At 68.8% G+C, this 55,996-nt stretch carries 54 protein-coding genes (2 of these 54 cut by a window edge); 19 read left to right on the top strand and 35 right to left on the bottom strand.

From position 1 onward, the window contains the following. Positions 1–34, top strand: the 3' portion of a protein-coding gene (locus ASF63_RS08905; RefSeq protein WP_056512222.1) for a nitroreductase family protein. Its footprint begins 554 nt before the window's first position; 34 of the gene's 588 nt are visible here — the last part of the coding sequence; its start codon lies beyond the left edge, outside the window; the stop codon is at positions 32–34. 139 nt (positions 35–173) lie between these two features. On the opposite strand, the gene ASF63_RS08900 is transcribed toward ASF63_RS08905, so the two are convergent. From ASF63_RS08900 to coaBC, 3 genes are all read right to left on the bottom strand, one after another. After that, positions 174–2,393, bottom strand: a complete 2,220-nt coding sequence (locus ASF63_RS08900; protein WP_082477970.1) for an ATP-dependent Clp protease ATP-binding subunit — start codon at positions 2,391–2,393, stop codon at positions 174–176. Positions 2,394–2,500: 107 nt separating this feature from the next. Continuing rightward, the gene (locus ASF63_RS08895; RefSeq protein WP_157534284.1) at positions 2,501–3,454 is read right to left on the bottom strand and encodes a hypothetical protein; all 954 of its coding nucleotides are present in this window, start codon (positions 3,452–3,454) and stop codon (positions 2,501–2,503) included. Between the two features lie 187 nt (positions 3,455–3,641). Continuing rightward, positions 3,642–4,856, bottom strand: coding sequence for a bifunctional phosphopantothenoylcysteine decarboxylase/phosphopantothenate--cysteine ligase CoaBC (gene coaBC, locus ASF63_RS08890; RefSeq protein ID WP_056512950.1), 1,215 nt, complete (start codon positions 4,854–4,856; stop codon positions 3,642–3,644). Between the two features lie 68 nt (positions 4,857–4,924). On the opposite strand from coaBC, the gene ASF63_RS08885 reads away from it, so the two are divergent. After that, positions 4,925–5,626 (top strand): NRDE family protein, encoded by a 702-nt coding sequence (locus ASF63_RS08885; protein ID WP_082477969.1) that lies wholly within the window; start codon positions 4,925–4,927, stop codon positions 5,624–5,626. 57 nt (positions 5,627–5,683) lie between these two features. Here ASF63_RS08885 and ASF63_RS08880 read toward each other — a convergent pair whose 3' ends face one another. After that, positions 5,684–6,658 carry a GlxA family transcriptional regulator gene (locus tag ASF63_RS08880; protein ID WP_200934006.1) on the bottom strand — a complete coding sequence of 325 codons (975 nt, stop codon included), beginning with the start codon at positions 6,656–6,658 and terminating at the stop codon, positions 5,684–5,686. Positions 6,659–6,761: 103 nt separating this feature from the next. Here ASF63_RS08880 and ASF63_RS19335 point away from each other — a divergent pair, with 103 nt between their 5' ends. From ASF63_RS19335 to ASF63_RS19530, 3 genes are all read left to right on the top strand, one after another. Then, the gene (locus ASF63_RS19335; protein WP_200933989.1) at positions 6,762–6,923 is read left to right on the top strand and encodes a hypothetical protein; all 162 of its coding nucleotides are present in this window, start codon (positions 6,762–6,764) and stop codon (positions 6,921–6,923) included. A gap of 65 nt (positions 6,924–6,988) precedes the next feature. Beyond that, positions 6,989–7,546, top strand: coding sequence for a hypothetical protein (locus ASF63_RS08875; RefSeq protein WP_056512209.1), 558 nt, complete (start codon positions 6,989–6,991; stop codon positions 7,544–7,546). Between the two features lie 15 nt (positions 7,547–7,561). Continuing rightward, a complete protein-coding gene (locus ASF63_RS19530; protein ID WP_157534283.1) occupies positions 7,562–8,137 on the top strand; it encodes a hypothetical protein in 576 nt (191 codons plus the stop codon). A 95-nt stretch (positions 8,138–8,232) separates the two neighbouring features. On the opposite strand, the gene ASF63_RS08865 is transcribed toward ASF63_RS19530, so the two are convergent. Continuing rightward, positions 8,233–9,453 (bottom strand): glycosyltransferase, encoded by a 1,221-nt coding sequence (locus ASF63_RS08865; RefSeq protein ID WP_321163157.1) that lies wholly within the window; start codon positions 9,451–9,453, stop codon positions 8,233–8,235. Continuing rightward, on the bottom strand, positions 9,450–10,676 hold the full coding sequence (locus tag ASF63_RS08860; protein WP_056512203.1) for a glycosyltransferase: 1,227 nt from the start codon (positions 10,674–10,676) through the stop codon (positions 9,450–9,452). The genes ASF63_RS08865 and ASF63_RS08860 overlap by 4 nt, the downstream gene beginning before the upstream one ends. Positions 10,677–10,796: 120 nt before the next feature. Between ASF63_RS08860 and ASF63_RS08855 the strand changes: the two genes are divergently transcribed. Then, on the top strand, positions 10,797–11,387 hold the full coding sequence (locus ASF63_RS08855; RefSeq protein ID WP_056512200.1) for a hypothetical protein: 591 nt from the start codon (positions 10,797–10,799) through the stop codon (positions 11,385–11,387). A 161-nt stretch (positions 11,388–11,548) separates the two neighbouring features. On the opposite strand, the gene ASF63_RS08850 is transcribed toward ASF63_RS08855, so the two are convergent. Beyond that, a complete protein-coding gene (locus tag ASF63_RS08850; protein ID WP_235560764.1) occupies positions 11,549–12,343 on the bottom strand; it encodes an HNH endonuclease signature motif containing protein in 795 nt (264 codons plus the stop codon). Positions 12,344–12,356: 13 nt separating this feature from the next. After that, positions 12,357–13,436: DUF222 domain-containing protein (locus ASF63_RS08845; protein ID WP_235560749.1), on the bottom strand; the 1,080-nt coding region annotated here is incomplete at its 3' end. 43 nt (positions 13,437–13,479) lie between these two features. Here ASF63_RS08845 and ASF63_RS08840 point away from each other — a divergent pair. The 3 genes from ASF63_RS08840 to ASF63_RS08830 all read left to right on the top strand — a co-directional run bounded on the left by ASF63_RS08840 (position 13,480) and on the right by ASF63_RS08830 (position 15,501). Next, positions 13,480–14,025 (top strand): MarR family winged helix-turn-helix transcriptional regulator, encoded by a 546-nt coding sequence (locus ASF63_RS08840; RefSeq protein WP_082477967.1) that lies wholly within the window; start codon positions 13,480–13,482, stop codon positions 14,023–14,025. Further along, the gene (locus ASF63_RS08835; protein ID WP_056512192.1) at positions 14,022–14,681 is read left to right on the top strand and encodes a hypothetical protein; all 660 of its coding nucleotides are present in this window, start codon (positions 14,022–14,024) and stop codon (positions 14,679–14,681) included. The genes ASF63_RS08840 and ASF63_RS08835 overlap by 4 nt, the downstream gene beginning before the upstream one ends. 61 nt (positions 14,682–14,742) lie before the next feature. Next, the gene (locus tag ASF63_RS08830; RefSeq protein WP_056512189.1) at positions 14,743–15,501 is read left to right on the top strand and encodes a hypothetical protein; all 759 of its coding nucleotides are present in this window, start codon (positions 14,743–14,745) and stop codon (positions 15,499–15,501) included. Positions 15,502–15,537: 36 nt separating this feature from the next. Here the strand turns inward: ASF63_RS08830 and ASF63_RS08825 are convergent, their stop codons facing one another. Beyond that, positions 15,538–15,948 (bottom strand): MmcQ/YjbR family DNA-binding protein, encoded by a 411-nt coding sequence (locus ASF63_RS08825; protein ID WP_056512186.1) that lies wholly within the window; start codon positions 15,946–15,948, stop codon positions 15,538–15,540. A 105-nt stretch (positions 15,949–16,053) separates the two neighbouring features. After that, complete coding sequence (locus ASF63_RS08820) at positions 16,054–19,047, bottom strand: alpha-mannosidase (RefSeq protein ID WP_056512181.1); 2,994 nt, start codon at positions 19,045–19,047, stop codon at positions 16,054–16,056. 109 nt (positions 19,048–19,156) lie between these two features. Here ASF63_RS08820 and ASF63_RS08815 point away from each other — a divergent pair, with 109 nt between their 5' ends. Then, positions 19,157–20,458, top strand: a complete 1,302-nt coding sequence (locus ASF63_RS08815; protein ID WP_056512179.1) for a glycoside hydrolase 5 family protein — start codon at positions 19,157–19,159, stop codon at positions 20,456–20,458. Positions 20,459–20,494: 36 nt separating this feature from the next. Here ASF63_RS08815 and ASF63_RS08810 read toward each other — a convergent pair whose 3' ends face one another. Both ASF63_RS08810 and ASF63_RS08805 read right to left on the bottom strand, forming a co-directional pair. Then, positions 20,495–21,517, bottom strand: coding sequence for a LacI family DNA-binding transcriptional regulator (locus ASF63_RS08810; protein ID WP_056512176.1), 1,023 nt, complete (start codon positions 21,515–21,517; stop codon positions 20,495–20,497). Positions 21,518–21,564: 47 nt separating this feature from the next. Beyond that, on the bottom strand, positions 21,565–23,196 hold the full coding sequence (locus ASF63_RS08805; protein ID WP_056512174.1) for a fucose isomerase: 1,632 nt from the start codon (positions 23,194–23,196) through the stop codon (positions 21,565–21,567). A 190-nt stretch (positions 23,197–23,386) separates the two neighbouring features. Here ASF63_RS08805 and ASF63_RS19330 point away from each other — a divergent pair, with 190 nt between their 5' ends. Next, positions 23,387–23,857 (top strand): hypothetical protein, encoded by a 471-nt coding sequence (locus tag ASF63_RS19330; protein ID WP_056512170.1) that lies wholly within the window; start codon positions 23,387–23,389, stop codon positions 23,855–23,857. 24 nt (positions 23,858–23,881) lie between these two features. On the opposite strand, the gene ASF63_RS08795 is transcribed toward ASF63_RS19330, so the two are convergent. The 8 genes from ASF63_RS08795 to ASF63_RS08760 form a co-directional block, all read right to left on the bottom strand. Further along, complete coding sequence (locus ASF63_RS08795) at positions 23,882–24,868, bottom strand: LacI family DNA-binding transcriptional regulator (protein ID WP_056512167.1); 987 nt, start codon at positions 24,866–24,868, stop codon at positions 23,882–23,884. Positions 24,869–24,969: 101 nt separating this feature from the next. Then, positions 24,970–26,667, bottom strand: a complete 1,698-nt coding sequence (locus ASF63_RS08790) for a long-chain-fatty-acid--CoA ligase (RefSeq protein WP_056512156.1) — start codon at positions 26,665–26,667, stop codon at positions 24,970–24,972. A gap of 104 nt (positions 26,668–26,771) precedes the next feature. Continuing rightward, positions 26,772–27,641, bottom strand: coding sequence for a dihydrodipicolinate synthase family protein (locus ASF63_RS08785; RefSeq protein WP_056512153.1), 870 nt, complete (start codon positions 27,639–27,641; stop codon positions 26,772–26,774). After that, positions 27,638–29,293, bottom strand: a complete 1,656-nt coding sequence (locus ASF63_RS08780) for a tripartite tricarboxylate transporter permease (RefSeq protein WP_056512146.1) — start codon at positions 29,291–29,293, stop codon at positions 27,638–27,640. Before ASF63_RS08780 ends, ASF63_RS08785 begins: the two co-directional genes overlap by 4 nt. Continuing rightward, a complete protein-coding gene (locus ASF63_RS08775) occupies positions 29,290–29,844 on the bottom strand; it encodes a tripartite tricarboxylate transporter TctB family protein (RefSeq protein WP_056512131.1) in 555 nt (184 codons plus the stop codon). The genes ASF63_RS08780 and ASF63_RS08775 overlap by 4 nt, the downstream gene beginning before the upstream one ends. Positions 29,845–29,923: 79 nt before the next feature. Then, positions 29,924–30,889, bottom strand: coding sequence for a tripartite tricarboxylate transporter substrate binding protein (locus ASF63_RS08770; protein WP_056512129.1), 966 nt, complete (start codon positions 30,887–30,889; stop codon positions 29,924–29,926). Positions 30,890–31,135: 246 nt separating this feature from the next. After that, on the bottom strand, positions 31,136–31,801 hold the full coding sequence (locus ASF63_RS08765) for a GntR family transcriptional regulator (RefSeq protein ID WP_056512126.1): 666 nt from the start codon (positions 31,799–31,801) through the stop codon (positions 31,136–31,138). Between the two features lie 105 nt (positions 31,802–31,906). After that, positions 31,907–32,347: a DoxX family protein gene (locus ASF63_RS08760; RefSeq protein ID WP_056512122.1), complete on the bottom strand. Its 441-nt coding sequence runs from the start codon at positions 32,345–32,347 to the stop codon at positions 31,907–31,909. A 206-nt stretch (positions 32,348–32,553) separates the two neighbouring features. On the opposite strand from ASF63_RS08760, the gene ASF63_RS08755 reads away from it, so the two are divergent. Next, a complete protein-coding gene (locus tag ASF63_RS08755) occupies positions 32,554–33,198 on the top strand; it encodes a Pr6Pr family membrane protein (RefSeq protein ID WP_056512120.1) in 645 nt (214 codons plus the stop codon). 64 nt (positions 33,199–33,262) lie between these two features. Here the strand turns inward: ASF63_RS08755 and ASF63_RS08750 are convergent, their stop codons facing one another. Next, complete coding sequence (locus ASF63_RS08750) at positions 33,263–34,675, bottom strand: flavin monoamine oxidase family protein (RefSeq protein ID WP_235560748.1); 1,413 nt, start codon at positions 34,673–34,675, stop codon at positions 33,263–33,265. Positions 34,676–34,849: 174 nt separating this feature from the next. Between ASF63_RS08750 and ASF63_RS08745 the strand changes: the two genes are divergently transcribed. Further along, entirely contained in the window at positions 34,850–35,140 is a 291-nt protein-coding gene (locus ASF63_RS08745; protein WP_056512116.1) for a hypothetical protein, read from the top strand. An 18-nt stretch (positions 35,141–35,158) separates the two neighbouring features. Here the strand turns inward: ASF63_RS08745 and ASF63_RS08740 are convergent, their stop codons facing one another. The 4 genes from ASF63_RS08740 to dnaK are packed head-to-tail and all read right to left on the bottom strand — an operon-like array spanning position 35,159 to position 39,153. Continuing rightward, a complete protein-coding gene (locus tag ASF63_RS08740) occupies positions 35,159–35,590 on the bottom strand; it encodes a heat shock protein transcriptional repressor HspR (protein ID WP_056512114.1) in 432 nt (143 codons plus the stop codon). A gap of 59 nt (positions 35,591–35,649) precedes the next feature. After that, positions 35,650–36,639: a DnaJ C-terminal domain-containing protein gene (locus tag ASF63_RS08735; RefSeq protein ID WP_056512112.1), complete on the bottom strand. Its 990-nt coding sequence runs from the start codon at positions 36,637–36,639 to the stop codon at positions 35,650–35,652. A gap of 7 nt (positions 36,640–36,646) precedes the next feature. Then, positions 36,647–37,288 (bottom strand): nucleotide exchange factor GrpE, encoded by a 642-nt coding sequence (locus ASF63_RS08730; protein ID WP_056512109.1) that lies wholly within the window; start codon positions 37,286–37,288, stop codon positions 36,647–36,649. Between the two features lie 2 nt (positions 37,289–37,290). Then, a complete protein-coding gene (dnaK, locus tag ASF63_RS08725; RefSeq protein ID WP_056512107.1) occupies positions 37,291–39,153 on the bottom strand; it encodes a molecular chaperone DnaK in 1,863 nt (620 codons plus the stop codon). Positions 39,154–39,332: 179 nt separating this feature from the next. Here dnaK and ASF63_RS08720 point away from each other — a divergent pair, with 179 nt between their 5' ends. The 3 genes from ASF63_RS08720 to ASF63_RS08710 all read left to right on the top strand — a co-directional run bounded on the left by ASF63_RS08720 (position 39,333) and on the right by ASF63_RS08710 (position 41,875). Beyond that, the gene (locus ASF63_RS08720) at positions 39,333–40,064 is read left to right on the top strand and encodes a tyrosine-protein phosphatase (RefSeq protein ID WP_056512104.1); all 732 of its coding nucleotides are present in this window, start codon (positions 39,333–39,335) and stop codon (positions 40,062–40,064) included. A 49-nt stretch (positions 40,065–40,113) separates the two neighbouring features. After that, entirely contained in the window at positions 40,114–41,130 is a 1,017-nt protein-coding gene (locus tag ASF63_RS08715) for an NAD(P)/FAD-dependent oxidoreductase (RefSeq protein ID WP_056512101.1), read from the top strand. Between the two features lie 70 nt (positions 41,131–41,200). After that, entirely contained in the window at positions 41,201–41,875 is a 675-nt protein-coding gene (locus tag ASF63_RS08710; RefSeq protein ID WP_056512098.1) for a hypothetical protein, read from the top strand. A 12-nt stretch (positions 41,876–41,887) separates the two neighbouring features. Here ASF63_RS08710 and ASF63_RS08705 read toward each other — a convergent pair whose 3' ends face one another. Next, the gene (locus ASF63_RS08705) at positions 41,888–42,349 is read right to left on the bottom strand and encodes a DUF3817 domain-containing protein (protein ID WP_056512093.1); all 462 of its coding nucleotides are present in this window, start codon (positions 42,347–42,349) and stop codon (positions 41,888–41,890) included. Between the two features lie 69 nt (positions 42,350–42,418). Between ASF63_RS08705 and ASF63_RS18820 the strand changes: the two genes are divergently transcribed. Then, positions 42,419–43,336, top strand: coding sequence for a helix-turn-helix transcriptional regulator (locus tag ASF63_RS18820; RefSeq protein ID WP_082477966.1), 918 nt, complete (start codon positions 42,419–42,421; stop codon positions 43,334–43,336). 36 nt (positions 43,337–43,372) lie between these two features. Here the strand turns inward: ASF63_RS18820 and ASF63_RS08695 are convergent, their stop codons facing one another. Further along, positions 43,373–44,578 carry an MFS transporter gene (locus tag ASF63_RS08695; RefSeq protein WP_056512090.1) on the bottom strand — a complete coding sequence of 402 codons (1,206 nt, stop codon included), beginning with the start codon at positions 44,576–44,578 and terminating at the stop codon, positions 43,373–43,375. Between the two features lie 296 nt (positions 44,579–44,874). Here ASF63_RS08695 and ASF63_RS08690 point away from each other — a divergent pair, with 296 nt between their 5' ends. After that, positions 44,875–45,780: a serine protein kinase RIO gene (locus ASF63_RS08690; protein WP_056512088.1), complete on the top strand. Its 906-nt coding sequence runs from the start codon at positions 44,875–44,877 to the stop codon at positions 45,778–45,780. Between the two features lie 3 nt (positions 45,781–45,783). Here ASF63_RS08690 and ASF63_RS08685 read toward each other — a convergent pair whose 3' ends face one another. Then, complete coding sequence (locus ASF63_RS08685; RefSeq protein WP_056512085.1) at positions 45,784–46,380, bottom strand: hypothetical protein; 597 nt, start codon at positions 46,378–46,380, stop codon at positions 45,784–45,786. 101 nt (positions 46,381–46,481) lie between these two features. On the opposite strand from ASF63_RS08685, the gene ASF63_RS08680 reads away from it, so the two are divergent. Next, positions 46,482–47,894, top strand: a complete 1,413-nt coding sequence (locus tag ASF63_RS08680; protein WP_056512082.1) for an MFS transporter — start codon at positions 46,482–46,484, stop codon at positions 47,892–47,894. Between the two features lie 48 nt (positions 47,895–47,942). Here the strand turns inward: ASF63_RS08680 and ASF63_RS08675 are convergent, their stop codons facing one another. The 7 genes from ASF63_RS08675 to ASF63_RS08645 all read right to left on the bottom strand — a co-directional run. Beyond that, positions 47,943–49,298 carry an LLM class flavin-dependent oxidoreductase gene (locus ASF63_RS08675; protein WP_056512079.1) on the bottom strand — a complete coding sequence of 452 codons (1,356 nt, stop codon included), beginning with the start codon at positions 49,296–49,298 and terminating at the stop codon, positions 47,943–47,945. Between the two features lie 11 nt (positions 49,299–49,309). Beyond that, positions 49,310–50,662: an NtaA/DmoA family FMN-dependent monooxygenase gene (locus ASF63_RS08670; protein ID WP_056512076.1), complete on the bottom strand. Its 1,353-nt coding sequence runs from the start codon at positions 50,660–50,662 to the stop codon at positions 49,310–49,312. A gap of 53 nt (positions 50,663–50,715) precedes the next feature. Next, positions 50,716–51,594, bottom strand: a complete 879-nt coding sequence (locus ASF63_RS08665; protein ID WP_056512072.1) for an ABC transporter ATP-binding protein — start codon at positions 51,592–51,594, stop codon at positions 50,716–50,718. Further along, on the bottom strand, positions 51,587–52,450 hold the full coding sequence (locus ASF63_RS08660; RefSeq protein ID WP_056512070.1) for an ABC transporter ATP-binding protein: 864 nt from the start codon (positions 52,448–52,450) through the stop codon (positions 51,587–51,589). Before ASF63_RS08660 ends, ASF63_RS08665 begins: the two co-directional genes overlap by 8 nt. Continuing rightward, a complete protein-coding gene (locus tag ASF63_RS08655; RefSeq protein WP_056512067.1) occupies positions 52,447–53,376 on the bottom strand; it encodes an ABC transporter permease in 930 nt (309 codons plus the stop codon). The genes ASF63_RS08660 and ASF63_RS08655 overlap by 4 nt, the downstream gene beginning before the upstream one ends. 1 nt (position 53,377) lies before the next feature. Continuing rightward, the gene (locus ASF63_RS08650) at positions 53,378–54,424 is read right to left on the bottom strand and encodes an ABC transporter permease (protein ID WP_056512064.1); all 1,047 of its coding nucleotides are present in this window, start codon (positions 54,422–54,424) and stop codon (positions 53,378–53,380) included. A 117-nt stretch (positions 54,425–54,541) separates the two neighbouring features. Continuing rightward, positions 54,542–55,996, bottom strand: the 3' portion of a protein-coding gene (locus tag ASF63_RS08645; RefSeq protein WP_056512062.1) for an ABC transporter substrate-binding protein. It continues 78 nt past the right edge of the window; only the last 1,455 of its 1,533 coding nucleotides appear in the window; its start codon lies off the right edge, out of view — the gene reads right to left on this strand; the stop codon is at positions 54,542–54,544.

Genomic DNA, 55,996 nt, shown 5'->3' with positions numbered 1-55,996 from the left:
CCCGATCGCCGAGACGGTCATTCTCAGCGCCTGAGGAACCACTCGCGACAGCAGGGCTCGCAACAGCAGAGCTCGCAACAGCAGGGCTTGCAACAGCAGGGCTCGCAACAGCAGAAGAGGGGCGGATGCGACAAGCATCCGCCCATCTTCTGTGTCCGCCCGCAGGCCGGGTTCTACTCGTCGAGCAGCTCGGCCTCGATCACATCATCGTCGTCCGGCTCGGTCCCGGAATCGGGCTCCGGCGCAGTCGACGTGAGCACGAGGCCCGTGCCGTCGGCCGCCACGTCGACGCGCACCGTGTCGCCGTCGTGCACCCCGCCCGAGAGCAGCGCCGTCGCCAGCTTGTTCTGCACCTCGGTCTGGATGAGGCGTCGCAGCGGGCGGGCGCCGAACATCGGGTCGTATCCGCGCTCGGAGAGCCACGACCGCGCATCCGGCGTGACCGCGAGGGTGAGCCGCCGATCACGCAGCCGGTTGTGCAGCTGGTCGATCGAGAGCTCGACGATCTGCGCGAGGTCGTCCTGGCTGAGCGCCGAGAACATCACGATGTCGTCGAGGCGGTTGAGGAACTCCGGGCGGAACGCCTGGTGCACCAGCGCCATCACCTGCTCGCGCTTCTCGTCGGGCGACAGGGTCGGGTCGATGAGGATCGGCGAACCGAGGTTGGACGTGAGGATCAGGATGACGTTCGAGAAGTCGACCGTCCTGCCCTGGCCGTCGGTCAGACGACCGTCGTCGAGCACCTGCAGCAGCACGTCGAACACCTCGGGATGCGCCTTCTCGACCTCGTCGAGCAGCACCACGCTGTACGGGCGACGCCGCACGGCCTCGGTCAGCTGACCGCCCTGCTCGTAGCCGACGTAGCCGGGAGGGGCGCCGACGAGCCGCGAGACGGAGTGCTTCTCCCCGTACTCCGACATGTCGATGCGCACCATGGCGCGCTCGTCGTCGAACAGGAAGTCCGCGAGGGCCTTCGCGAGCTCGGTCTTTCCGACGCCGGTCGGCCCGAGGAACAGGAACGAGCCGGTGGGGCGACCGGGGTCGCTGATGCCCGCACGCGAACGCCGCACGGCGTCGGACACGGCCTTGACCGCATCCTTCTGACCGATCAGACGACGGCCGAGCTCCGACTCGAGGTGCAGCAGCCGTTCGCTCTCGCCCTGCAGCAGCCGACCGACGGGGATGCCGGTCCACGCCGCGATCACGGCGGCGATGTCCTCGTCGGTGACCTGCTCGTTGACCATGCGGCCCTCGCTCGACACGGCGGCCTCAGCCTGCTCGGCCTCGGCGATCTCGCGCTCGAGGCGCTTGATGGTCTCGTACTCGAGCTTCGAGGCACGGGTGTAGTCGGCTTCGCGCATGGCGAGATCGCGCTGCGTGACCGCGTCGTCGAGCTTCTTCTTCAGGTCACCGACGCGATTCAGGCCCTGACGCTCTCGTGCCCAGCGAGCCTCGAGGTCGGCGAGCTGCGCCTCCATGCCGACGAGCTGCTCCCGGAGCGCGGCGAGGCGCTCCTTCGAGGCAGCATCCTTCTCGCGCTTCAGCGCCAGCTCTTCGAGCTTCATGCGGTCGACCTGGCGCTTGAGCTGGTCGATCTCGACCGGAGACGAGTCGATCTCCATCTTGAGCCGGGACATCGACTCGTCGATCAGGTCGATCGCCTTGTCGGGGAGCTGCCGGGCAGGGAGGTAGCGGTTCGAGAGCGCCGCGGCGGCGACCAGCGCGCTGTCCGAGATCGTCACACCATGATGCGCCTCGTACCGACCCTTGAGTCCGCGGAGGATCGCGATGGTGTCCTCGACCGTGGGCTCGCCGACGTAGACCTGCTGGAAGCGGCGCTCGAGCGCTGCGTCCTTCTCGATGAACTCGCGGTACTCGTTGAGCGTCGTCGCACCGATCAGGCGCAGCTCGCCCCGGGCGAGCATGGGCTTGAGCATGTTCGACGCCGCCACCGAGCCTTCGCCGCCGCCCGCACCCATGAGCACGTGCAGCTCGTCGATGAACGTGATGATCTGCCCATCGGACTCGGTGATCTCTTTGAGGACGCTCTTCAGGCGCTCCTCGAACTGGCCGCGGTACATCGCACCGGCGACGAGAGCCGAGATGTCGAGCGACACCAGTTCCTTGTCCTTGAGGGACTCGGCGACATCGCCCGCGACGATCCGCTGGGCGAGTCCTTCGACGACGGCGGTCTTGCCGACGCCGGGCTCGCCGATCAGCACCGGATTGTTCTTGGTGCGGCGGGTGAGCACCTGGCTGACGCGCCGGATCTCACTGTCCCGTCCGATGACGGGGTCGAGCTTGCCCTGACGGGCGCGGTCGGTGAGATTGATCCCGAACTGCTCGAGGGCGGACTGCTGGTCGTCGTTCTGTGCGCTCTGTGGGCCTGGCATGCGTTCCTCCTGGGAGACTCCTTCTGGTCACGTTCTCGTGGGTGCGGTCCGCAAAGTTGAGTGGACTTGACTCAAGTTTACCTCACAGTCAGCACGGCGTCCAGGGGTCACGCCCTCACGACGTACTCTTTCCGAGCTCGCGCTCGCATCGCCTTCGAGTGTTTACGCGCGCGGTCGAGAGCTCGAAGCGTCGACGCGCGTTCGACGAGCCCCAGAACCGGAAGATCGACCCGCCGCATCGAGAGTATGACGATCGCCGTCTGAGCGAGAGCCGACACGATCAGGGCGACGCCCAATGGAACCACTCCACCGTCGATCAGGACGACGCTGAAGATGACGCTGATCACGAGGCCGAGGAGTGCCCCTGCCGATCGCGCCCAGATCCGTGAGATCGCGGGCGCGGATCTGTCGGCCGTCGCCAGCCACCCGAGTCCCGTGATCGACATCCCGTATCCGCACAGCAGCCCGACCGACACGACCCACCACCACCCGTCGTGATCGGCGCCCCAGATCAGGCACGACACGAGAACAGCGCCGCACCACGCCAGGATCGGCACCGCCCAAAGAACGAGTCGCGCGATTCGCACTCGGTCTCGGCTGATCGGGTCCGCGAGGCGAATGCCCCACACTGCGGCGCGGTCGCGCTTGGCGCGCCAGTTCGAGCGAGCGAGAGAGGCCTTCTGCTTTGCAGAGAGCACCCGCAAGGTGACCTGCGCTCCGAGCATCGCGATCCAGGCGACGTACACAGTGATGACGACACTGGGAATGCGTTCCGGTGTCACGATAGCGATCGGCGCCGTCCATGCGGCCATGAGTGCGATGAAGAATGCCCCCGCGACCACCGCGACGACGATGATGTGATTCGTGCGTGCAGGGAGCCTGTGCGCCCGTGTGCCGAACCCCGTTGCCACCGCAAAGGTCACCAGCACGGCGAGCACCGCCCCCGTAGCACTGAAGAAGTTCCCCATCACCTGCTCGCCGACCGCCGCCATGACCTCCAGAGCGCGCCAATAGCCTTCTGGTTCCGGGATCGTCATCAGCTGCGCCGTCAGAAACGGCATCGCTGCGAGCATTGCGATCACGATCAATCCAAAGCACGCCAGCGACCACTTCTCGCCGACCGGCAACGCCCTTCCTCGTTCAGCGTCGGCTTCGCGATCCTCGGCCATCTGGCCCCCCTTACGTCGGACCATCGATTTTGCCAACAGCCTCAGACATCGGGGCTGCTCGGAGCGACATACTCGCCGGTCAGCGCACGCTCAGCGCGGCGTCCAGAATCACTCGAGCGACCTCGCGCTTGGTCCCTGCGGCGGAGGCCACGACCCCACCGCCGTCTCCGACGATCTCGACCGCGTTGTCGGGCCGCTCGAAGCCCTGCTCCGCGTTCGCGAGGTTGACGGCGAGCAGGTCGACGCCCTTGCGCTCGCGCTTGCGGCGAGCGCGGTCGCGCCGCTCGTCCGCGCTCGCAGACGTCTCGGCGGCGAAGGCGACGATCGTCTGGCCATCCGGGGCTCCCCCCTCTGCCCTCGTCGCCGCCAGGGCCGATACGACATCCTCGTTCTCGACGAGCTCGAGATGCGTCAGCAGCCCCTGCTCCTTCGTGAGCTTCTGGTCCGAGACGGATGCCGGTCGATAGTCGGCGACTGCGGCGGCCATGATCACGATGTCGGCCGAGCGGGCGGCATCCTTCATCGCCGCGGAGAGTTCGGCGGCCGTCCCCACGGAAACCACCCGGACCGACGGATGCCGCGCAGCGGCGAGCACATCGGCCGAGACGTTCGCCGCGACCACGGTCACATCAGCGCCGCGCGCTGCCGCGTCGGCGGCCAACGCGACGCCCTGCCGCCCGCTCGAGCGGTTGCCGAGGAATCGGACGGGGTCGATCGGCTCGCGGGTGCCGCCGGCCGAGACCACCACGCGCAGTCCGTCTAGGTCGCGAGGTGCGAGCAGCGCGACGGCGGCCTCGAAGATCGTCTCGGGTTCGGACATGCGCCCTGGCCCGCTGTCGCCTCCGGCGAGTTCGCCGTCCGCCGGACCGACCAGGTGGATGCCGCGAGCGACGAGGGTCGCGATGTTCGCCTGCGTGGCCGCGTTGCGCCACATCTCGGCGTGCATGGCGGGTGCGAGGAGGACTGGAGCCTCGGTGGCGAGCAGCGTGGTGCCCAGAAGGTCGTCGGCGATGCCCGCGGTGATCTTCGCGATCGAGTTCGCGGTCGCGGGGGCGACGATCACCAGATCGGCCCCCTGTCCGAGCGCCACGTGTCGGACGCGCGCGACGTCGTCGTGCACGCTCGTCGTGACGGGGTGCCGGCTCAGCGCCTCCCATGTCGGCGTGCCCACGAAGCGCAGTGCGTCCTCCGTCGGCACCACGGTCACATCGTGACCCGCCTTGGTCAGCAGTCGCACCAGGTGCACTGTCTTGTATGCGGCGATGCCACCCGTAACTCCGACGACGATGTTCACGGTTCGATTCTGCCGCAGCATCCAGCGCCGCGGGCCCGGTAGTGCGCCGCGCTCCTAGACTTGAAGCCGTGTGCACCGTGGTGATCGATGTGGCAGGACTCGACACCGCGCGTCTGCTCGCGGTGCGCGATGAGGATCCTCAGCGCGAGTGGGATGCTCTCGGCGAATGGTGGCCGGACGCGCACCCCGGGGTCTCGGGGATCCGCGACCGGCGGGCGGGCGGCGCCTGGCTCGCGGTTAACCCCGAGAAACGCCGTCTCGCCGTGCTTCTCAACCGCGCCGACGTGGGCGATCTCGCCGACGACGTCGCCGTGTCACGCGGATCGCTCGCGCTCGAGTCGGTGGCTGGCAGGTCGCCGATCGCACCGCTGCCCATGCACGGGTTCAACCTGCTCGAGGTGCGCCCCGAGGGATCGCGCGTGCTGAGCTGGGACGGCGCCGAGTTGCGCGAGACCCCGATCGCTGACGGCATCCACATGATCGCGCACGACGATCTCGATGACTCCGAGACCCCACGCATCGCCGCCTGGCTGCCGGAGTTCCGCGCTCTGGGCCCGGCTGCCGCGAGCGCTGACTGGACAGGCGAGTGGATCTCGCTGCTCGCGTCGTCCGCCCGACTGGACCCCGAGGATGACAGGGCGATCATCCGCGACAACCGCCCGCACGGGTATCCCACGCAGTCGCTGCTGTACTGCACGGCATCCGTCACCCCCGCAGGCGTCGAGGTCGACTACCGCGCACTCCCGAGCCCCGGGCACTGGGACCACTGAGAGAGCGCCGAGCAGGAGCCGACCGGCACGAGCAGGCGGATCAGGCGGATCAGGCGATCAGGCCGCGCTGGTCTCCGCGTCATCGACGCATGAGAAGCGCGCCCGATAGGCGGTCGGGGTCGTGCCGAGCACGCGCGAGAAGTTCTGTCGCAGCACCGCTGCCGAGCCGAAGCCGCATTCGTCGGCGATCTGCTCGAGCGCGAGGTCGCTGCGCTCGAGCAGCCGCTGGGCGTGCAGCACTCGCTGGCGGGCCAGCCAGGCCGCGGGGGTCGCGCCGTACTCGGCCTTGAAGCGCCGGGCGAAGGTGCGAGGCGACATGAGCGCCCGCGCGGCGAGCTGATCGACACCCAGGTCGTCGCGCAGATGCTCGACCGCCCAGTCGGCGACCGCGGCGAGCGAATCGCTCGGAACCACCGGGATCGGGCGGTCGATGAACTGCGCCTGCCCGCCGTCGCGCTGCGGCGGCACCACCATGCGACGGGCGATGCGGTTCGTCAGCTCGGCGCCGAGCTCCTGGCGCAGCAGGTGCAGGCAGGCGTCGATCCCGGCGGCGGTGCCGGCGCTCGTGATGATCCTTCCGTCCTGCACGAAGAGCACGTCGGGGTCGATGTCGATCTGCGGGTACATCTCGGCCATCACGTCGGAGTACATCCAGTGCGTGGTCGCGCGGCGACCGTCGAGAACTCCGGCTGCACCGAGGATGAACGAGGCGCTGCAGATCGTCAGCAGCCACGCACCGCGCGCCACCGCGTCGCGGGCGACGTCGAGCAGCAGCGGATCGATGTTCGGCCAGTACTCCCGCGGCACAGGGCAGAGCACCACGAGGTCGGCCTCATAGGCGAACGAGAGGTCGTGCTCGACATTGATGGAGAAGCCGAGCTTGGACTTCACGACACCCGGATGCGGAGCGATCACTCGGAAGTCGAAGTTGGGCACACCGTCATTCGATCGGTCGAGACCGAAGGCTTCGCAGGCGAGACCGAACTCGAACGGCGCGAATCCGTCCTGCACGACACAGGCGACAGTCTTCATCATGACGCTCTCCCGGAGTCGGCAGTCAGGTTGGCAGTTTTCGTACGATCGCAGTCTATTCTGCCACTCGTGGCAGATCAAGAGTGATCGTAGCGTTTCTGCCATGATCCTTCTCATCGTACTTCTCGCACTCGGCGCGTGGGCGCTGATCGCCACCATCGTCGAACTCCGCCGCGACGGATACCGTCACGTGCCCACCGATTGGTCGCGCGTCGCCGACCACGACACGCTCGACCGCGCCGAGGCAGGGCACACGTACCGCTGACCTTCGCCGGAGGGTTCCTCGGGGAGGCTTCCCCGCTCGCCGGATGCGCGGCTACGCTCGAGACCATGAGCGAGCCGCAGCAGCCTCCCGCGCAGCAGTACGGAACTCCCCCGCAGGGCGACGGGCATCGCGCCCCGCAGTCTCCTGGCGTGCAGCCCTCCGCGCAGCCGCAGCCCGCCGCGCAGTCGCACCCCACCGCGCAGCCGCAGCCCGCCGGGCAGACGCAGCACGCCGGGCAGCAGCATCCGGCGGCGCCGCATGCTGGCTCCGGCGTACCCGGCTTCGCGCCCCCCGCATCCTCCCCGGCGCACACCGGCGCACCGCTCGGCCGTCTCGCGTTGATCGTGGCGCTGGCCGCGCTCGGCATCGGCCTCATCGTCACCATTTCCTACCCGGTGATGATCCGGACCCTCGCCGACCCGTCGTCGATCGGCGTGTTCGGGACGATCGGCAGTGGACTCGTGCTCGTCGTCTCGGTCGCGGCGCTCATCCTGGGTCTGATGTCCGTGCGGCGACCGAATCAGCAGGTACTCGCGGGCATCGCGATCGGCATCTCCGCCGGCCAGATCATCGGCATCGTGGTCTCGTGGATGTCGAACCTCTTCTACGCGTTGTCCTACTGAGCGTCCGGAGCCCTCATGAGCGAATCACAGCAGCAGCCCGGCCCGCCCTATGGAGCACCCGGCCGGCCCTACGCCCAGCCCCACCCCCAGCCCGGTCAGCCCCACACCCAGCCCGGTCAGCCGTACGCCCAGCCCGGTCAGCCGTACGGAGCACCCGGCCAGCCCTACACCCAGCCCGGTCAGCCCTACACCCAGCCCTACGGAACACCCGGTCAGCCCTACACCCAGCCTGGCCAGCCCTACGGAGCGCCCGCGCAGCCGCACGCGCCGAGCCAGAGAGCCCGGTCCGGGGCGCTCGGCCGCCTGGCTTTCCTCCTCGCGGTGGTCGGGGCCGGAATGGCATTGGTCTTCCAACTCCTCACTCCCCTCATGTACATGAGCATGGGTTTCGGGATCGTCGACTTCCTGTCGAATCTCGTGAACCTGGTCGTCTTGGCGATGGCCACGATCGGCCTGGTGATCGGCATCATCGCGGTGCAGCGCCCGGCGCCGCGGCTGCTGGCGGCGATCGCGATCGGCCTGGCGGGAAGCACGATCGTCGGATCGCTCGTCGCATGGGTGTCCAGCGTGTTTCACTACTTCGGGTACTGAGAGCCGGGCTCCGAGAGCCGGAATCTGAGAGCCGCGCCTCCGAGAGCCGTGTCTCGAGAGCCGGACTCCGAGAGCCCGAATCCGAGAACAGCGCCTCAGTCGGCGAGCACGCGCTCGTAGACCTCGATCATCGCGGCCGTGCGCGACGACTGACGGAACGCCTCCGAGACCTCGCGCATCGGCACCGGTGCGGTGCCTGCGGCGATGTCGGATGCCGCGCGGCGCAGAGTCTCGACGAGACCGGCCTTGCGCTGCGCCTCAGTGCCCGCGGCGCCCGGGACGGCCCAGAGCCCGCCGCCGAGCTCGGATGCGATGTCGGGGTCGCTGATCACCGACGGCGTACCGAGAGTCGCGGCCTCGAAGGGCGTCATGCCCTGGGTCTCGAAACCGATCGAGGTCTGCACGAGCGCGTCGGCGGAGGCGATGCGGGCGAGGGTGTCCTGATAGCTGAGCTTGCCGGCGAAACGCACATTCGAGTGCCCGGCCACGATCTTCTCAGCCGCCGCGCGCTGCGCACCGCCGCCGATGATCTCGAGCTCCGCGTCGACACCCGAGGCGACGAAGGCCTCGAGGAACGGCAGCAGTCGCTTCTCGGGACTCATGCGTCCCAGCCACACGAAACGGGGCCGACCGGGCGCGCGATCCGTCGGCGCGGCGGCGAGCGTCGCCTCGCGCACGTCGTCGTCGATGCCGTTCCAGACGACGTCTACGGGGATGAATACGTCATGCTCCTCGAGGCGGCGAGCGAAGTGGGTCGAAGGGGCGGTCACCGCCGATGCACCTCTCGCGATGCCGCGCAGGAACGCCCAGCCATCGACTCCACCCACCGGCGCTGCCACACCGTGCAGTGCTCGGCGCCGCCAGAAGTTCAGCACTCCGAGCACGGGGCGATGCAGCGGGGTGACCGCGGCGATGCCGACGTCGACCCGGTTGTGCAGGGTGTGCACGACCGGAATGCCGTGGCGCGCCGCGTACCGGTGACCGATGAACGCACCCCAGAAATCGGCCTGCACGTGCACGAGGTCGACAGGCGGACGATGAGTCATCGCGCGATCGAGGAAGCGATCGGTCGCCCGTCCGGGCCAGCTCATCGAGTACTCGCGGTCGACGGTGATCGGTATGGACGGCAGGTCGACGTTCGAGGGATCCGCGGCATCCGAGGTACGCGACCCGTGCATCTTCGGGGCGACCACGGTCACCGTATGGCCTGCGCGCTCGAGGAACTCGCGCTGCAGCCGCATCGACACCTGCGCCCCGCCGAGGGAGTCCAGGTGCTGATCGCCGAAGAAGACGATGTGCATGGCGCGGGCCGTCACTCGGGCAGCGGCTCGTCGCGGTACAGCGCCTCGAACGTGTCAAGTGTGCGGTTGATGTCGTGGATCGCGACGCCGTCGAGCGATGCCTGCTGCATCCGGGCGTACTCTCCCGGCGAGGCGGTGAGCACGTCGGTGACTCGCGCGGCGAGCGCATCCACATTGCCGGGCTCGAACAGGTAGCCGTTCTCGCCGTCGTGCACGAGGTGCGGCAGTGCGACGGCATCCGCTGCGACGATCGGCAGAGCCGAGGCCATGGCCTCCATGGTGGCGATCGACTGCAGCTCGGCGATCGACGCGATCGTGAAGACCGAGGCGCGCGACAGCAGGGCCCGCAGTTCCTCGTCGGTCGTTCGACCGTGGAAGGTCACCCGGTCGGCGAGACCCAGCTGGGTCGCGAGGCTCTCGAGCTGCTTGCGCTGGTCGCCGCCGCCGACGATGTCGAAGGTCGCGTCGAGCGCCGGGTCGAGCTTCGTCATGGCCTCGAGGATCACCTCGACCTGCTTCTCGGCGGTCAGTCGGCCGACGAAGATGATGCGGTTCTTCTCGCGCGGAGCGATCACCGGCGTGTACTGGGTGCGGTCGATGCCGCAGCTGACCGGGATCACGTTCTCGACGGCGACGGTGCGCTCGAGGAAGTCGGCCGCACGACGCGTCGGTGTGGTGATCGCGCGCGTCAGGGCGAATGTGCGCTTCGCGTCGCCCCAGGCCCAGCGCAGCACGAGGTCATCGACCCATTTGGGCATGGTCGTGTGGTCGAGGATGTTCTCGGCCATCACGTGGTTCGTGGCGATCACCGGGATGCCGCGCTCGTGCGCGATGCGGGCGAGGCCGCGGCCGATCACGATGTGCGACTGGATGTGCACGACGTCGGGCTGCACGCTGTCGAAGATCTTGCGCGCGTAATGCTTCACGCGCCACGGCCAGACGAAGCGCAGCCAGTCGTGGGGAGCCCAGCGCACCGAGGGAAGGCGATGCATCGTCATCGGTTCACCTTCGATGACCTCGGTCTGCGCGGGCGTGCGGCGGTAGGCCACGTTCGGGGCGACCACATGCACGTCTTCTCCCCGCTGCACGAGACCTGCCGCGAGGCGTTCGGCGAAACGGGCGGCGCCATTGATGTCGGGCGCGAAGGTGTCGCATCCGATCAGGATGCGCAGCGGGCGCTGCCCGGGGTCGGGGGCGACGTCGGGTGCACTCGTCGGATCGGAGGTAGAGGAGGACATTCTGCCTTACGGTACGGCGGTCAAAGAGCCCGATCGGGCGCTGGCCACTCTACCCGAGGGGCCTGTTCGAGCCTCCGAGGCATACCGGCATCCCTCAGCCTCACCCCCTACCGTGGAGGCATGCGACTGACAGCCGACGCCGACCCCCAGCAGTGGATCCCCGTCACCGATTCGCTCGGCTGGAAGGGTCGACGGCACCGCAAGGCCGCCATCCGGATGCTGTTGGGGCAGGTGAACTCGGCGATCGGCGTCACGGAACGACCCGGTTCCCGATTCGGCGCGTGGGCGATGAGCCAGGCCGCTCCCCTGCTGATGCGTAGGGCCGACGGGCGCGTTCTCGTGTGGACATGGAAGGCCGACCCGGAGCTCGTCGTCGCGATGGCCACCGTGCAGGCGCTGACCCCCGAGGTACGTATCGCTCGCGCATCCATGCCGATGGACTACGACGACACCGTGTCGTTCTCGAGCCGGTGGCTGGGTGCGGGCGAGAAGCTCGTGGTGGCGATGCCGCCGTCGCCCGCGAGTCCTCCGTTCGCGACGTACACGTGGGACACCGGTACCCATCTGGTGACGCTGACCGCGGTCTGCAGCGAGCGGGAGCGCTTCGGCACTCTCGACGGCGCGCTCGACGACCTGGCCCGCAGCATCCGGATCGCGGACGAGCTGTCCGGAGGCGAGTCACCCGAGGTGCTCCGCCTCGGGCCTGCGTGATCGCGGTTCAACTGCACGCGGTTCCACTGCCCGATGGGCGGCTGCCAGAGTTCGAACGTGAGACCTTCACCGATGTGAGACCTTCACTGATGTGAGACCTTCACTGACGCCTGTGACGTCTGTGCTCATGGCCGTGTTCCACTCCTGACGGCGCCGTCGGGTCAGACCCGCATCGAGGCACCCCGAACGTGCGCGTTCACCGGGAGGCTGAGTCTCGGTGTGCGCCATCGTTGCTCGGGGTCCCACCATCTCGGACCTCGCACTTGTGGGACGCCGCCGTCCATCCGGATCTCCCACCCGGAGCTGCCCAGACCTCGGTGATGCCACCAGCACAACGGCACACCGTTATCCGTATGCGTTGGCCCACCCCTCGCATGCTCCACGACGTGGTGGATCTCACACCACGACGCCGGAACATGACATCCGGGAATCAGACACTCTTTGTCGCGGGCGACGATCGCCCGCCGTTGATGCACCGTGAACACCCGGTCGGTGGTTGTGATGCCGATGATCCTGCCCTCATCCATGAGAACCCGTTGGATGGTGCCGGCGCATCCGACGTGCGCGGCGACGGAGACGGGCACGTGGGCACCGGACCCAGGGATCGTCGCCCACCCGCCATTGCCGTGTTCGCCGCTCGTTCCGGACGCAGCGTTCCCGAAGGCCGCCCCGTCGCCGTGCGAGCCGTGGCCGGCAAGGTCTTTCGCGCCGACGTTCACGACGAGGACCGGTGCGGAACCGCCGAGGGTGGGCATGTCGTTGTGCCGGGCAGCGATCGCGAACACCATCGCCAGAGCATCGTGGCGCTTCTGCGACGCGGTGCGGTCATCGAGCACACACCGCGGATCCGAATTGAAAGGGTCGGCTTCGTCACCGTCTGCGCCCGCACCTGCATCCGTGTCGACGTCGGAGTCATCGCCAGTGCTGTCGCTGGGGGCGAAGTGCACGCCGGGCATGGGCGGGCCGTCNGTCACCGTCTGCGCCCGCACCTGCATCCGTGTCGACGTCGGAGTCATCGCCAGTGCTGTCGCTGGGGGCGAAGTGCACGCCGGGCATGGGCGGGCCGTCGCCTTTCGGGTTGAGGATCGCGTCGATGATCAACTGTAACTGCGCCGCAACATCCGGGGTCAGATACCCCCGGATCGCATGCACGCCGTCGGTCAACCGGCCGATCGTGATCCCTCGGCGACGGCGCGAGTCCTCATCCTTCGGTTCTTCCCCGTCCGGGTCGAACATCGACGCGAGATCCTCCGCAAGCGCCTTCAAGTCCTGCACCGTCGGCGCAGGCCCCGGCGCATCAGCCTCCCGATCGTCAGCATCTGCATCGTCGAACATCGACGCGAGATCCTCCGCAAGCGCCTTCAAGTCCTGCACCGTCGGCGCAGGCCCCGGCGCATCAGCCTCCCGATCGTCAGCATCTGCATCGTCGGCGTCGGCCACGACCCCGTGCCCGCGCGCACACCCCGCCAACGCGACATCCGCCGCCAACCGTTGATCGACCGTGAGGCGATCCCACACCTTCTCGATCGGCCCGGTCGCCGCGAGAAACCCCGCCACACCGACCACCCCATCCAGCAAAGCGAGCCGCAACTCCGACCACCGCGCCGGCATCCGCTCCCCCGCCAGACTCACCGGGCGCCGCACCAGGTCGACGACCCTGTCGACCCGCGTCGCACCGCGCACATCCACCCGCACCGTCCGCTGCAGCAACTCATTCAGCCCCCGACACCCGGCCGAGTGCGGGAAGTCACCCGGATCGCCCGTCGCGACCGTCTCGACGATCACCGCTTCGACCCGCCGGAATGCCGCCCCCGCACCCTGCAGCACCGTGATGCGTTCCGCGTCGGTCAACCCGGCGAGCGCATCGTCGGACAGCACCCTGTCGAGGTCGGCGATGACCCGATCCAGAAGCTCCGCGGTGCTGTTCATACCCATAAGCAACCCGGAACCACCGACATTGAAGACCCGAAACCACCCCGTTTTACCCCAGATCAGAGTCGTATTCCAATCTCCCAGAATGATGCAGAACAGAGCACCGCCACCCGACATCACATACTGTGAATACTGGTAACAATGTAGTAAGGTAACCACTATGGAACCCCTCTTCGTCGACCGCCTCCTTCAGATCGCCGATCTGTTTCAGAAGGACATGGCCCGTGCGTTCGCCGGCACAGACCTCACCCCCACTCGCGTGCACCTTCTCTGGGTCCTGCAGCACACCGGTCCGTCGACCCAGCAGACGCTCGCCGCGCTCTGCGAGGTGACGCCTCGCAACATCACCGCTCTCGTGGACGCACTCGAGGGCTCCGGCCACGTCCGTCGCACCCCGCATCCCTCCGATCGCCGTGCCGTGCTGGTCGAGCTCACTCCGGCCGCAGTCGAGACCATGGCCCGGATGCAGGAGGAGCACGCCGAGCTCAACGAGACGCTGCTGAATGCGATCACCCCCGACGACCGCGCCGCGGTCGAGCGCGGCCTGACAGCCGTCGCCGCACATCTCGAAAACCTCGTCACCTCCGCGGCGAGCGCGCAGACGCCGACACAGAGACAGGCACAGGCACAGGCACAGGCACCGACACAGACACACGCACACGCACACGCACACGCACACGCACACGCACAGGACGGCACTCCATGACCGAGCAGCTGCGCGACAACACCACAGACACCCCGACGCCCCTCGCGCGCGTCCTCAACTTCCTCCATCGCGCTTGGATCGCCGAGCTCCGCGTCTACTCGAGCATCGCACGCGCGATCGCCCGCCGCCCGGCGATCCCGCAGGGCGGCACCGGAATCGGGTACCACCGCCCCGTCCTCACCATTCTGTTCATCTTCATCGGGCTCTCGGCGGTGGAGATCCCGATTCTCGACCTGATCGTGCACCCCTGGCCCACCGTGCGCATCACGCTTCTCATCCTGGGCATCTGGGGAGTCACCTGGATGGTCGGCCTGCTCTGCGCGATGCTCATGCGTCCGCACACGGTGGGGCCCGACGGCATCCGTGTGCGCAGCGGTCTCGAGCTCGACGTGCCGGTCGGCTGGGCCGACATCGCGTCGATCGCGATCGACCGCCGGGTCGATGAACCCAAGCAGCCGCGGGTCACCGGCTCGGAGTACGCCGAGCGGATGCAGGACGAGACCAACATCGAGATCGAGCTCGAACGCGCAGTCTCCATCCGGCTCCCCGGTCTCGCGCCGAAGGGCGGGACGCATCGTGTCGACCGCATCCGGCTCTGGGCCGACGACCCGCGGGCCTTCCTCGACGCCGCTCGGCCGTTCCTCATGGCAGTCTGAGACGGAAGTCTGCGGTGAGCCGACCGCAGTCAGATGACCGGGGGACGAAGTGGCTGAACCGATGCCGATGAGGACTGTCGCCAGATCACCCCGCATCGTCGACGGCTCACGGCGCGTGCATCCGAGTGGCGTTCCGACTGCGGCACTGGTACTCCTCGGCCTCCTCGCGCTTCTGCCCCTGCTGCTCGCTGTCGTCGACGACCGGTCGGGCTTCCGGCTCGTCATGCTGTCACTCGCTCTCTACGCGGGGATGCTGGTCGTCGCCCTCTCCCTCTGGGCGCGATCGCTGCGCGAACGCCTCGTGCGGATCGCGACGACAGGACCACTGCGCTTCACGCCTCCCGTCCGCGTCCGCGCCGCCCTCTGGCTCGTCCCCACGATCGGGATGCTCCCCGCCGTCGCGAACCTTCTCGTCCACACGCTCGGCCTCCCGACGATGGGCGGCCGACTGCTCGAATGGGGGCCGTACGCCCTCGGCCTCGTCTCCCTGGTCGGGCTCGTGCGAGAGCTCGTGGCCCTGCGCACGCCGCTCGGCCTGCTCGTCGACGGACGAGGTCTGCACGGCGTGCGCGGGTCTGCGTCGATCGAGGCGTCGTGGGACGAGATCGACACCGTCGACGTCGTCGGACCGCACGGCCCGAAACTGGCGATCTCGATCGTCGGTCAGACGCCCGCGATCATCGACGCGCATCGTCTCGGCTCGGATCCGGCATCGGTCGTGAGGGTCCTCGCCTTCTTCCGCGACCACCCCGATCAGCGACCTTCCCTGGCAGACGGCATGACCGCGATGCAGATCGTCACGGGCGAACTGCAGCCCTGACACACGACGCGCCGGCGACCCCCGGACGAGCCCCGATCAGTCCAGCCCGCGCTCCGCGAGCCACTGCTTCGCGACGAGCACGGGTGCGCGCACGAGCCAGGCATCCGCGATGATCTCCGCGAGCCGATCCCTCTCGACGGTGTCGAGCTGCACGAGCAGCCCCGGGTACCCGTCGAAATGGGGGATGGAGAACAACCCATCGGGCTCCGCAGCGAGCAGCGCCGCCTTCTCCTCCAGGCTCGCCACTCGCACACCGAGCACGGGGCCGTCGGGCCACTCGAGGCCGAGGTCGGCGAGCTGGCGGAGGTCCACCTTGCTGGGTCCGCGGATCCATGCGATCTGCCCGCTCGGCAGACGCCACGAGGGCTCCCCGGTGTGGCCGCCGGGGCGCTCGGTGACACCCGGGAGCGCGAGCGCGATCTCGCGCACATCGTCGAGGGTGACCATTCGCCTATAGTCCTCCCTGCACAGCAGCCGCCACAATGGCCTGCGTCACGCCGACTGCCACGCGCGGAGTGGGAAGAACAGCCCCGCTCGGCGATTCCGATGCACTCAGCGCACGATGCGCAGCGTCCGCACCTCGAACGGCCGCAGGCGCAGCTCTCCACCCACGCGCCCATCGTCGAGCACATCCTCGATCAGCGACACCTCACGGATCTCACGGTGCTCGAAATCGGCCGCGATGGAACCCACCGCCCGCCGTCCGAGCGCCTCGTAGAGGCGCACGATGACGTCGCCGGATCCGTCATCCGCGAGCTTCACCCCCGACACGACGATGCCCTCGCCTTTCACCGACACGAGAGCGTCGACCTCCCGGGCGCCGTGCACGAGCGTCGCCGGACTGTTGAGCACGATCCCCTCGGCCGTCGCGACCGCGGCATCCGCTCCGATCACGAAGCCCACCTCGATCACGTGGTGACCGTGATCGGTGTCGGGGTCGGGGAACCGGGGCGCCCGCAGCAGCGAGAGTCGCACAGTTGTCGCGACCGCGTCATCCGACACCTCGCGGGACGTGTCGTAGCCGTAGATCGAATCGTTCACGAGGGCGACACCGAAGTCCTGCTCGCGCACCAGTACGAACCGATGCATCGAGGTCTCGAACTTCGCGGCTTCCCAGCTGGTGTTCGTGTGCGTCACGCGTGACTGGTAGCCGAACTGCGTCTCGGCCTCGGTGTGCGCTGCCTGGATGTCGAGCGGGAACGCGAGCTTGAGCAGCTTCTCGGTCTCGTGCCAGTCGATGTCGCAGCGCAATGCAACCGTGCGCGAGCCGGGAGCGAGGGTGATGGTCTGCTCGATCGTCGACTCGGAGAACGACCGGGTGACGGTGACCATGGCTGTGCCATCGATGACGGATGCCGAGATCGAAGCCACCCCGGTGAGGTCCTCGACGCTGTTGCGGTAGTACTTGTCGATGTCCCACGCATCCCACATGTTCGGGAAGTCCTGGTGCAGCTGGAACAGGTTCGCCGCGCGCCCCTCGGCCACGGCCTCTCGACCGGTTGCCTTGTCGACCGCCGAGACGATCAGGCCTTCCGCAGACACCAGCACCGAGACGAGCTCGTTCTCGAGTCGCCATCCGCCGTTCTCACCCGAGAGCAGGACGGATGACGGGGCTGGCGCCTCGACGAACGCCGCACCCAGAGCGCGACCCCCTCCGACCGAGGTCGGCACGAACTGCAGCACGCGCTCGCCGTCGCCTGCGAGCGACCGACGGGCGGCGTCGGCGAGATCCTGCGCATCCGAGAGCACAGCGGAGAGCACCTCGACGGCTTCACGATGCACCCACGCTATGGATGTACCGGGCAGGATGTCGTGGAACTCGTGCAGCAGCACGGTCTCCCACAGGCGGTCGAACTCGGCCTGCGGGTATGCGGCGCCGGTGCGCACGGCATCCGTCGCGGCCCACAGCTCGGCCTCGACGAGGGCGTGCTCGGCCCAGCGGTGCAGCGCCTTGGTGGCGTGTTGGCTGGTGAGGGTTCCGCGATGCAGCTCGAGATAGAGCTCGCCGACCCACACGGCGGGGTTGGGCAGCTCGGCGCGGGCCGCGTCGAAGAAGGCGTCAGGATGCTCCCACACGACCCGCGCGCTGCCCTCGAGGTTCTCGAGGCGCTTCGCCTTGCCGGTCATCTCACGGGTGGTGCCGCCCCCGCCGTCGCCGTAGCCGACCGGGGCGATCGACCGCGAGCTGACCCGGTTCTCCTTGAACTGCCTCGAGGCCTTCGCGAGCTCCTCTCCGCTGAGCTGAGAGTTGTAGGTGTCCATCGAGGGAAAGTGCGTGAAGACGCGGGAGCCGTCGATGCCCTCCCACAGGAAGCTGTGGTGCGGGAACACGTTCTGCTGGTTCCACGAGATCTTCTGCGTGAAGAACCACTCGAATCCTGCGCGGCGCATGAGCTGCGGCAGGGCCGGCGAGTAGCCGAAGCTGTCGGGCAGCCAGACACCCTTCGACCGGATGCCGAACTCGCGCTCGAAGAACCGCTGACCGTACGAGAACTGCCGCACGAGCGATTCGCCCGACGGCATCACCGTGTCGGACTCGACCCACATGCCGCCGAGCGGCAGGAAGCGCCCGGCCGCGACGGCCGCCTTGACGCGCTCCCACACCTCGGGGCGGTGCTCCTTGAGCCACGCGTACTGCTGCGCGCTGGACATGCCGTAACGGAACTCCGGCTGCTCCTCGATCAGCGTCGTCATCGACGACGTCGTGCGGGCGACCTTGCGGATCGTCTCGCGCAGCGGCCACAGCCAGGCCGAGTCGATGTGCGCGTGCCCGACGGCCGAGATGCGGTGCGCGCTGGCCTCTGCCGGAGCCGCGAGGGCGGGGGCCAGCACGGCGCGGGCGTCGGATGCCGTCGCCGCGACGCCTTGCAGATCGAGCACGTCGAGGGCATCGTCCATCGCCTGCAGGATGCGCATGCGACGAGGAGAGGTCTCGGGCAGCTCGGCCTGCAGCTCGAACAGCACCTCGAGGTCGAGGGACAGCTCGTACACCTCGGCCTCGAACACCGCGAGGTCGAGTCGTCTGAGGCGATACAGCGGGTCACGCGACGAGGTGCGGATGTCACCCTCCTGCGTCGGCGCGAACGACGGGAAGTCGAGGATCAGCGGGTTGGCTGCGGCCTCGAGGTAGAACTCCACGGCCTCCTCCCCCTCGGCGGCATCCGTGATCGCGATCCACTGGTTGCGCGGGTTGATGCTCTTGATCGGCGTGCCGTCGGGCCGGTAGGCGAGCGCCTCGCACTGGAAGCCGGGCATGTGATCGCTGAAGCCGAGATCGATCAGAGCCTCGACTCGGCTTCCCGCCCACTCGACGGGAACGCGCCCCGAGAGCCGGAACCACGTCGTCGACCACGCGGGACCCCACGCGCTCGGGACGGACGCGGCCGAGAAGTCGAGCGCGAGCCCTGCACTCGGGCTGATCGGCTCCCCCGGCAGCTCGCTGACCTCCACCTCCAGCGGCACGGATGCCGAGTGGATCGCCGGGCGGATGCGCTCGTCGAGCACCCGTCTGACGCGGCCTACGGTGAGCGAGGTTCCATCATGCATGCGGTTTTCTCCATCGAAGCCGGGTTTCTCAGCCTAATTTACTAAAGCGATATAGCTGCGAGAGCCGAATCGCGTTAGAGTCTGTGCACCGACCATCGAAAGGACAGCGATGCCCTCCTCTGCCGCCCCTCTTCGCTTCGGCGCGAACTACACGCCCCGCTCCCAGTGGATGCACGCGTGGATGGCGCTCGACCTCGACGAGGTGCGTCGGGACTTCGCCGCCCTCGCCGAGCTGGGTCTCGATCATCTGCGGATCTTCCCGCTGTGGACGGTGCTGCAGCCGAACCGCACCCTGATCCGCGCCGAGGCCGTCGACGACGTGCGCGCGGTGGTCGACGTCGCCGCGGAGTTCGGACTCGATGCGAGCGTCGACGTGATCCAGGGGCACCTGTCGAGCTTCGACTTCATCCCGTCGTGGCTGTTCACCTGGCACGACAAGAACATGTTCACCCACCCCGAGGCCCTGAGCGGCCAGGCCGAGCTCGTCACACGTCTGGGCGAGCGGCTCGGCGACGCCCACAACTTCCTCGGTTTCACGCTCGGCAACGAGACGAACCAGTTCTCGGCGCGGACCCATCCCTCCCCGTGGCCGGTCACCGAGGCCGATGCCGCGAACTGGATCACCACGCTCCTCGATGCCGCGCACAGCTCGGCACCGCGGCAACAGCACGTGCACAGCGAGTACGACGCCGCCTGGTACATGGACGGCCACGGGTTCACCCCGGCGCTCGCCTCGCGCCTCGGCGACATCACGACCGTGCACTCGTGGATCTTCAACGGCACCGCCCAGAAGTACGGCGGCCGCTCCGTCGCATCCGACCGCCACGCCGAGTACATGATCGAGCTCGCCCGCGCGTTCACCACGGAACCGGGAAAGCCGATCTGGCTGCAGGAGGTCGGCGCCCCGTCGAACTGCCTGACGCCCGAGCAGACGCCCGACTTCCTCGAGGCCACTCTGCGCTCGGTCGCGCGCACCGACGACCTCTGGGGGGTCACGTGGTGGTGCTCGCACGACGTGAGCCGCAGCCTCGCGGACTTCCCGGAGCTCGAGTACACGCTGGGCCTGGTCGACCAGCACGGCGAGGCGAAGCCGATCGGACGCCGGTTCGCCGAGCTGATCCCCGAGCTGCGCGAGCGTCAGCCCGCCCCGACGCGCACCCTCGGCATCGTCGTCGAGGTCGACGACGCCGAGACTCCCGTCAGCCGCGGCGCCATGAGCCCCGGAGGCTCGATCTTCCAGGCCTGGGTCGATGCGTGCGAGGCCGGAGCCGACCCCGCGTTCATCACCTCGAAGGATGCCGAGGATCCGACCGTGCTCGCGGCCCGAGGCATCACCGAGCTCGTCCGCCCGACCGTCGAGCCGTGGTCGTACGAGTCGCAGAACACGGTGGTCGAGCACCGGGCCGAGTAGCCCGAACCCGGGGCCCGCACCGCAGGCGCGCGCCCCTCAGCGAACCTGCGCCGTGCTCTCGCGCACCGTCAGCACGGGCACCGAGCCGCTGCGGTCGGGCAGCGGCTCCGGAGCGGCGATCTGCTCGATCAGGAACTTCGCTGCATCCGCTCCGAGTCCGAACGTGTCTCTCGTCATGGCCGTGATCGACGGATGCACGAGTGCGGCCACCGTCGAATCGTCGAACGACGCGATCGACAGATCGGCGGGCACGGCCATGCGACGCTCCTGCGCGGCGCGAAGGCCCGCGATCGCCATCACATCGCTGTCGAAGACGACAGCACTCGGCGACGCGTCATGCGCGAGCAGCCGACCGAGCGCGGCGGACGCCGCGGCCGGTGACGAGTCGGTCGGGATCACCGACCCCGAGACTCCCTGAGCAGCGAGCCCCGACAGCGCCTCGGAGCGCAGCCTGGTGTGCTGGAACTCCGCGGGACCCGAGACGTACCCGATGCGTCGATGGCCGAGGCCGACCAGGTGCTCGAACAGCGCGTGCGCGACCCGTCGGTCGTCGACCTGCAGAGTCGCAGGGTGACCGGGCTCGGAACGGACGCTGCCGATCACGACGGCGGGGAGGCCCAGATCGCGCAGCACCGGCATCCGCGGATCATCGTCGCGAGGGTCGATCACGACCACCCCGTCGACCTGGTGCGAGCTGCGCCAGCGCCGATACGTCGCGATCTCATCGTCCATCGACGGCACGAGCACCGTCTGCATCGCGAGACGATGCGGCGCGAGTGCCGACTGCACGCCGGCCATGAGATCGGTGAAGAAGGCTTCGGCGCCCAGCGTGCGGGCGGGCCGGTTCACCGCGAATCCGATGACCCCGGCACGCGCACCCGCCAGCGCCCGAGCCGTGGAGCTCGGCAGCCAGTCGTGCTGCGCGGCGACCTCGAGGATGCGGGCGCGCGTCTCGGCGCTCACCCCCGGGCGACCGTTCAGAGCGAACGAGACCGCCCCGGGCGAGACCCCGGCGAGGCGCGCGATGTCGTTGATCGTCACGCGTCTCGCCGGGCTCATCCCCTCACTGTAATGATCCGCAGGCCCGAAGCCCGCAGCCCCCTCGCTCAGACCGACACGTCTCCGACCAGGTTGACCTTGATGCCCATGCCGGCGAACATCGCCGCCTTCGCGATGAGGGCCTTGTCGGCCGTCTCGGCATTCGGCGCATAGACGAGCTGCGCGTGGTTGGCCTTGTGACGGGCCATGAACTGATCGCGCGAGACACCGTGCAGCACCACGTGGGCGATCGGCCACTCGGGGTTCGTCGCGTCCTTGCGCCGCTGCGTCTCCTCCGCGGGCAGCTCGACGACGGATGCCCGGAAGATGTCGGCCTGCAGGATGCCGTCGGCGATGAAGACGCGCGAGAGCACGATCTCTCCCGGCTTCGAGACGCCGTTGATCGTGGCGCCGCCCGCGGGGAAGAAGACATGGCCCTGACGCCATCCCTCGGCGTTCTGCCACCCGCCGAGGTGCGACGCAGGCACCGAGCCCGAGATCTCGTAGACCCAGACGAACCGGCCGTCGAAGTCCTCGCCCCAGCGCACGTCATGCAGCGTGTTGTCGGGCACGAGTCCCATCGCGCGCCACACCCGGTCGGTCACGAGCGCGTCGACCGCGACGCCCTCGTCTGCCTCGTTGAAGTGCGGGAAGGCGCGTCCCTCGTGCAACACACGCGAGCCGTCACGCGAGGTGACAGGCGGGCGCTCGGTCGAGTTCAGGATGCCTTCGGCGAGGTCGGAGGCCGGCACGAGGTCCTTCAGACCCTGCTGGTACTGGATGCCGACCGCATCGAGCCCGAAGTCGTCGGCGATGCGGAGGGCGGCGATGTACATCTTCAGCTGCCACTGCACCTGCTCGCGAGTCAGCTCGGTCTCGGCATCCTCGCCATAGCGGAACGTCATGCCCGCATCCGTGAGCCACGTGTAGGCGGAATCCGCCTCGTCATCGGTGACGTTCAGCATCTCTGCGTAGAGCGCCGACTGCGAGAGACGCTCCTTGTAGATGCCCGTGCGGTTCAGCAGCTCGTCGTCGAAGATCGCGTTGTACATGCCCATGCAGCCCTCGTCGAAGACGCCGATGATGGCCTTCTCGGCGAGCAGCTCTGCGGCGAGCGCCTCTCCCAGCGCCTTCTCGGGGCTGTCGGGCAGCTCGGGCAGCGGACGCACGTGGGACGCGTCGTGCGTGATCGATCCGGTCTCGGTCCACTCCTTGATGCCGCTCTTGAACCACTCGTCGGTGAAGTCGACCGACCAGATCGTGGCGTACGGCTTGTCCATCTTGGTGAGGCCGGCGTTCAGGCCGAGCAGTCCGACGAGGCCGGGCCAGTCGCCGGCGAAGTTCGCGACCGTGAGGATCGGGCCCTCGTGCGTGCGCAGCCCCGCGAGCACGTGGTGCGAGTACTGCCACACGGCCTCGGCGACGATGAGCGGAGCGTCCGTGGGGATGTTGGTGAAGACCTCGAGCCCCATGCGCTGACTCGAGATGAAGCCGTGCCCGGTTGCGGGGTCGACGTCGTTGGCGCGGATGACGGTCCAACCGAGTTCCGCGAAGACGCCGGTGACACCCGCCTCGAGCTCCACCTGCACGGGCCAGCCGCCGGTGTTCGCCGCTTCGCGCAGATCGCCCGAGGCGATCAGATACGCGGTCTTGGGCGCGGATGCCGGTCGGGATACCGGTGTAGGCAGGGTGTAGGTCATGACTCGCGTCCTCCTTGATGCACGTGTTCTGCCACTGTACGCGAAATCGATTTCATGGCACAAGGCAGGCCCGGTCATGATCGCTTCTGCACCGGTCGGCGTACACGCGAGTTGTGCCCGATGCGTGGGCACTCCGGCATACAGCACCGACCGGCAGTGACATCCTGATCCCCTCGACGAACAATGGGGTATGGAATTGAGCGATCCGCAGGCCTGGACGATGATCGGCATCTTCGCCTCCGCGATGCTCGGAGGCATGACCCTGATGACCACGCAGTTCAATCGCGTGCTGCGCGCCGAGATCGGCGGGCTGCGCGGCGAGTTCGGCGGCCTGAGCGGCGAGTTCGGAGGGCTGCGCGGCGAGTTCAGTGGCCTACGCAGCGAGGTTCACGCCGAGATCGGAGGCCTGCGCGGCGAGTTCAGTGGCCTACGCAGCGAGGTTCACGCCGAGATCGGAGGGCTGCGCGGCGAGTTCAGTGGCCTACGCAGCGAGGTTCACGCCGAGATCGGAGGGCTGCGAGCGGAGATGCGCGCCGGCTTCGAGGTCGTGAATGTGCGGCTCGACTCCCTCGACACCCGGCTCACGCGGGTCGAAGGCAAGGTCGACGACCTCGACACCGAGCTCACGAACATCGCGACCCGCTTCTGGCGGTCGCAGTAGCGCCCCGGCCGGACCGGCGGTCCGTCAGACCCTGACGACGCTCGCCGGCTGTATCTCGTTCCTCAGCACCACCGTGCGCGAGGGCTGGTCGTCGCCGCCGATGCGTTCCAGCAGCATCCGTGCCGCAGTGACTCCCATGTGACGAGCGGGCAGCCGCACGACGGTCACGGCCGTAGGCGACAGAGTGGTGAAGGGCAGCGAGCCGATCACGGCGACACCGACCTGCGGCGGGGTGAGCCCGTGCTCCGTCAGCACCTGGATCGCACCGACGCCGATGAGGTTGTTCCCGGCCACGACGGCATCCGGCGGCTCGGGGAGGGCAAGAAGCTCCTCCATCGCCGTGCGTCCGCCATCGACGCGGAACGTCGCGAAGCGCTCGAGCTCGTCGAGGTCGAGATCCGGATGCGCCACGCTCAGCGCCGCCCGCCATCCGGCAGCCCTCTCGGCAGCCGTGTCGATGTGCTCCGGCCCGCCGATGTAGGCGATGCGCCGGTATCCGGCGTCGAGCAGATCCTTCGCAGCCGAAGCGCCCGCGGCCCTGTTCGCCATGACGACACCGTCGATGTCGTAGGTGGTGCTGCGGTCGACCGCCACGACCGGCCGACCGGTCGCGAGGACGCCGTCGAGATCGGAGTGCTCGTCAGCCGTCGCGATGATGATGCCGGACATGTGCTCGGCGATCGCGATCCGCAGGTACGTCGCCTCCTTCTCGACCTGCGCGTCGGAGTTGCACAGCACGACGGAATACCCGGCTTCAGAGGCGACGTCCTCGACCCCACGGGCCATCTCGGTGAAATATGGGTTCTCGATGTCCGGGATGACGAGAGCGATGACCTCGGAACTCTGCCGACGCAGGGTGCGGGCCGTGCGGTTGGGCGTGAAGCTCAGCTCTTCGGCGGCACGGCGCACCGCCGCGACCTTCTCGTCGGAGACACTGGTGCCGTTGAACACCCGGGAGACGGTGGCCGGCGAGACCTGCGCGAGTCGAGCGACATCGTAGATCGTGGCCATCGGCACACTGTAACCGGTTTCAGGCCCAGCGGCGAGAGAGACGCCCCCCCTCGCCCGCCCCCGCGCCCTCACCCTCGCCTGCGCCCGCGCCCGCCCGCGACTCAGCTCGCGAGCATCCGATCCCGCACCTGACGACGCAGCACCTTGCCGATGAGCGAGCGCGGAAGATCGTCCGTCGCGACGATGCGCTTGGGAACCTTGTAGGGCGTGAGCCTCGTGCGGCAGAAGTCGCGCAGGGCGCCGGCGTCGAGCGTCGCGCCCTCGCGGAGCACCACGGCTGCTGCGACCTCTTCGCCGCCGCTCGAGCGCGGAAGACCGACAACGGCGGCTGCGACCACGTCGGGGTGCGCCTGGAGCGCATCCTCCACCTCGCTGGGCGACACGTTGAACCCGCCGGTGATGATGAGCTCCTTCAGGCGATCGACGATCGTCACGAACCCGTCCGCCGACACCTCCGCGATGTCGCCCGTGCGCAGCCACCCGTCGGCGAGCAGCACGTCGGCGGTCTCGCCCGGTCGGCGCCAGTATCCCTGGAACACCTGCGGGCCGCGGACGAGCAGCTCGCCCCGCTCGCCCACCGGCACGTCGATGTCGGTGTCCGCCGGATCCACCACTCGGATCTCCGTGCTCGGGAACGGCACGCCTACGGTTCCGGGGCGGCGACTGCGCCCCATCGGGTTGCCGAGAGCGACGGGCGAGCTCTCGGTCATGCCGTAGCCCTCGACGAGGAGACCACCGGTCGCCTCCTCCCAGCGCTGCACCGTGGCCACCGGCAGACTCATCGCGCCGGAGATCGCGAAACGCACGGTCGAGAGATCGATCGTGCCCCGGGAGGCCGCCCGCGCCAGCTGGTCGTAGATCGGCGGCACGGCGGGGAGGAAGGTCGCAGGACTCGTGCGCGCCGCCTTCGTGACGAGGCCGAGGTCGAACGTCGGGAACAGCACCAGCTTCGCGCCGATGCTCATCGCGAAGGTCAGACAGAGCGTCATGCCGTAGGCGTGGAACAGCGGCAGCACCCCGTAGAACGTCTCCTCCCCGGCGACGAGCCCCGGCACCCACGCCCGACCCTGCATCGCGTTGGCGCGCAGGTTCGCGTGCGTGAGGATCGCCCCCTTCGGGACGCCCGTCGTCCCGCTCGTGTACTGCAGCAGCGCGGTGTCGTCGAGCGTCGGGGCGTCCACGCGGCGGGAGAGGGCGCGGTGGTCGACCAGCTTCTTCCAGGGCAGCGCTCTGCGCGCCTTCGGGGTGCTGGTCAGCTTGGCCCGAGATGCCCGCGCCTTGGGGATGGGCAGCCGAAGCAGGAACCGCTGCGAGGCGGGCATGGCCTCCGTCAGGTCGACGCTCACGATGTGCTCGACCCGCAGATCGGAGGGGAAATCCGCGATCGTGTCGACAGTCTTGTCCCAGACGATCGCGACCTTGGCGCCGTGATCCTCGAACTGGTGCCGCAGCTCCCTGGCCGTGTAGAGCGGGTTGTGCTCCACGACGATCGCGCCGAGGCGGAGCGCCGCGTAGAAGGCCACGACGTGCTGGGGGCAGTTGGGCAGCACGAGCGCCACCCGGTCACCCTTGTGCACCCCGAGACGTCGCAGCCCTTCGGCGGCGCGCAGGATCTGGTCGCCGAGCTCACGGTAGGTCGTGACTGCGCCGAAGAACTCGAGAGCAGGTCGACGCCCGAACGTCCGGACGCTCGCCGACATCATCTCGGTCAGCGTCTGGGACGGAGTCTCGATGTCCGCGGGGACACCCTCCGCATAGGAGTCGAGCCACGGCCGGGAGTCGTACGGGTTGACGGACATGGTCCCATCCTCCCCCGTGTCGGCTATGAGAACGACCGGCAGGGAGAAGGCGGCCTGACCGAAGCCACGCTGCCCACCCCTCCCCGGTCTCTCCGGCCGCTCTCCTAGCGGTGCGCGGCCACCACCTGCGCGATGGCCTGGCGCTCGGCATCCGTCGGCTCCGCGATCGCCATGCGGCAGTGCGTGTCGACGACGTCGAGCACCCGGTACGCCTCTTTCATGCGCGCCATGTCTCCTCCGATGAGCGACACGACGTCGTCGACCGCGGCCTGAGCTGCGGCGATCGCCTGCGCATCACCGGATCGTCCCGCGTCGGCCAGAACACGGAACGGCTTGGGGGTGACAGACGAGACCCCCGAGACGACCCCCTGCGCGCCCACCTGCACGGCCGCGATCAGGTCGCGGTCGGCACCGGTGTAGAGGTCGAAGTCGGCCGGCACGGCAGCGCGGTACGCGGCGATCTCGTCGAGCGACAGCTCGCTGACCTTGGCGCCGACGACGTTGGGCAGCTCGGCGAGGCGGGCGAGCAGCTCGACCGAGACCGGGTTGCCGCTGCGCGCCGGGTAGATGTAGACGTACAGCCGGCCATCGCCGATCGCGTCGGACAGCGCGGCGAAGTACTCGAAGATCGATTGGTCGGTCGCCTTCAGGTAGTACGGGGTGAGGGCGGCGAACTCGGTCGCGCCCAGGCCCTTCGCGATCTCGACCAGGCGCAGCGCTTCGAAGGTGCTGGGCTGACCGACGTGCACCACGACGCGCATGCGGTCCTTCAGCTCGGCGAGCGCGGCCTCGACGATCGCCGCGAACTCGGTCGCGTCGACGGCGGGGAACTCGCCCGTGGTGCCGAGCACGAACGCGCCCTCGTTGCCCGACTCGGCGACGAAGCGGAAGATCGCGCGCGACCCCTCGAGATCGAGTGCGCCGTCGCTGTGGAAGGCGGTGGGCACGGCGGTGAGGATGTCGTAGCGGGTCACTTCTCGTTCTCCTTGGAGTTCTTGCGGGTCTTGCGCGGGCGCCGGGTGGGGGCCTGGACGTTGCGGACGGTCGAGGTGAGCAGGTCGGGGTCGGCGGCGAGCTCGCCGTGCGCCTTCTCGATCTGCTCGCGACTCTCGGCCTGGAGGATCGAGTCCTCGAGCGAGGCGCGCTCCGCACGCGGGGTGCGGGCGGCGCGGATGGCCGGCATGACGATCGACAGCACGGCGAGCGCGAGCAGCACGATCGCGATCGGGCTGACGACCTCGAAGAACGGACGCGTCGGCAGGATCGCCAGGGTGCGAGCGAGGTTCTCCTCGGCGAGCGGGCCGAGCAGCAGGCCGAGCACGATGGGGCCCGCCGGCACCTGCATCCGCTTCAGCAGCACACCGATCACGCCGAAGACGAGCATCGTGACGACGGTCGACGGGCTGTTCGATGTGGCGTACGTGCCGATGATGCAGAAGATCAGGATGCCGCTCCAGAGGTACGGCTGCGGCACGTCGAGCAGCTTCACCATGCCCTTCATGCGCACGAGACTCAGCGCCAGCGACAGCAGGGTCGCGACGAGCATGATGCCGACGATCGAGACGACGAGGTCGGGGCGGTTCGTGAACAGCGTGGGTCCGGGGGTGATGCCCCAGATGATCATCGAGCCGATCATCACGGCCATCACCGAGTCACCCGGGATGCCGAGCGCCATCGTGGTCGTGAGCGAGCCGCCGAGCGTCGCGCTGGACGCCGTGTCGGAGGCGGCGACGCCTTCGATCGATCCCTTGCCGAACATCTCCGGGTGCTTCGACGCCTTGCGCGCTCGCTCCCATCCGATGAGGCCGGCGATGTCGCCGCCGGCCGCCGGGATGAGCCCGACCCCGAGGCCGACCGCGCCGCCGACGGCGGTCGCGCGACCGCTCTGCTTCAGCTCCGAGCGGTTCGGCCACCAGCGCCCGAGGCTCGAGATGGGGCGCACGTTCGACTTCCGATACGTGAGCAGCTGGTCGAAGAGCTCGGCGATGCCGAAGAGGCCGATGATCACGGCGATGAAGTTCACGCCCTCGACGAGTTCGAGCACCCCGAACGTGAAGCGCTGGTCTGCGGTGGCGGCGTATGTTCCGACGGTTCCGAGCATGAGACCGAAGAGACCGGCGAGGATGCCCTTGAGCATCGACTTCGACGAGATGCCGATCATGATCGAGATGCCGAAGATCACCAGCGCGAAGAGCTCGGGCGACTTGAAGTAGTCACGGGCGAAGCTGGCGATCGGCACAGCGGCGACCGCGAACAGCACGAGCGAGGCGAGGATGCCGACGGCCGACACGATCGCCGAGATCGTCAGCGCGAGACCTGCCCGCCCCTGTTTCGCCATCGGATAGCCGTCGAGAGTCGTCGCGATCGAGGCGGGTGTGCCCGGGGTGTTGATGAGGATCGACGGCACCCGGTCGCCGAAGTTCGCCGCGACGTAGATCGTCAGCAGCACGGCGAGGCCCTGCACGGGCTCGAGGGTGAGCGTGAAACCTGCGGCGAGCGCGACCGCCATGGTCGCAGTGATGCCGGGGAAGGCTCCGACCATGAAGCCGAGCAGGAGCCCGACGAGCATGTAGAGCAGGATCGAGATGTCGAGGAGCGAGTTCAGCCCCTCCATGAGCGCGTTCACAGGGGAATCCTCAGGAGCATGCCGAACACGACGTAGACGAACGCCGTGACGGAGACCGAGTAGATGATCAGGCTCAACCAGCGGCGGTGGCCGTAGAGGAGCATGAGGGTCGCCATCAGCAGTGCGGCGGCGACCGGGAAGACCTCGATGCGGTAGCCGAACAGGATGACGGATCCCAGCGACCACACCGCGATGAAGGCGCCGGTGATCACGAGGGTGAGGATGACGCGGGTCGTACCGCCGGGCTGGATGCGGTCGAGGTCCTCGCGGCCGGGAGCCGGACGCGTGATCGCCATCGCCAGGACGGCGAGGGAGATGACGACGGCCGTGACGGCGATGACCATGGGCCAGAAGCGTGCGTCGATCTGGCCGGGGAGCGCCTCGCGGCGCAACGGGATCTGCGTGGTGAGGAACAGGTAGCCCGCGCTGAAGGCCAGGGAGACGACCCCGAAGACGATCTCGAGCGGTCTGGACGCGGGCGCACCCTGGTGTTCGTCCTGCTCGACCCGCTCGGCGTGTTCGACGGCGGGGGTGGAATCGGCGTGGGACATGGTTCTCCTTCGCTGGTCTGACATGCGGCGGGGATGACGCGGGGCCGGTGATGAGACCGGCCCCGCGCTTCCGGGCCGGTCAGCCCAGGAGGTCCTTGAACAGGTCGAACTGCTCGTTCACGAAGGTCGTCCACTCGGCCGAGTCGCGGTACACCACGAGGTTGCCGGCATCCTTCTGGAACTGCTGGTAGGTGTCGGACTCGACAGCCTCCTTGACGGCGGCCTCGAGCTCGCCCTTCACGTCGTCCGGCAGGCCCTTCGGGGCGTAGATGCCGCCCCACCCACCGAAGACGACGTCTTCGCCGATCGCCTCGTCGACAGTGGGGACGTCTTCGGCATCGGGGTGGCGCTCGTCGTTCATGACGCCGAGGATGCGCACGGCCTCGCCCTGCGCGAGGGCTTCGCCGAGTCCCGACACTGCGGCGACGGTTTCGCCGGAGGCTGCGGCCGCGACCGCCGTGGCTCCGCCGTCATAGGGCACCGGGGTGAAGGTGGCACCGGTGGCGTCGCCGAGGCCGATCGTCGCAGCCTCCCAGATCGAGCCCGCTCCGGAGTTGGCGACGGTCACCGCACCGGATTCAGCCTGGGCGACCAGGTCTTCCAGGGTCTCGATGCCGCTGTTGGCGCCCACCGTGACGACACCGGGGGCGAGCATGATCTGACCCAGCAGGTCGAAGTCCTCGGGCAGCACGTTCGCGCTCTGCGTGGTGTTGAGCATCGCGATCTCGACGGGAGCGAAGCCGATGACGTAGCCGTCCGGATCCTGCGCACCGACGTACTCCATCGCGAGGGCGCCTGCGGCGCCCGGCATGTTCTCGGGGATGACGCTGACACCGAGGATTCCTTCGAGCTCGGTCGCGAGCGCACGCGACGACAGGTCGGATCCGCCGCCGGGGTTCGCCTGGATGATCAGGCGGATGTCGTTCTCGGGAAAGGCGGATTCCGCGTCTTCACCCTCTTCGACCTTCGTGCAGGCCGACAGGACGAGAGCGGTGGCGGCGACGGCCGCGAGTGCGGCGGCGCGGGTGATGCGCGTGCGGGGCATCTTTGCTCCTCTACGTGGGTCGACCTTGTTGTCGACACCCCGACCGTAGCAGTGTTGACTGTTAACAGTCAACACTGAAGTGACGAGTGCGACTCTGTCGACCTCGGCCATGGCCGGCGGCGGGCGATCAGGCCCGGCTGTGCACTATCAGGCCTGGCGTGCGCGATCAGGCCCGGCTGTGCGCGATCAGGCCTGGCTGTGCGCGATCAGGCCTGGCTGTGCGCGATCAGGCCCGGCTGTGCGCGATCAGTTCTGGCGGTCGGCGAGCTCGCTCAGCATCCGATCGCGGGCACCGTCGAGATGGGCGGTCAGCACCGCGGCCGCCTCCTCCGGGGTGCCGGAGCGCATCACATCCATCAGCTTCAGGTGATCCTCCGACGACTCGTGGAGGTCGTCGTCGTGGTTGATCGTGACTTCGAGGAGCGAGGCGAAGGTCGGCAGGTACTGGCTCCAGGCACCCTGCAGTCGCGGGTGGTCGGCCAGCGCGTAGATCTCGGAGTGGAACTCGAGGTCGGCGGCGACGAAGGCCGCGTGGTCGCCGCTGTCGGCCGCGGCTCCCATGCGCCCGACGGCGGCGGCCATCGCCGCCCAGCGCGCGTCGTCATCGACCCTCATGGCCCGGGAGAGCGCCAGCTGCTCGAGCGCACCGCGCAGGCTGTACAGCTGATCGACGTCGTCCTGCGAGAGTCCGGTGATGTACACGCCGCGCGGGCGCTGCACCTCGACGAGCTTCTCGAAGCTGAGCTGGGTGAGAGCGTCGCGGATCGGCCCTCTGCTCACCGAGAACTCCTCGGCGAGCGCCTCTTCTGTGATGCGCGCACCGCGCGCCAACTCCCCACGGACGATGCGCTGGCGCAGCACCTGCGCCACCTGCGCGCCGAGGGACTCCCCACGCTTGACGGTCTCTGTCACGGTGACCTCCTGTTAACTGTTGACAGGATACACACGGGCGAGACAGCAGAGGGAGCGCCTCGACGGCGCTCCCTCCCTCGACTCCCGCCGAGCACGACCCCGCGGTCAGCTGAGCCTGGCCGGCACGCGACCGCGCAGGAACGCGCCGTCGAGTGAGAAGCGCCCGGCGCCGGTGAACGCCAGCGCGAGTGCGGCGACGCCGAGCACGGCGACGAACTCATAGCCGCCCTCACCGACCCAGAGTCCGGCGGGAAGGTGCACGGCGAAGAGGGCGACGATCATGTCGACCGCGAGCAGGATCCCGACAGGCCGCGTGAAGAGGCCGAGCGCCAGCAGGATTCCGCCGATCAGCTCGATGAACGCGACGACGGGTGCGGCGATCTCAGGCAGGGGCACCCCCATGCCGGCGAAGCTGCCGATGGTTCCCGGAATCGTGTATTCGAAGATCTTCTGCGCTCCGTGAGCGGCGAAGACGGCGCCGACGACCACGCGGAGGACGAGGAGTCCGAGCGAAGTGGCGGCAGAGGGGGCGGTGGTGTTCGTCATGAGGAGGTGTTCCTTCGTGGCAGGACACCGCGCGCCAGGCGCGGAGCAGGGTCGATCCCTGCTCTCACGCTAGGAAGAGCACTTTTCCATCTCCTGAACGCGGGTCGTCGCAGCCCTCGCCCCCGCGGGCTTCCGTAGACTCGCCGGATGGCGCGATTCGCGTCGGGGAGGACGATGGGCGCAGCCGGGAAGGGGCAGGGGCGAAGGTGAGGGCACGATCGCTCTTCGGCGTGCTGCGCCTGGCCACAGCCACCGTCTGCACGGTCGCACTCGTGCATCGGCTCTTCTGGGGGCTGAGCTCGCGGACCATCGCCGGTGAGAACTTCTTCGCCTACCTCACCGTGCAGTCCAACTGCGCACTCGTCGTGGTGCTGCTGATCGGGGCGGTGCTGGCCTTCATCCGCGCGACCGATCCGCGGTGGTTCACGGTGTCGCTGGCGCTCGTGCTCACCTGGACGATCACCGCCGGTCTGGCCTTCGCTCTGATCGTCTGGCAGGCGGGTCTGCGCGGCATCCGGGTCGACGTGCCGTGGTCGGATCAGGTGCTGCATTTCTGGCTGCCCGCGTGCACGGCGATCGCCTGGGTGCTCACGCCTGGGCATCGTGGAGTGCCGTGGTGGGTGGTGCCGACCGCGCTCGCGTTCCCGCTCGCATGGGGTGGCGTGACACTGTGGCGCGGCCCCTCGGTGGGCTGGTATCCGTACTACTTCCTCGACCCGCGGCAGGTGTCGGGCCCCCCGGAGTTCCTGATCACCAGCGGCATCGCGCTCGCGATCTTCGCCCTGGTCGCCGCCGTGATCGTGCTCGTCAGCAGGATGCAGCGGCGAGGGCACGATCGCCCCGAGGTCTGAGGACTGAGCCGGGGCGTGAGGACTGAGGACTGAGCCGGGGCCCTCCGGCGTGCCGGGATGCCGGTCAGGCAGGCGCCGCCGTCAGGAACGGCGCGAGCGAGGCGATGGCCGACTCGAGCGCCTGCTGATCGTCGAGCTCGGCGAAGTCCGCCGCCGCGTCTCCCCCCACGAGGCCCACCACGACGTTCTCGCCGGTCACCGGGGCGAGGTTGATCCAGGTGCGGATCAGGGCGTCACCGCCGACGACATGCCAGATCGACGGGTCGACGGCGGCATCCGTCTCGGCATCCGTCTCGCCTTCCGCCGGCGGAGCCGCCGCAGTGAGCGGATCGTCGAAACGCAGCCACACGGTCTCGATCCGCCCCATGCCGAGGTCGTCGATCGCGCCACGGTGGCCGAACGGCAGCGCGGGGGCGAACTGCAGTCCCTCGCTCTTGAGCACGCCGAGCGGCACCGTGATGAGCACCCGGTCGAACGACAGCGACTCGCCCGAGGCGATGCCGAGACTGACCCCGGCCTCGTCGTACGCGACCCGACCGACCGGCGACGACAGACTCAGCTTGGCACCCTCGAGCAGGCCCTCGATCACGGGAGTGAGGTCTCCGAGAGGTGCGCTGTACTCGTCGGCGGGGAGGATCGGCGGGAACCAGGTCGACGCCTCGTCGGCGTCGGCCCCTGACGACGCCACGATCGAGGCGAGCAGGGCCGCGAGCCCGGGTTCGGTCGGATCGGCGCCGGCCGCGGTGAGCGCATCCTCGAGCGAAGTGTCGGTCAGCCCCTGCTGGGCCGTGGCGATGGCGGCCTGCACGGGCTCGGCGGACACCGCGCCGACGTCGCCCTCGCTCGAGCGCCACAGCGACCCGGCGATCGGCGCGGTGCGGATGTCGAGAGCGTTCAGAGAATCGAGCAGGGCATTGTCGGAGGCGCCGAAGAGCCAGCCTCCGAGCTGCGCCGGGAACGGCCACGCCTTGTCGTCGACGACCGAGTGGATGCGGCCTCCGACGCGGTCGCGCGCCTCGAACACCGTGACCTGCAGCCCCTCGGCGACGAGCCTCGAGGCGGCGGTCGCGCCCGCGAGCCCCGCACCGATGACCGCGACGCGTTCACCGGCGTCGGCGGCGCGCAGAAGCTGCTCGGCGGCCCGTTCACCCGAGCGGAGAGCAGCGGCCATCGTGCCGGGACCCTCGGAGTCGGTCGCCTCGCCCGACAGGAACAGGCGGTCATCGATCGGCTCGGCCAGCGCGTCGCGGGCGGTCGCCTGGGTGCCCACCGGCGTGAAGCTCGCAGCTCCGAGCGCGAAGGGGTCGGTCGACCACGAGCTGCGGGCGAACGCCGCCGGGGTGACCGCGTCGCTCGTCGGCTTCGGGGTCGGCGAGCGGTCGGGCGTGGGCGACGGCGCCGGCTCGGGCGTGCAGGAGGCCAGCAGGACTCCCAGGACACCGGCTCCGGCGCCGATCAGCAGTGTGCGACGCGTCATCCTCATCGTGTCGCAACGATACCGCGCGCGGATGGATGCACGGGTGCGGCGATCCCTTCTGCACCGCAGCGCATCTCGTTCGATCTGTCCTCAGGCTCGCAGGATCGCGCATGGGCACACGGTGCCGGAGGACACAACACTGCCATTCTGGCGCCACGCTCACAGGATGGAGTCATGACGATGAACGAGCCTCAGGTCTGGACGCTCATAGGAGTGTTCGGAGCCGCGCTCCTGGGCGGCTTCACCCTCGTGGCGACGCATTTCGGCAGGGTGGTGCGCGCCGAGATCGGCCGCCTCGAGGGAACACTGACCGGGAAGATCGAGGCCCTCGACGGAAAACTGTCAGGCCAGATCGAAACCCTCGATGCGCGTCTGAACGGTCGCATCGACATACTCGACCACCGACTCGACACCCTCGACAAGGAGGTCGCGAATCTCGCGACGAAGGTGTGGCGGTCGTCGTAGGCGCCGACCCCGGAGCGCTCAGTCCCGCCCGCCACCCGGATGCCAGAGGACGACCTCGGCAGAGCGGCGCATGCGGCGGCCGTTCGGCATCGGGATGACACCCGATGCACCGGCGGCGAACACCCGGACGCCGGGGCGGCTCTCTCGCTCGGCCCGCAGGGCGGCATCGAGTTCCACGACGCGGCGGCGCAGCATCCGGTTCTCATCCTCCAGATCGAGGAGTCGCGCGATGGCCGGAAGGCTCACGCCTTCAGACGACAGCTGGGCGACCTCGCGGAGCTGCTCGATGTTGCGAGTGGAGTAGCGGCGCGAGCCGCCGGATGTGCGCCCGGGCACCACGAGCCCGATGCGGTCGTACTGTCGCAGAGTCTGCGGATGCATTCCCGAGAGCTCGGCGGCGACGGCGATCGCGAACACCGGGGTGTCGGCATCCATGCGCTGGTCAGCCACTGTGGATCACCTCTCCCTCGGTGTTCGCGTTCGTCATCATCGTTCTCATCGCGGTTTCCCTACCGGCGGGCCTTGGCAATGAGGTCCGCCCGCGGGTTCTCGGCGGGCTCGAGGGCCTGGAACTTCTCCAGCGCCTCGCGAGCGGCCTCGTCGAGGTGCGAAGGCACCGCGATCTGCAGCTCGGCGAGCAGATCGCCCGTGCCCTTCGCCGTGGTCACGCCGCGTCCCTTGACGCGCAGCACGCGTCCTGACGGGGTGCCGGGGGCGACACGGAGCTTGACCGTGTCGCCGCCGAGCGTCGGAACCTCGATGGTCGCGCCGAGCGCGGCCTCGGTGAAGGTCACCGGCACGACCACACGCAGGTTCAGCCCTTCGCGGGTGAACACCGGATGCGGTCGCACCGCGATCTGCACCACGACGTCGCCATTCTCCCCGCCGTCGGGGGAGGGTCGACCGCGTCCGCGGAGCCTGATCTTCTGACCGTCGGCCACACCGGCCGGGATCTTCACCTTGAACGGCTTGCCGTCGTCGCCCTGCAGGCTGATCGTCTCACCCTGCACGGCGGTGGCGAAGTCGAGCGTGGTGCGCGCCGTGACGTCAGCGCCCTTCTGGGGGCCGCCGAAGCCTCGGTACCCGCCGGACGTCTGCCCGAACCGACCGGAGCCGAACGAACCGCCCTGACCCTGGTTGAACATCGCGAAGATGTCCTCGAAGTCAGCGGACTGCTGCTGCCCGCGCCCCTGCTGCCCGAACCGGCTGAAGACGTCTTCGAAGCCGCCTGCGCTCGAACCGCCCGCCGTGAAGCGTGCGCCCGAGCCCATCGCGCGGATCTCGTCGTACTCCTTGCGCTGTTCGGGGTCGGAGAGCACCGAGTACGCCTCGCTGACCTCCTTGAACTTCGCCTCGGCCTTCTCGTCACCCTGGTTGGAGTCGGGGTGATACTTGCGAGCGAGCTTTCGGTACGTCTTCTTGAGATCGGCGTCGCTGACGTCCTTCGAGACCCCGAGGGTCTTGTAGAAGTCCTTGTCGAACCAGTCCTGGCTAGCCATCGATCACCTACTCTGCGGGTACGGCGACGACGACCTTCGCGGGACGCAGCTCGACATCACCCAGGCGGTAACCCACCTCGACGACCTCGAGCACCGTGGTCTTGTCGGCGCCCGGCGTGGGCTGCTGGAAGATCGCCTCGTGGCGCTGAGGGTCGAATTCCTCGCCCTTCTCGCCGTACGAGACGACGCCGAGCCGCTCCACCACCGTGCGCACCTTGCCGGCGATCACCGCGAAGGGCGTGCCCTCGACCAGGTCACCGTGTTGCGCTGCGCGATCGAGATCGTCGAGCACGGGGATGAGGCCCTTGGCGGCCTCGCCCCTCGCGCGCTCGATCTCGACCTGGCGCTGCTCTTCGGTACGGCGGCGGTAGTTGGCGTACTCGGCCTGGAGGCGCTTGAGGTCGTTCAGCAGCGTCGACTCCAGGTCGGCGAGCACAGCATCCTCTGCTGCGGCCTCGCCGGTCTGGGTGGCGCCGAGGATGTCGTCGACCGTCAGATCGTCGGGCGCGCCGTCGACCGGCATCTCGTCGGATCCTTCTGCGGCCGCGGCCTCGCGCGAGTCGGGGTTCTGCGGCGCGGGGCCGGATGCCTGAGCATCCGACCCCTCGCTGCGAACCTCGTCGTCACCTTCGAAGTTCTTGTCCGTCATGATTACTTCTTCTCGTCCTCGTCGTCGACGACCTCGGCGTCGATGACGTCCTCGTCGGAGGAGCTGTCATCGGCCGGAGCCTCGCCCGCGGCGTCGGCGCTCGGGGCGCCCTCAGCCTGAGACTGTGCGTAGATGGCCTCGCCGATCTTGCCCTGCGACTGGTTCAGCTTGTCGAACGCGGTCTTCACGGCCTCGTCGTCTTCGCCGGCCAGAGCGGTCTTCAGAGCGTCGACGTCGGCCTTGACCTCGGTCTTGACGTCTTCAGGCAGCTTGTCGTCGTTCTCGGTGATCAGCTTGTCGATCGAGTACGCGAGCGTCTCGGCCTGGTTGCGGACCTCAGCGGCCTCGCGGCGCGCCTTGTCTTCGGCTGCATGCTCTTCGGCCTCGCGCACCATACGCTCGATGTCTTCCTTCGACAGCGACGATCCGCCCGAGATGACGATCGACTTCTCGGTGCCGGTGCCCTTGTCCTTGGCGGACACGTGCACGATGCCGTTGGCGTCGATGTCGAACGTGACCTCGATCTGCGGGATGCCACGGGGAGCCGGGGCGATTCCGGTGAGCTCGAACGTACCCAGCGGCTTGTTGTCGCGGGTGAAGTCGCGCTCGCCCTGGAAGACCTGGATCGCGACGGACGGCTGGTTGTCGTCTGCCGTGGTGAAGGTCTCGCTGCGCTTGGTCGGGATGGCCGTGTTGCGCTCGATGAGCTTGGTCATCATGCCGCCCTTGGTCTCGATTCCGAGGCTGAGGGGGGTGACGTCGATGAGCAGGACATCCTTGCGCTCACCCTTGAGGACGCCGGCCTGGAGAGCGGCGCCCACGGCGACGACCTCATCGGGGTTGACGCCCTTGTTGGCCTCCTTGCCGGTCTCGCGCTTGACGAGCTCGGCCACGGCGGGCATACGGGTCGATCCACCCACGAGCACGATGTGGTCGATGTCGGCGACCTTGATGCCGGCTTCGCGGATGACGTCCTCGAAGGGCTTCTTGGTGCGGTCGAGGAGGTCCTTGGTGAGGTCCTCGAACTTCGCGCGGGTGATGGTCTCGGAGAGCGAGACGGGGCCCGACTCGGTCAGCGACAGGTACGGGAGGTTGATGCTGGTCGAGGTCGAGGAGGAGAGCTCCTTCTTGGCCTGCTCCGCAGCCTCCTTCAGACGCTGCAGGGCGATCTTGTCGCCCGAGACGTCGACGCCCGTGGTCTCCTTGAACTGCTTGATCAGGTGGTCGACGAGACGCTGGTCCCAGTCGTCGCCGCCGAGGCGGTTGTCACCGGAGGTGGAGCGCACCTGGATGGTCGAGAAGTCGTCGTCCTTGCCCACCTCGAGCAGCGAGACGTCGAACGTTCCGCCACCGAGGTCGAAGACCAGGATGAGCTCGTCTTCCTTGCCCTTGTCGAGGCCGTACGCGAGCGCCGCAGCGGTGGGCTCGTTGATGATGCGCAGGACGTTGAGACCCGAGATCTCGCCGGCCTCCTTGGTGGCCTGACGCTCGGCGTCGTTGAAGTACGCGGGGACGGTGATGACCGCGTCGGTCACCGTGTCACCGAGGTACGACTCGGCGTCGCGCTTGAGCTTCTGGAGGATGCGCGCGGAGATCTCCTGCGGCGTCCACTTCTTGCCGTCGACGTCGAACGTCCAGTCGGTGCCGATGTGGCGCTTGACGGATGCGATGGTGCGGTCGACGTTCGTGACGGCCTGGCGCTTCGCGGTCTCGCCGACGAGCACCTCGCCGTCCTTCGTGAAGGCGACGACCGAGGGGGTCGTGCGGAAGCCCTCGGCATTGGCGATGACCTTCGGCTCGCCACCCTCGAGGACGCTGACGACGGAGTTCGTCGTACCGAGGTCGATTCCAACAGCACGTGCCATGTGATTCTCCTTTGTTGCTGAGGTTGATGTGGTCTGGAAATCCGGGGCGATCAGGGAAACCTGAGTCGCGATGACTCAACTGTACTCCGACCTCCGGATGCTGTCAAACAAAGTTGATATGAACTGGCTCAACTTTGGATTCCGGGTGCGGAATCAGGCCGCCGTGCAAGAATCCCCGCGTGAGCCACCCTCCCCTCGACATCCCCGGCCTCGCGAACGCGCGCGACCTCGGGGGTCTGCCGCGCCGGGACGGCAGCGTCACCCCGCATGGTGTCTTCGTCCGGTCCGACGCCCCTGATCTCGTCCCTTCCGAGGGCTGGGATCGACTGCGCGCACGCGGCATCGCGACCGTGCTCGATCTCCGTCGCCCGGAGGAGCGCACACCGGGCGTGCCGGACGACATCGACCTGATCACCGTGGATCTCGACGGGGACGAACGCGCCTTCTGGGAGCCGCTCGAGGCCGACGGCCGCTGGGGCACACCGCTCTATTACGTGCCGCACCTCACCGACCTGCCGCATCGGATGGCGGGGGTGCTGCAGGCGATCGCGGCGGCGCGCCCCGGCGGCATCCTGTTCCACTGCGCGGCCGGATGGGACCGCACCGGTCTCGTCACGATGATGCTGTTGCGAGCCATCGACGTGACCACCGACGCCGCGCGCCGCGACTACGCGACCTCGTTCGCGAACGCGGCCGCGATGGAGACGCTCCGCAGCAGATCGCAGCACGCCGCGGAACGCCGAGCGGTGCTGACGAGCTTCGGCCACACCCCGGAGTCCGCGTTCGCCGACGCCTACGAGTCCCTCGACCTCGATGACTGGTCGAGGTCGGCGGGTCTGGCCCCTGACGCCCTGCTCGCACTCCGCACGTGGCGGAGCTCCGTGCCCAGCCGCGGTCGCACCCCGAGTTAGGTGACCCTCAGTCGCGAGGTGGCAGACTGGACGTGACAGAAGGGCACTGATGACTGACACGGACGCCTACGACGTGCTCGTGATCGGCGGCGGCCCCGCCGGGCTCTCCGCCGCCCTGAATCTCGGACGCTCGCTCATGCGCGTGCTCGTCGTCGATGCGGACCGCCCTCGCAACGCCGCCACTCTGAACTCGCACGGTTTCCTCACCCGCGACGGGGTGCCCCCGCACGAGCTGCGGCGCATCGCGCGCGAGGAGCTCGCCGCCTACCCGAACATCGAGGTGCGCACCCGCGTGCGAGTACTCGATCTCGCACGGCTGGAGTCTGGAGTCGCGCCGGATGCCGGCCTCGTGCCGGATGCCGGCCTCGTGCCGGATGCCGGCCTCGTGCCGGATGCCGTCGGGGGGCGACGCCGGTTCACGGCATCCATCGGCCGCAAGGATCCGACCGACATCGTCACCGCGCACTCGGTGCTGCTCGCCACCGGGCTGCGCGAGACCCTCCCCGATGTGCCGAACCTGCGCGGGTTCTACGGCATCAGCCTGTTCAGCTGCGCGGCCTGCGACGCGTGGGAGATGCGCGGGAGACGACTCGCACTCATCGGCACGACCGAGGACCTCGCCGACCGCGCCCGACTCATCGCCCGCTGGACCGAGGATCTCACCGTCTTCACGCTCGGCGCCGACACCGTGACGAGCGCGCAGGAGGCCGAGCTGGCCGCAGCGGGAGTCGCGGTCGCGCGGCATCCGATCTCCGAACTCGTCGGCGACCGCGGCCGCATCGAGGCGATCAGACTCGACGACGGGTCCGTCATCCCGGTCGAGGGAGGGTTCGTCCGGCCGGAGTGGGAGACCGATCTGTCGTTCCTGCGCGGCTTCGCGCCGTCGATCGATCACGACGGACATCTCGTGACCGACCGCTCGGGGCGCACCGACATCCCGGGGCTCTACGCCGCCGGCGATGCGGCGATCCCCGGCCCGCAGCAGCTGATCGTCGCGGCGGGAGCGGGGGCGCGCGTCGCCTCGGTGATGGTGCAGGATGCCGTCGGCATCGCATCCGCGCACTGACAGCCCGACGGCGGTCGACCCTCGACGGCGCCCTGCCACGCGCACGCATGCCCCGGCTAGGCTGACCGGCATGACGCGCATCTCGCAGGTCTCTCCGCTCGTCCGCCTCGCCGCAGCCTCCGTGGTCGCTCTGGCAGTGCTGCCGCTCAGCGGATGCCTGTACGCGCAGATCCCCGTGAACACCCCCGACGGCGACGGCCCAGACCCGGCCCCCACCGCGAGCCCGACCGAGCAGCCGGCCGGAGACCTGCCCTCGTCGCTGACCTTCGCTGCGGGGGCCGATCTGCCGGCCACGGCCTACATCCAGTGGGGAGACGGCTTCGTGGTCGACGACGGCTGGAAGATCGTCAAGCCCGACGACGGCAACGGCGGCTGGACCTACGGCACGATCGACGACACGTGCACCGCGCAGTTCTGGCAGGGACTCATCCCCGATGTGCCTACGGTCGCGGGCGATGACAGCGTCAGCTCCGACGCGATGCTCGCCGTGATACTGGGCGAGGCGGATGCGGCGGCCATCACACCGCTCTCCACGACCGGCGCCTTCAGCTACCAGATCGGCGGCAACACCGACGTCGAGAACCGTCAGGTCGAGGGCGAAGCCGGCGAGCGCAAGTGGAGCATGGCCGCGCGGGCCTTCACCGCGACCGGCGTCGGGCTCTACGTGATCGTCGACTGCACGGGTGGCGACATCGACGCGACGATGGCCGAGGTCATCGACAAGAACGCCGTCGTCGTGCAGTGACGCGCGCGGACGTCACTTGCCGCCGGGCGGACCGACCAGCAGCAGGATCACGTACAGCGCGACGATTCCGACGACGAGCAGGATCGCGAGCACCCACGGACGGCGCAGGAACCACCGCATGAGCCTGTCGTACCAGCGGGCGTCGCGCGGGTCGGCGCTCTGCTCGAGCCGCCAGTCGCCGGCCAGGCGCCCGGTGCGGTGCAGCCAGATCTCCATGGGGATCGTCGCGTAGGGCACGATCGCGCTGACCACGGCGAGGATCGCGACGCCGAGGTGCCAGCGCTGGTTCAACGCGACGAGCACGGCGGTCGCCGCGTACGCGAGGAACACGAAACCGTGGATGCCACCGCCCACCGTCACGACGATGCCGGGCGCACCGACAGCACGGGCGATGATCGCCGAGATGAGAATGGTCCAGGTGATCGCCTCCGCGATCGCGAGGACTCGGAACAGGCGGTCGGGTGTGCGGAACACGGGACTCCTCGGGTGGGGTCCTTCCAGCGTATCCGGAATAGCTATGAGTCCCCGGGCGTCGCCGAAGGCATGGTGACGGTCGATTCCGCAGCCCTCGGGCACGTGCTCGACTCCGTCGACCTGCGCGTCGGCATCGCCCGACGCGTCGCGCTGGCGACGGGCGGCCTCCTGCCGCTGCCCTCGGGCGCCGCCACTCTCGTCTACATCGCCGACGGTTCGGTGAGCGGGCATCCACCCCTCACCACCGGATGCCGCCTCGACGTCGACCGCACGGCGCAGATCGTGGCCGTCGACGACCGGCCCCTGAGCGCGAGTCTCGTCAGAGGCGACGCATTCCTCACGCTCGGCAGGGCTCCGATCGCTCTCGAAGCCGGGTCTGCGACCGACCTGGTGGTGGTCGACCTCGAGTTCTCGGACAGCGCATCGATGCTCGCCGCCGTGCTCCCCGACCCGATCACCGTCATGTCATTCGACGCCCTCGAGCCAGCCGCAGCAGCCCTCGCCGGCAGCATGGGTCCCACAGACCCTGCCACGTGCCCGACTCGCCAGGGCGACCCCGTGATCTGCCGAATGATGGCGCAGACCGTGCTGCTCTCGGTCATCCGCGCCTGGGCCGCGAACGGCTGCGCGCCCGCGGGATGGCCGTCGGTCTCGAAGGATCCGTTCCTCGATCGCGTGGTCGAGGCGATCCACGAGCAGCCGGGTCGAGAGTGGACCGTCGAGCGCCTCGCGAGCGTCGGGGCGATGTCGCGATCGGTCTTCGCCGAGCGCTTCCGCAGCGCGATCGGCCGCTCCCCCGCCGACTACGTCACCGAGGTGCGCATCGACACGGCAAAGCGGATGCTGAGCGCCGGCCGATCCGTCAGCGAGACCTCGCGCGAGCTCGGCTACGCCTCGGACGAGGGCTTCAGCCGCGCGTTCCGACGCCGCACCGGCCTGACCCCGTCTGCGTGGCGGTCGTCTGAGCTGACCGCCGTCCCCGCCTGAGCCCGGCGTTCCTGCCGGGCACAGCGCCCCGCGTGCTCAGACGAGCGCTGCCGCTGCCGTGCTCCTGCGGTTCGACATTCCGAAGAGCACGGCGCCGACCAGCAGCGAGATCGCCCCGAGCACGTAGACGAACTCGACGTCGAGGGTGTCGACGAGCAGACCTCCGAGACCGGCCGCGATCGTGATCGCGCCCTGGAAGCCGACCACGACGAGGCTGCCGCCGGCTTCGAGGCGGTCGGGGGTGCGATGCCCCACCCAGGTGTTGATCACGAGCAGCCACGACGAGAAGAAGAAGCCCCACACCAGCACGACGATGCCGATGCCGAGGACCGACCCGGAGAGGAAGATCATCGACAGCACCGACACGGCGATCACGAGCGGGGCGAACACCGCGAAGAACGCGAAGGTGCGGTCGATGAAGAACCCGAGTCCGAGGTTGCCGGCGAGGCCGCCGACGCCGAAGAGGGCGAGCAGCAGGATGATCGTCGTCGGCTCGACCTCGGGGATGCGCTCGAGCGCCAGCCGCACGTACGTGTAGGCGAGGAAGTGCCCGAGCACCACGAGCACGTGCCCGACCATGCCGAGCCCGATGCCGGGGCGACGCAGGGTGTCGACGAGCAGACGGATGCTCGACGCCTGCTCGGCAGGCACAGACGGCAGCATGAACCGCAGCGCCACGGCGAGCACCACCATGAGCACTCCGGCGATCGCGAACACCGTCTGCCAGTCGACGATCTCGCTGAGCATGACGCCGAGCGGCACGCCCGCGACCGTGGCGAGCGAGACTCCGGCGGAGGTGAACATGACCCCGCGCCCGAGGTGCTCGGGACCCGCGAGCCGCACGGCCACCGTGATCGACATCGCCCAGAACGCGCTGATCGCCGCTCCCAGCAGGAACCGTGCGAGCAGGACGATGAGGAGGTTCGGGGCGATCGCGACGATCAGGTTGGATGCGGCGGCGGCGAGCGCCATCCAGATGAGCAGCGACCGGCGGTCGAGGCGGGGGAAGATCAGGCCGACCGTGGGTGCGACGATCAGGCCGACGAGAGCGGTGACCGTCACGGTCTGCCCGGCCTGGCCTGGCGTGACACCGAGCGCGTCTGCCATCTCGGTGAGCACGCCGTTGGGCAGGAACTCCGCGGTGACGAGCAGGAAGCCCATCAGCATCAGCACGATGAGCCCGCCGTAGCGGATGCTCTCGGTGCGGGCGGTCGTCACGGGTACGGGCGCAGTCGTGGTCATGCATCAACACTCGCAGTCGCGGGGATGCTGTACCCGACGCGGCGTCCACGGCATCCGACCATTCGTCCGGACCGGGCCAGGAGCACCGGACCGGGCCTGGGAAGCAATAGATCTGGTCTGGACACGATCTGCCCGTGACCTCTAGGCTCGACGACGCACCGGGATTCTCCCGGAAGGCCTCAGCGAGAGGAGTGGATGACATGAACGCAGTCTCTGTCGCGCCCCTCGCCGACATCCTTCCTCTCGAGGCCGCCCGCTCCTGATCCGCGGTGGCCTCCCTCTCTCGGAGCCACACCGTGTCTGATCTCTTCGCTTCTTCCGAAGCATCCTCTTCCCGTCTCTCCCCCGTCCCTTCGTCGACCGCGTCGGCGTTCGACGCCTCCCCCTTCGAATCCGTCCCGACGTTCGCCGATGTCGAACCCGGCGACAACCAGCGATGGACCACCTGGCCGGCGATCACCCCGTCGGAGCGCGGCCCCCTGCCGTGGCCTGCCTGGGTCGTGACGAGCGCCGGCGCGCTCGACACCGAGCTCGGCATCCTCAAGACCGGCAAGGAGGCCGATGTGTTCCTCCTCGAACGGGCGGTGCCGGATGACCCCGCCCAGGGCACCCTGCTCGCCGCCAAGCGCTATCGCGACACCGACCACAGCAGCTTCCACCGCTCGGGCGTCTACACCGAGGGCCGCAGCACCAGGAACACCCGCGACACCAGGGCGCTCGCCAAGAAGTCCGAGCACGGCCGGGCGGTCGCCGCCGCGCAGTGGTCTTTCGCCGAGTTCGATGCGCTGTGCCGCATGTGGGAGCTCGGCGCGCCCGTTCCCTACCCCGTGCAGGTCAACGGCACCGAGCTGCTCATGGAGTTCGTCGGCGATGCGAACGGCGTCGCCGCTCCCCGACTGGCGGCGGTGCGCAGCGACCGCGCCGAGCTGGCCGATCTGTACGACCAGATCGTCGACCTGATGCGGATCTTCGCCGCGGCAGGCTTCGCGCACGGCGACCTCTCGGCCTACAACCTGCTCGTGCACGACGGCCGGGTGAGGGTGATCGACCTGCCGCAGATCGTCGACATCATCGCCAACCCGCAGGGCCTCGATCTGCTGCACCGCGACTGCGTCAACATCTGCGACTGGTTCACCCGCCGCCGCGTCGAGCGGGACGCTGAGGAGTTGTTCGCCGAGATGCTCGCCGCGTCGTACGCGTGACTCTCAGCCGAGACGCAGAGCCGCGTCGAGGAGGTCGTCGAGGGGCCGCGGCATCCGCTCGAGCGGCAGGGCATCGATCACGTCGGCCGAGAAGCGGGCCTTCCGGCCTGCGGCCGTGCCCGCGAAGCGATGCAGCTGCTCGTCGATGGTGCGCTCGCGCTGCGCCGGCTGCCCCTGGAACACCTGGAATCTGGCGAGCTCACCCCGGGCTGCCAGCGTGTCCAGTACCAGTTCCGGGCCGGCCGCCGCGATCACCTCGTCTTCGAGGTCGCGCTCGCAGCCGTAGAAGCCGGCATCGCTCGGAGCAGCGCCGTCGGCGATGACACCGATATCCACGAGGATCTTCGCGACATAGTCGCCCTCGGCCGCGTCGTACAGACCGAGGATGCGCGGAGCATCCGACTCCGCCCGCAGCGCGGCCAGAGTCTTGCGGAGGTTGGTGATGCCGTCGAGGTCGACCAGCTCGAGAGCCTCGATGCCGAGGCTCCGTCGCCGAGCCAGGGCGATGAACGCGAGACTGTCGCTGCGGCCCTCGAACAGGACCACGGTGCGAGGCACGGCACGACGGATGGCGCGAGGCACCTCCGGCGTCGTCGACATGCCTCGACGGTACCCGAAGGGGTGAGGCGTACCCGAGGAGCCGAGACCGCCGCGCGGCGCGCCGTCACCGTCCGTTCACCCCGCGCCGCCAGACTTCGAGCATGAGCGAATCCCCGCAGAGCGGCGCGGTGCCCGAGCCCGCTGCGATGGCCAACAGCGGTGCGGTCGGAGTCATCGGCCTCGACCTGCGCGGCGAGACACCGGCCCCCAAGAAGCAGGTCTACTCGTGGGCGCTGTGGGACTGGGCGACGCAGCCCTTCAACACGGTCATCCTCACTTTCATCTTCACCGCCCTGTACCTCACGACCGAGGCATTCCTGCCGGCGTCGATCGCGGGACTCGACGCGAAGGACCCGATCCGCGAAGCCGCCGAGGCCGACCTCGCCTCGGGACTCGGCCTCGGGTCGACGATCGCCGGAATCGCGATCCTCCTGATCGCACCGGTGCTCGGCCAGCGAGCGGATGCCGCGGGCCGTCAGAAGCTCTGGCTCGGGATCGGCACCGGCGCGCTCATCGCCTGCATGTTCGGCCTGTGGTTCGTCGAACCCACGCCCGCGCTGTTCTGGCTCGGCGTGGCGCTGATCTCGGCGGGCTCCGTGTTCGGCGAGATCGCGGCCGTGAACTCGAACGCGATGCTCATCGGCATCGCGAATCCGAAGACCGTCGGACGCATCTCGGGTCTCGGCTGGGGCTTCGGCTACATCGGCGGCATCATCGCGCTCGTCCTCGTCGTCGTCTTCTACATGCTCGACTGGTTCGGCCTCCCCGAGGACGGCGGGCTGCCGTTCCGCATCATCGCGGTCGGCTGCGCGATCTGGGCGATCGTCTTCTCCATCCCGATCTTCCTCAACGTGCCGGAGCCCTCGCTCGGCCGCCCCGAGCGCAAGGTCGGCTTCTTCGCGTCGTACGGGCTGCTCGTGAAAGACGTCACGGGCCTCTACCGCAACCCCGAGACCCGTCAGACATTCTGGTTCCTGCTGTCGAGCGCGGTGTTCCGCGACGGACTCGGCGGCGTCTTCGCGTTCGGCGCGGTCATCGCCAGCCAGGTGTTCGACTTCGCGTTCCTCGACCTCGTGATCTTCGGCATCGCGGCGAACCTCATCGCAGGGGTCTCCACCATCATCGCCGGACGCTACGACGACCGATTCGGTCCGAAGCGGATCATCCTCATCTCTCTCGCATCCATGGTGATCGCGGGCCTCGCCGTGTTCTTCCTGGTGGATGCCGGCACGGTCGTGTTCTGGATCGGCGGTCTGGTGCTCTGCGCCTTCGTCGGCCCCGCCCAGGCGGCGTCGCGATCGTTCCTCGCCCGCATCACCCCGGCCGGGCGCGAGGGCGAGATCTTCGGCCTCTATGCCACGACCGGGCGGGCGGCGAGCTGGATGGCATCGGGCGCCTGGACGCTGCTGATCGTGCTCTCGGGCTCGACGTCATACGGCATCCTCGGCATCGTGATCGTGCTGATCGCGGGCTTCCTGCTGCTGCTGCCGGTGAAGGCGACGCAGAAAAACTGACCAAACCGGGCAGCAGGGATGCCGGCCGGCCAGGCCCGGCGTCTCGACTCAGACGGTGACCGCCTCCTCCGCGCGCGCCGAGGCGTACCGGTTCTCGGGCGTCTTCAGGCCGAGGTTCCCGCGCAGCGTGTCGCTCTCGTACTCGGTGCGGAAGACCCCACGGTGCTGCAGGATCGGCACCACCTCCTCGATGAACCGGGTGAGCTGCGCCGGGTGCCCGGCGTGGATGTTGTACCCGTCGAGCCCGTAGGCCTCGAACCACTCCTGCAGGCGGTCGGCCACGGTCTCAGCCGTGCCGACGAACGGGCCGCGGTCACGACGCAGGCTCAGCTGCACCGTCTCGCGCAGCGTCAGCTTCGCCTCGGCGGCATGGGCGACGATCCGCTCGGCCTGCGTGCGGAAGCTGTTCTGCGCGTACCGCAGCACGTCCTGCGGGAACGGGGAGTCGAGGTCGTACTGACGGAAGTCGTGCCAGCCGAACGACCGACCGAACTCGCCCAGCGCCTGTGCGAACGAGTGGTCGCTCGACCGGTAGTGCTGCTCGAGCTCGGCCGCCTCGTCGTCGGTGTCGCCGATCACGACCCCGACTCCGGGCAGGATCACCAGGTCCTCCGGCCGACGGCCGTACTTCGACACCGCCCTGCCCTTGATGTCGTCGTAGAACGCCTTGGCTCCGGCGAGCGTGGCCGCGTGCGTGAAGATGCCCTCCCCCACCTCGGCGCCGAGATCGCGACCCTGCTCGGAGTCGCCGGCCTGGAAGATCACCGGCGCTCCCTGCGGCAGCCGCTCGATGTTCAGCGGTCCCGTGACCGAGAAGTACTCGCCCCGGTGATTCACCATGTGCAGCTTCGAGGGGTCGAGGAACTGCGCGGTCGCACGATCACGCGGCAGCGCGTCGGGCTCGTACGAGTCCCACAGCGCCTGCACGAGCTTGACGTGCTCGCTCGCCCGCCCGTAGCGGGTGTCGTAGTCGTAGTGCTCGTCGAGTCCGTAGTTGCCCGCTGTTCCGGCATCCCCGCTGGTGACGACGTTCCACCCGGCGCGGCCGTGGCTGATGTGGTCGAGCGACGCGAAGCGCCGCGCCACGTTGAACGGCGCGTTGTACGAGGTGGTCAAGGTACCGACCAGGCCCACCCTCTTCGTGTGGGTGGCGAGGGCGGACAGCAGCGTGAGCGGCTCGAGCCTGCTCAGGTAGTGAGGCGGTGAATCCGGGGTGATGTATTGGCTGTCGACGATGAAGACGAGGTCGAACTTCGACTCCTCGGCCTTCTTCGCGTGCTCGATGTACCAGTCGATGTCGACGCTCGCGTTCGCGGGGATCTCGGGGTCCAGCCACAGATTGTGATTGCCCGGCCCTCCGGATCCGGTGAGCACGAGTCCGAGCTTGAGCTTCCTGTCGGTCATGATGTTCTCTCCTAGGCTTCGACGAGGGCGGATGCCGAGGCATTCGCCGTGTTGCTGTTCTCGGGCACCCGGAGTCCGAGGTTGCCGCGCAGCGTGTCGGCCTCGTATTCGGTGCGGAAGAGTCCCCGACGCTGCAGGATCGGCAGCACCTCGGACGTGAAGGTGTCGATGTCGTCCGGCGTGCGCGCGCGCAGGTTCAGTCCGTCGGCGGCGCGGCCGAGGAACCAGTCCTGGATCGTGTCGGCGACGGTCTCGGGGCTGCCGATGAACGGCGACGGCGAGTACTGCGTGAACTCCTCGACCGTCTGGCGCAGCGAGAGCCCTCCTTCGGCGGCCCGTCCGACGATCGCCGCCGAGCGCGTGCGTCCGCCCTTCTCGGCCAGCGCGCTGACATCGGGGAACGGGGCATCGAGGTCATGCTGCGAGAAGTCGTACGCCCCGAAAGCCCGACCGAAGGCGGCGAGCTTGCGGTCGAAGTCGTTGTCGGACTCGTAGATCTCGCGGGCGAGGCGGTGCGCCTCGGCATCCGTCGATGCGATCACCGGTGTCGCGCCGACCAGGATCACGAGGTCGTCCCAGTGCCGACCGTGCTGCGCGAGGCGGCCCTTCACGTCCTTGTAATAAGCACGGGCGGTGTCGATGTCCTCGCCGGGAGCGTAGATGCCCTCGGCCACCTCGCCCGCGAGGGTCTTGCCCTCCTCCGAGATGCCGGCCTGGAAGATGACGGGCTGGCCCTGCGGCGAGCGCGAGAGGTTGAGCGGCCCGTCGACTCGGAAGTGCTCGCCCCGGTGGTTCAGGGGGTGCAGCTTCGCGGGGTCGAGGAAGAGGTCGTTCTCGACGTCGGCGACGAACGCGTCGTCTTCGTACGAGTCCCACAGGCCGCGCACGACCTGCACAGCTTCGAGTGCGCGGCCGTAGCGCGTCGCGTAGTCGAGGTGCTCCTCGAGTCCGTAGTTGCGCGAGGTTCCGGTGTCGAAGCTGGTCACCACGTTCCAGCCGGCGCGGCCGTGGCTGATGTGGTCGAGCGATCCGAACCGACGGGCCAGGTTGAACGGCGAGTTGTACGTCGAGCTGGCCGTGCCGATCAGGCCGAGGTTCTTCGTGTGAGTCGCGACGGCCGACAGCAGGGTGAGGGGCTCGAGGCGGTTGAGGTAGTGCGCGGGGTAGGTCGCGTTGATGAACTGGCTGTCGACGATGAAGAGCGCGTCGAACAGCGCGGCCTCGGCCTGCTTCGCCCTCGCGATGTACCAGTCGATGTCGATCGACGCGTTCGCCGGGATCCGCGGGTCCTTCCAGAGGCTGTGCTGGCCGGGGCCGCCGACCCCGTACACGCTGAGGGCGATCTTGAGCTTGCGTTCGGTCATGTCCGTCTCCTGGGTGTTCTGGGGGCGTGTCGCGGGATCGATGGAGGTTGCCGTCAGCTCGCGTCGAGCACCTGGCGCAGGCGCACCCGCTCTTCGCGGTCGATGGCACCGGCATGCAGGCTCGGCGCGGAGCCGACGAGCAGTCGGGTGTACGGATGCTGCGGGTCGTTCACGATGTCCTCGGTGCGACCGACCTCGACGACCTCGCCGCGGTAGAGCACCACGACGCGGTCGGTCACGCCTGCGACGGATCCGAGGTCGTGTGAGATGAAGACGAGCGACGTGCCCGCCGCTCGTAGCTCGTTCAGGATCTCGAGGATCGACACCCGGTTGGCGGCATCCAGCGCGCTCACCGGCTCGTCGAGGATCAGCACGCGCGGTTCGGTCGCGAGCGCCCTGGCCAGCAGCACGCGCTGACGCTGCCCTCCCGAGAGCTCGCCGGGGAAGCGCACGAGCAGGTCGCGGTCCAGCCGCACCTGCTCGAGGCGGAAGTCGATGCGGTCGCGGATCTGCTCCTTCGACAGCCGCCGCTGCAGACGCAGCGGCTCGGTCAGCGACTCGCCGATCGTGAGGTCGGGGTCGAGCGCGCGCAGCGGATCCTGGAAGACGTACTGGATCGAGCCGCGGCGACGGAACTCGCGCCACTGCCGCGCGCCGAAGGCGGTGACCTCCTCACCGCCGATGTGCACGCTGCCCGCTCGAGCCGGAACCAGACCGACCATGGCCCTGGCGATCGTCGACTTGCCCGACCCTGTCTCGCCGATGATGCCCACGGACTCCCCGACTCCCACCTCGAACGTGGCGTCGTGGATGATCTGCGCGCGGTGCCGGCCGGTGCCGTACGACACCTGCAGACCCTCGATGCGGATGGCGGGGGTCTGCTCTTTCCCTGCGGGGCTCTGCTCCGTCCCTGGCGCGCTCTGCTCAGACATGGGTCGCCTCCACTCGGCGGAAGCGGTCGAGTCCGTAGGTGTTGTGCTCGTCGATCAGGAGACGGGTGTACTCGTGCTCGGGCTCGAACAGCAGGCGCTTCGCCGGCCCCTGCTCGACGACCTCTCCCTGACGGAGCACCAGCACGTCGTCGCAGGTCTGCGCGATGACCGCGAGGTCGTGCGAGACGACGATGAGCGCGAGTCCGTGCTGCTCGGTGAGGTCGATGAGAAGGTCGAGGATCTCGGCCTGCACCGTGACGTCGAGGGCGGTGGTGACCTCGTCGGCGATCAGGATCCGCGGCTCGAGCGAGATGGCGGAGGCGATCAGCACCCGCTGCAGCATGCCGCCGGAGAGCTCGTGCGGGTAGCTGCGATAGATCAGCTCGGGGTCACGCAGGCGCACGTCGTCGAGCAGCGCGATCGTGCGGCGCTTCGCCTCTCTGCGCTTCAGGCCGCCGCGCACGCGCAGGGCCTCGGCGATCTGCGGGCCGACCCGCAGCGAGGGGTTGAGGTACGAGCCGGGGTCCTGGAACACGGCGGTGATGCTGACGCCGCGGAGCTTCTCCCAGTCGCGCGCCGTGAAGCCGGCGATGTCACGGCCGAACAGCTCGACGCGTCCGTGCGAGACCTCGAACAGCCGCGGAAGGATGCCGAGGATCGCCCGGCACGTCAGCGTCTTGCCGCTGCCGGACTCGCCGACGATGCCGACCACTCGTCCGGGGCGCAGATCGAAGCTCACACCTCGGACGAGCTCTTCACCTGTGTGACGGTGGGCGATGCGCACGTCGTGCAGACGCAGGACGCTGTCGCCCTCCACGCTCGCCGCTGCTGCGGTCTCGGTCGCGGTGATGGTCATGACGAGCTCCTTCCGGCGAGGGCGTCCGCGGATGCGGATGCCGGCGGGTTCTTGCGGTCGTGGGCACGGCGGGTGCGGCGGCTGCGCGCGGCATCCCTCTCGGTGAGCAGGGTGCGGCCCGACTCTCCCGCGACGTCGCGGATGACGTCGGCGAGCAGGTTGAACGCCCACACCGAGAGCATGATCAGCACGGTCGTGAAGACCGGCGCGTACGGGCGCTGGGTGAGGTAGCCGAGGTCGCTCGCGAGCACCCCTCCCCACGACGGGGCTGGCGGCTGGATGCCGATGCCGAGGAACGTCAGGCTCGAGACGATCACGAAGCCGACGCCGAGCGTGTTGGCGGTGGCGATCGCGATCGGCGGCAGCACCTTCGACCACACGTGCGTGCGGACGATCCAGCCGGTGCGCGCACCGGAGAGGATCGCCGCCTCGACGTACTGCGACTTCGCCACGCTCAGAGTCGCCGCGCGGGAGACACGGTAGAAGAGCGGGGAGACGAGGATGCCGACGGTGAGCATCGCCTGCGGGATGCCGTTGCCGAGCAGCGCGGTCGCCGCGACCGCGAACACGAGGAACGGCAGCGCGATGAGCGTGTCGACGAATCGCAGTGTGAGCCACTCGAACACCCGGCCGAGATACACCGACAGGATGCCGGGGATCGCCCCGGCGAACAGCGCGATGACGGCGACCTGCACGGCGCCGAACACACTGATCGGGGCGCCCGCGAGGATGCGGCTGAGCACGTCGCGACCGAGGTAGTCGGTGCCGAGCCAGTGCGCCGCCGACGGGTGCGCGAGCACCTCGGGCGTGCCGAGCAGCGGGTCGTACGGCGCCAGCAGAGGACCTGCGAACGCGAGGATCGCGATGAACACCAGGAAGGCCGCGGCGAATCGGCCGGCCGGCAGCGCGAGGATGCGACGGATCATCTCAGACTCCTCTCGCCGATGCGGGGTTGAGGCGCACCAGCAGCAGGTTGACGATGAGGTTGAAGACCACGACCAGGACGATCGCGATCACGAGCACTCCCTGCACCGCCGGGACGTCGCCGCGGTTGGCCGAGTCGGCGGCGAACTTGCCGAAGCCGGCGAGGCCGAAGATCGCCTCGGTGACCACGGCGCCGCCGAGGAGTGCCGGGAACTTCATGCCGAGCACCGTCAGTGCAGGACCTGCGCCGTTGCGCAGCGCGTGCACGAGGAAGATGCGGCGAGAGCTGAGACCGCGCATCTGCGCGCCGGTGACGAAGTTCTCGCGGTAGGCCTGGATGAGGCCGACGCGCATCTGCCTGGCGAGGTCGGCGACCGTGTCGAAGCTGAGGGCGATTGCGGGCAGCCACAGGTGCCAGAGCCAGAGGCTGACACCGCCCTGTTCGAGCGGGATGTACCCGGCCGAGGGGAACCAGCCGAGCGTCACTGCGAAGACCGCGACGAGCGCGATGCCGACGACGAACGACGGCATGACCGAGATGACGGTCGTGAAGCCGGTGATGGAGCGGTCGAGGACGCTGGTCGGGTAGGCCGCGGCGAGCACGCCGAGACCGAAGCCGAACACGATGCCGATGAGGAGCGCGAGGCCGGCGACCGACAGGCTGATCGCGGCACGCGAGACGAGGAGATCGGCGACCGGGGCGCCGTTGTACCAGCTGTTGCCGAGGTCACCCTGCAGGATGCCGCCGAACCAGTCGAGATACTGCACGATGAACGGCCGGTCGAGCCCCCACTGATGCTCGAGGGCGGCGACCTGCTCGGGGGTCGCCGACTCCGAGAGCTGCAGGTGTGCGGGGCTGAGGCCGCTGAGACCCTGCAGCGCGAAGGTGATGAAGGTCGCGAACAGGAAGACCGTCGCGAACACGATCACTGTATGGCCGATGAGGCGACCCGCTGCCGCGAGGTGCGCGCCGGCGCGGAGCGGCGTGCCGGCGGCGTTCGCGGTCACAGCACCGGGCTTCTGCACGGGGGCCGAGGCGAGGGCGGTCATGCGGTTCTCCTTACCTTCTCGATGACGGGGCGCGTGTCGTCTCGGTGCTTCGCTCCTCACTCAACGACCGGAGTGATGATCTCCGGTCGTCGAGCGAGCGAAGCGAGACGGAACGCGTCAGTCGCTGACGGTGACGCCGGTCAGGCTGATCTGCCCCGGGATCTGGGGCAGGTCCGAGACCTTCGGCGACTTCACGATGAGCGTGGGTGTGCCCACCGTGAAGACGAGGGCGCCGCTCTGGAGTCCTGCACGCGTGGCGTCCTGCAGGTTCTCGGCGTAGTCCGGCGAGTCGAGCGGCGTCTCACGGGCGACCTTGATCGCCTCGTCGAAGCCCTCGGGAACGTACGGGCTCGACAGGTTGAGCGGGCCGTCCTGGCCGAAGTGCGCCGTCAGGGTCTGCACCGGAGACTCGCGTCCGGTGGTGCCGTACGTCGAGAGCACGAGGTCCTTCGCGAAGAAGGGCGTCGCCCAGTCGGGAGCGACCGTGATATTGGCGGTGATGCCGACGGCCGCGAGCTGCGCCTGAATGACCTCGTTGATGACGGCATCCGCGCTGACCACGAAGTCGACGACGATCTCACCGGGCTCGTAGCCGGCATCCGCGAGGATCTTCTTGGACTCCTCGGGGTCGTAGGGCCACAGGTCGTCGGACTCGTCGTCGTAGGCGATGTATCCCTCGGGGAACGGCTGAGTGGTGGCGTAGCCGAGACCGAACGTGACCTTCTCGACGAGCTCGTCGCGGTCGATCGCATGACGGACCGCGTCGACCACTGCCGGATCGTCGAAGGGCGCCTTGTTGATGTTGAGGCTGAGGTTCGACGCCGAGTACACGGGGTGCGTCGCGACGTCGAGACCCGCGTCGGTCGCGGCGTCGTACTGCGCCGGGGCGAGGCCGTACGCGAAGTCGTAGACACCGGTCTGGATCGAGGCGACCAGGGTCGACGGGTCAGGAGCGGTCGAGAGCTCGACACGATCGATGTGGATGTTGTCGGCGTCCCAGTAGTCGGGGTTCTTCTCGAAGTAGATGTGGGACTCCGGCACGTACTCGGTGACCGTGAAGGGGCCGGCGCCGACGGGCCACTGGTCGAGCTTCGCCGGGTCCTCGGCGGCGACCGGGCTGGTGATCTGCGCGGTGCGCTTGCCCAGCAGCAGCGGGATCTGGTGATCGACCTGATTGAGGTGCACCGTGACGTCGGTCTCGCTGTCGGCCGTGACCGACTCGATCGAGGTCAGATCGCCGAACAGCGCCGAGTTCTCCTGCGTCTTGGCCCGCTCGATGTAGAGCTTGACGGCTTCGGCGTTCAGCGGCTCGCCGTCCTGGAAGACGAGCCCCTCACGCAGATGGAACGTGACCGCCGTGCCCTCGGCGTTGTAGTCCCAGCTCTCGGCGAGCCCGGGGGCCGCCTCGCCCTTCTCGTCGATCTCGGTGAGCGAGGCGTAGGCGAGCGCGGTCAGGTTGAAGCCGAATCCGGAGCCCTGCACGATCGGGTCCCAGTGGGCGGGCAGGGTCGCGGCCCAGCGGAGGACGGACTCGCCGCCCTCGTCTTCCGAGCTGCTCGACGCCGGGGTCGC

The sequence above is a fragment of the Microbacterium sp. Leaf320 genome (assembly GCF_001423485.1).
Classification (GTDB): domain Bacteria; phylum Actinomycetota; class Actinomycetes; order Actinomycetales; family Microbacteriaceae; genus Microbacterium.
This window is presented reverse-complemented; position numbering and strand designations above follow the sequence as displayed.

Bases quoted from the DNA above. Each gene is read 5' to 3' on its own strand.
- ASF63_RS08900 (WP_082477970.1), bottom strand. From the start codon at position 2,393: ATGCCAGGCCCACAGAGCGCACAGAACGACGACCAGCAGTCCGCCCTC.
- ASF63_RS08895 (WP_157534284.1), bottom strand. From the start codon at position 3,454: ATGCCGTTTCTGACGGCGCAGCTGATGACGATCCCGGAACCAGAAGGC.
- ASF63_RS08880 (WP_200934006.1), bottom strand. From the start codon at position 6,658: ATGAAGACTGTCGCCTGTGTCGTGCAGGACGGATTCGCGCCGTTCGAG.
- ASF63_RS19335 (WP_200933989.1), top strand. From the start codon at position 6,762: ATGATCCTTCTCATCGTACTTCTCGCACTCGGCGCGTGGGCGCTGATC.
- ASF63_RS08875 (WP_056512209.1), top strand. From the start codon at position 6,989: ATGAGCGAGCCGCAGCAGCCTCCCGCGCAGCAGTACGGAACTCCCCCG.
- ASF63_RS19530 (WP_157534283.1), top strand. From the start codon at position 7,562: ATGAGCGAATCACAGCAGCAGCCCGGCCCGCCCTATGGAGCACCCGGC.
- ASF63_RS08860 (WP_056512203.1), bottom strand. From the start codon at position 10,676: ATGTCCTCCTCTACCTCCGATCCGACGAGTGCACCCGACGTCGCCCCC.
- ASF63_RS08855 (WP_056512200.1), top strand. From the start codon at position 10,797: ATGCGACTGACAGCCGACGCCGACCCCCAGCAGTGGATCCCCGTCACC.
- ASF63_RS08850 (WP_235560764.1), bottom strand. From the start codon at position 12,343: ATGCCCGGCGTGCACTTCGCCCCCAGCGACAGCACTGGCGATGACTCC.
- ASF63_RS08840 (WP_082477967.1), top strand. From the start codon at position 13,480: ATGGAACCCCTCTTCGTCGACCGCCTCCTTCAGATCGCCGATCTGTTT.
- ASF63_RS08835 (WP_056512192.1), top strand. From the start codon at position 14,022: ATGACCGAGCAGCTGCGCGACAACACCACAGACACCCCGACGCCCCTC.
- ASF63_RS08830 (WP_056512189.1), top strand. From the start codon at position 14,743: ATGCCGATGAGGACTGTCGCCAGATCACCCCGCATCGTCGACGGCTCA.
- ASF63_RS08825 (WP_056512186.1), bottom strand. From the start codon at position 15,948: ATGGTCACCCTCGACGATGTGCGCGAGATCGCGCTCGCGCTCCCGGGT.
- ASF63_RS08820 (WP_056512181.1), bottom strand. From the start codon at position 19,047: ATGCATGATGGAACCTCGCTCACCGTAGGCCGCGTCAGACGGGTGCTC.
- ASF63_RS08815 (WP_056512179.1), top strand. From the start codon at position 19,157: ATGCCCTCCTCTGCCGCCCCTCTTCGCTTCGGCGCGAACTACACGCCC.
- ASF63_RS08810 (WP_056512176.1), bottom strand. From the start codon at position 21,517: ATGAGCCCGGCGAGACGCGTGACGATCAACGACATCGCGCGCCTCGCC.
- ASF63_RS08805 (WP_056512174.1), bottom strand. From the start codon at position 23,196: ATGACCTACACCCTGCCTACACCGGTATCCCGACCGGCATCCGCGCCC.
- ASF63_RS19330 (WP_056512170.1), top strand. From the start codon at position 23,387: ATGGAATTGAGCGATCCGCAGGCCTGGACGATGATCGGCATCTTCGCC.
- ASF63_RS08795 (WP_056512167.1), bottom strand. From the start codon at position 24,868: ATGGCCACGATCTACGATGTCGCTCGACTCGCGCAGGTCTCGCCGGCC.
- ASF63_RS08790 (WP_056512156.1), bottom strand. From the start codon at position 26,667: ATGTCCGTCAACCCGTACGACTCCCGGCCGTGGCTCGACTCCTATGCG.
- ASF63_RS08775 (WP_056512131.1), bottom strand. From the start codon at position 29,844: ATGTCCCACGCCGATTCCACCCCCGCCGTCGAACACGCCGAGCGGGTC.
- ASF63_RS08770 (WP_056512129.1), bottom strand. From the start codon at position 30,889: ATGCCCCGCACGCGCATCACCCGCGCCGCCGCACTCGCGGCCGTCGCC.
- ASF63_RS08760 (WP_056512122.1), bottom strand. From the start codon at position 32,347: ATGACGAACACCACCGCCCCCTCTGCCGCCACTTCGCTCGGACTCCTC.
- ASF63_RS08750 (WP_235560748.1), bottom strand. From the start codon at position 34,675: ATGACGCGTCGCACACTGCTGATCGGCGCCGGAGCCGGTGTCCTGGGA.
- ASF63_RS08745 (WP_056512116.1), top strand. From the start codon at position 34,850: ATGACGATGAACGAGCCTCAGGTCTGGACGCTCATAGGAGTGTTCGGA.
- ASF63_RS08735 (WP_056512112.1), bottom strand. From the start codon at position 36,639: ATGGCTAGCCAGGACTGGTTCGACAAGGACTTCTACAAGACCCTCGGG.
- ASF63_RS08730 (WP_056512109.1), bottom strand. From the start codon at position 37,288: ATGACGGACAAGAACTTCGAAGGTGACGACGAGGTTCGCAGCGAGGGG.
- dnaK (WP_056512107.1), bottom strand. From the start codon at position 39,153: ATGGCACGTGCTGTTGGAATCGACCTCGGTACGACGAACTCCGTCGTC.
- ASF63_RS08715 (WP_056512101.1), top strand. From the start codon at position 40,114: ATGACTGACACGGACGCCTACGACGTGCTCGTGATCGGCGGCGGCCCC.
- ASF63_RS08710 (WP_056512098.1), top strand. From the start codon at position 41,201: ATGACGCGCATCTCGCAGGTCTCTCCGCTCGTCCGCCTCGCCGCAGCC.
- ASF63_RS18820 (WP_082477966.1), top strand. From the start codon at position 42,419: ATGGTGACGGTCGATTCCGCAGCCCTCGGGCACGTGCTCGACTCCGTC.
- ASF63_RS08695 (WP_056512090.1), bottom strand. From the start codon at position 44,578: ATGACCACGACTGCGCCCGTACCCGTGACGACCGCCCGCACCGAGAGC.
- ASF63_RS08685 (WP_056512085.1), bottom strand. From the start codon at position 46,380: ATGTCGACGACGCCGGAGGTGCCTCGCGCCATCCGTCGTGCCGTGCCT.
- ASF63_RS08680 (WP_056512082.1), top strand. From the start codon at position 46,482: ATGAGCGAATCCCCGCAGAGCGGCGCGGTGCCCGAGCCCGCTGCGATG.
- ASF63_RS08675 (WP_056512079.1), bottom strand. From the start codon at position 49,298: ATGACCGACAGGAAGCTCAAGCTCGGACTCGTGCTCACCGGATCCGGA.
- ASF63_RS08670 (WP_056512076.1), bottom strand. From the start codon at position 50,662: ATGACCGAACGCAAGCTCAAGATCGCCCTCAGCGTGTACGGGGTCGGC.
- ASF63_RS08665 (WP_056512072.1), bottom strand. From the start codon at position 51,594: ATGTCTGAGCAGAGCGCGCCAGGGACGGAGCAGAGCCCCGCAGGGAAA.
- ASF63_RS08660 (WP_056512070.1), bottom strand. From the start codon at position 52,450: ATGACCATCACCGCGACCGAGACCGCAGCAGCGGCGAGCGTGGAGGGC.
- ASF63_RS08655 (WP_056512067.1), bottom strand. From the start codon at position 53,376: ATGATCCGTCGCATCCTCGCGCTGCCGGCCGGCCGATTCGCCGCGGCC.
- ASF63_RS08650 (WP_056512064.1), bottom strand. From the start codon at position 54,424: ATGACCGCCCTCGCCTCGGCCCCCGTGCAGAAGCCCGGTGCTGTGACC.